The organism is Methanobacteriaceae archaeon, from assembly GCA_013403005.1.
Lineage (GTDB): Archaea > Methanobacteriota > Methanobacteria > Methanobacteriales > Methanobacteriaceae > Methanobacterium.
The window spans coordinates 1-57,671 of sequence record JACBOA010000003.1; the positions used below are offsets into that span (position 1 = coordinate 1).

At 37.8% G+C, this 57,671-nt stretch carries 57 protein-coding genes and 1 pseudogene (1 of these 58 running past the window's edge); 26 read left to right on the top strand and 32 right to left on the bottom strand.

The features are described from left to right. Nucleotides 1-343: 343 nt before the first annotated feature. The 6 genes from HVN35_03255 to HVN35_03280 all read right to left on the bottom strand — a co-directional run bounded on the left by HVN35_03255 (nt 344) and on the right by HVN35_03280 (nt 8,124). Nucleotides 344-1,474, bottom strand: a complete 1,131-nt coding sequence (locus HVN35_03255; protein NYB51570.1) for a DUF763 domain-containing protein — start codon at nt 1,472-1,474, stop codon at nt 344-346. A 136-nt stretch (nt 1,475-1,610) separates the two neighbouring features. Next, the gene (locus HVN35_03260) at nt 1,611-3,362 is read right to left on the bottom strand and encodes a glycosyltransferase (GenBank protein ID NYB51571.1); all 1,752 of its coding nucleotides are present in this window, start codon (nt 3,360-3,362) and stop codon (nt 1,611-1,613) included. 57 nt (nt 3,363-3,419) lie between these two features. Continuing rightward, complete coding sequence (locus tag HVN35_03265) at nt 3,420-4,430, bottom strand: hypothetical protein (protein ID NYB51572.1); 1,011 nt, start codon at nt 4,428-4,430, stop codon at nt 3,420-3,422. A 168-nt stretch (nt 4,431-4,598) separates the two neighbouring features. Continuing rightward, nucleotides 4,599-5,501 carry a quinolinate synthase NadA gene (gene nadA / locus HVN35_03270; protein NYB51573.1) on the bottom strand — a complete coding sequence of 301 codons (903 nt, stop codon included), beginning with the start codon at nt 5,499-5,501 and terminating at the stop codon, nt 4,599-4,601. A 272-nt stretch (nt 5,502-5,773) separates the two neighbouring features. After that, the gene (mtnP, locus tag HVN35_03275) at nt 5,774-6,553 is read right to left on the bottom strand and encodes an S-methyl-5'-thioadenosine phosphorylase (GenBank protein NYB51574.1); all 780 of its coding nucleotides are present in this window, start codon (nt 6,551-6,553) and stop codon (nt 5,774-5,776) included. A gap of 122 nt (nt 6,554-6,675) precedes the next feature. Beyond that, nucleotides 6,676-8,124 carry an RtcB family protein gene (locus HVN35_03280; GenBank protein ID NYB51575.1) on the bottom strand — a complete coding sequence of 483 codons (1,449 nt, stop codon included), beginning with the start codon at nt 8,122-8,124 and terminating at the stop codon, nt 6,676-6,678. Nucleotides 8,125-8,600: 476 nt separating this feature from the next. Between HVN35_03280 and HVN35_03285 the strand changes: the two genes are divergently transcribed. Further along, on the top strand, nt 8,601-9,803 hold the full coding sequence (locus tag HVN35_03285; protein ID NYB51576.1) for a hypothetical protein: 1,203 nt from the start codon (nt 8,601-8,603) through the stop codon (nt 9,801-9,803). 43 nt (nt 9,804-9,846) lie between these two features. Then, entirely contained in the window at nt 9,847-10,188 is a 342-nt protein-coding gene (locus HVN35_03290; GenBank protein NYB51577.1) for a hypothetical protein, read from the top strand. Nucleotides 10,189-10,466: 278 nt separating this feature from the next. On the opposite strand, the gene HVN35_03295 is transcribed toward HVN35_03290, so the two are convergent. From HVN35_03295 to HVN35_03305, 3 genes are all read right to left on the bottom strand, one after another. Beyond that, nucleotides 10,467-11,561, bottom strand: a complete 1,095-nt coding sequence (locus tag HVN35_03295; GenBank protein ID NYB51578.1) for a DUF2927 domain-containing protein — start codon at nt 11,559-11,561, stop codon at nt 10,467-10,469. Nucleotides 11,562-11,679: 118 nt separating this feature from the next. Continuing rightward, nucleotides 11,680-12,129: an archease gene (locus HVN35_03300; protein NYB51579.1), complete on the bottom strand. Its 450-nt coding sequence runs from the start codon at nt 12,127-12,129 to the stop codon at nt 11,680-11,682. Between the two features lie 54 nt (nt 12,130-12,183). Further along, the gene (locus HVN35_03305) at nt 12,184-14,466 is read right to left on the bottom strand and encodes a CDC48 family AAA ATPase (protein ID NYB51580.1); all 2,283 of its coding nucleotides are present in this window, start codon (nt 14,464-14,466) and stop codon (nt 12,184-12,186) included. Between the two features lie 220 nt (nt 14,467-14,686). On the opposite strand from HVN35_03305, the gene HVN35_03310 reads away from it, so the two are divergent. Beyond that, nucleotides 14,687-14,875, top strand: a complete 189-nt coding sequence (locus HVN35_03310) for a hypothetical protein (GenBank protein NYB51581.1) — start codon at nt 14,687-14,689, stop codon at nt 14,873-14,875. A gap of 429 nt (nt 14,876-15,304) precedes the next feature. Here HVN35_03310 and HVN35_03315 read toward each other — a convergent pair whose 3' ends face one another. Together HVN35_03315 and HVN35_03320 are read right to left on the bottom strand one after the other, a co-directional pair. Further along, nucleotides 15,305-16,453, bottom strand: a complete 1,149-nt coding sequence (locus HVN35_03315; protein NYB51582.1) for an ORC1-type DNA replication protein — start codon at nt 16,451-16,453, stop codon at nt 15,305-15,307. Nucleotides 16,454-16,525: 72 nt separating this feature from the next. Next, nucleotides 16,526-17,281, bottom strand: coding sequence for a DUF115 domain-containing protein (locus tag HVN35_03320; protein NYB51583.1), 756 nt, complete (start codon nt 17,279-17,281; stop codon nt 16,526-16,528). A gap of 128 nt (nt 17,282-17,409) precedes the next feature. Here HVN35_03320 and HVN35_03325 point away from each other — a divergent pair, with 128 nt between their 5' ends. From HVN35_03325 to HVN35_03400, 16 genes are all read left to right on the top strand, one after another. Further along, nucleotides 17,410-18,564: an alanine--glyoxylate aminotransferase family protein gene (locus HVN35_03325; GenBank protein NYB51584.1), complete on the top strand. Its 1,155-nt coding sequence runs from the start codon at nt 17,410-17,412 to the stop codon at nt 18,562-18,564. Between the two features lie 275 nt (nt 18,565-18,839). Further along, nucleotides 18,840-24,419 (top strand): right-handed parallel beta-helix repeat-containing protein, encoded by a 5,580-nt coding sequence (locus HVN35_03330; protein ID NYB51585.1) that lies wholly within the window; start codon nt 18,840-18,842, stop codon nt 24,417-24,419. 238 nt (nt 24,420-24,657) lie between these two features. Next, a complete protein-coding gene (locus HVN35_03335; protein ID NYB51586.1) occupies nt 24,658-25,347 on the top strand; it encodes a hypothetical protein in 690 nt (229 codons plus the stop codon). A gap of 152 nt (nt 25,348-25,499) precedes the next feature. Further along, nucleotides 25,500-25,817 (top strand): hypothetical protein, encoded by a 318-nt coding sequence (locus tag HVN35_03340; protein ID NYB51587.1) that lies wholly within the window; start codon nt 25,500-25,502, stop codon nt 25,815-25,817. Nucleotides 25,818-25,877: 60 nt separating this feature from the next. Further along, the gene (locus tag HVN35_03345) at nt 25,878-26,576 is read left to right on the top strand and encodes a hypothetical protein (protein ID NYB51588.1); all 699 of its coding nucleotides are present in this window, start codon (nt 25,878-25,880) and stop codon (nt 26,574-26,576) included. 33 nt (nt 26,577-26,609) lie between these two features. After that, the gene (locus tag HVN35_03350) at nt 26,610-26,957 is read left to right on the top strand and encodes a hypothetical protein (protein ID NYB51589.1); all 348 of its coding nucleotides are present in this window, start codon (nt 26,610-26,612) and stop codon (nt 26,955-26,957) included. Nucleotides 26,958-27,201: 244 nt separating this feature from the next. Then, a complete protein-coding gene (locus HVN35_03355) occupies nt 27,202-27,504 on the top strand; it encodes a hypothetical protein (protein ID NYB51590.1) in 303 nt (100 codons plus the stop codon). Beyond that, nucleotides 27,456-27,878: a hypothetical protein gene (locus HVN35_03360; GenBank protein NYB51591.1), complete on the top strand. Its 423-nt coding sequence runs from the start codon at nt 27,456-27,458 to the stop codon at nt 27,876-27,878. Before HVN35_03355 ends, HVN35_03360 begins: the two co-directional genes overlap by 49 nt. Nucleotides 27,879-27,901: 23 nt before the next feature. Then, nucleotides 27,902-28,594: a tetratricopeptide repeat protein gene (locus HVN35_03365; protein ID NYB51592.1), complete on the top strand. Its 693-nt coding sequence runs from the start codon at nt 27,902-27,904 to the stop codon at nt 28,592-28,594. Between the two features lie 134 nt (nt 28,595-28,728). Beyond that, nucleotides 28,729-29,523 (top strand): hypothetical protein, encoded by a 795-nt coding sequence (locus HVN35_03370; GenBank protein NYB51593.1) that lies wholly within the window; start codon nt 28,729-28,731, stop codon nt 29,521-29,523. Between the two features lie 105 nt (nt 29,524-29,628). Beyond that, the gene (locus HVN35_03375; GenBank protein ID NYB51594.1) at nt 29,629-29,922 is read left to right on the top strand and encodes a hypothetical protein; all 294 of its coding nucleotides are present in this window, start codon (nt 29,629-29,631) and stop codon (nt 29,920-29,922) included. A gap of 14 nt (nt 29,923-29,936) precedes the next feature. Further along, on the top strand, nt 29,937-30,092 hold the full coding sequence (locus tag HVN35_03380) for a hypothetical protein (GenBank protein ID NYB51595.1): 156 nt from the start codon (nt 29,937-29,939) through the stop codon (nt 30,090-30,092). Between the two features lie 41 nt (nt 30,093-30,133). Beyond that, nucleotides 30,134-30,694, top strand: coding sequence for a hypothetical protein (locus tag HVN35_03385; GenBank protein NYB51596.1), 561 nt, complete (start codon nt 30,134-30,136; stop codon nt 30,692-30,694). Between the two features lie 42 nt (nt 30,695-30,736). After that, nucleotides 30,737-30,886 carry a hypothetical protein gene (locus HVN35_03390; protein ID NYB51597.1) on the top strand — a complete coding sequence of 50 codons (150 nt, stop codon included), beginning with the start codon at nt 30,737-30,739 and terminating at the stop codon, nt 30,884-30,886. A gap of 29 nt (nt 30,887-30,915) precedes the next feature. Next, nucleotides 30,916-32,148, top strand: a complete 1,233-nt coding sequence (locus HVN35_03395; protein NYB51598.1) for a hypothetical protein — start codon at nt 30,916-30,918, stop codon at nt 32,146-32,148. Between the two features lie 37 nt (nt 32,149-32,185). Then, nucleotides 32,186-32,683 (top strand): tetratricopeptide repeat protein, encoded by a 498-nt coding sequence (locus HVN35_03400; GenBank protein ID NYB51599.1) that lies wholly within the window; start codon nt 32,186-32,188, stop codon nt 32,681-32,683. Nucleotides 32,684-32,758: 75 nt separating this feature from the next. Here HVN35_03400 and HVN35_03405 read toward each other — a convergent pair whose 3' ends face one another. Further along, a complete protein-coding gene (locus tag HVN35_03405) occupies nt 32,759-34,111 on the bottom strand; it encodes a cobalamin B12-binding domain-containing protein (GenBank protein ID NYB51600.1) in 1,353 nt (450 codons plus the stop codon). Between the two features lie 33 nt (nt 34,112-34,144). Then, nucleotides 34,145-35,809, bottom strand: coding sequence for a thiamine pyrophosphate-binding protein (locus tag HVN35_03410; protein ID NYB51601.1), 1,665 nt, complete (start codon nt 35,807-35,809; stop codon nt 34,145-34,147). Between the two features lie 890 nt (nt 35,810-36,699). Between HVN35_03410 and acs the strand changes: the two genes are divergently transcribed. Next, nucleotides 36,700-38,652 carry an acetate--CoA ligase gene (acs, locus tag HVN35_03415; GenBank protein ID NYB51602.1) on the top strand — a complete coding sequence of 651 codons (1,953 nt, stop codon included), beginning with the start codon at nt 36,700-36,702 and terminating at the stop codon, nt 38,650-38,652. Between the two features lie 92 nt (nt 38,653-38,744). Here the strand turns inward: acs and HVN35_03420 are convergent, their stop codons facing one another. Both HVN35_03420 and HVN35_03425 read right to left on the bottom strand, forming a co-directional pair. After that, on the bottom strand, nt 38,745-39,197 hold the full coding sequence (locus tag HVN35_03420) for a deoxyuridine 5'-triphosphate nucleotidohydrolase (protein ID NYB51603.1): 453 nt from the start codon (nt 39,195-39,197) through the stop codon (nt 38,745-38,747). Nucleotides 39,198-39,265: 68 nt separating this feature from the next. Then, nucleotides 39,266-39,955 (bottom strand): glycerophosphodiester phosphodiesterase, encoded by a 690-nt coding sequence (locus tag HVN35_03425; protein ID NYB51604.1) that lies wholly within the window; start codon nt 39,953-39,955, stop codon nt 39,266-39,268. Nucleotides 39,956-40,066: 111 nt separating this feature from the next. Between HVN35_03425 and HVN35_03430 the strand changes: the two genes are divergently transcribed. Further along, the gene (locus HVN35_03430) at nt 40,067-40,744 is read left to right on the top strand and encodes a class I SAM-dependent methyltransferase (GenBank protein NYB51605.1); all 678 of its coding nucleotides are present in this window, start codon (nt 40,067-40,069) and stop codon (nt 40,742-40,744) included. 53 nt (nt 40,745-40,797) lie between these two features. Here the strand turns inward: HVN35_03430 and ftsY are convergent, their stop codons facing one another. The 15 genes from ftsY to HVN35_03505 all read right to left on the bottom strand — a co-directional run bounded on the left by ftsY (nt 40,798) and on the right by HVN35_03505 (nt 51,634). Next, nucleotides 40,798-42,063, bottom strand: a complete 1,266-nt coding sequence (gene ftsY / locus HVN35_03435) for a signal recognition particle-docking protein FtsY (GenBank protein ID NYB51606.1) — start codon at nt 42,061-42,063, stop codon at nt 40,798-40,800. Between the two features lie 202 nt (nt 42,064-42,265). After that, the gene (pfdA, locus tag HVN35_03440) at nt 42,266-42,703 is read right to left on the bottom strand and encodes a prefoldin subunit alpha (protein ID NYB51607.1); all 438 of its coding nucleotides are present in this window, start codon (nt 42,701-42,703) and stop codon (nt 42,266-42,268) included. A 4-nt stretch (nt 42,704-42,707) separates the two neighbouring features. Further along, complete coding sequence (locus tag HVN35_03445) at nt 42,708-42,938, bottom strand: 50S ribosomal protein L18a (GenBank protein NYB51608.1); 231 nt, start codon at nt 42,936-42,938, stop codon at nt 42,708-42,710. Next, nucleotides 42,935-43,609 carry a translation initiation factor IF-6 gene (locus HVN35_03450; protein ID NYB51609.1) on the bottom strand — a complete coding sequence of 225 codons (675 nt, stop codon included), beginning with the start codon at nt 43,607-43,609 and terminating at the stop codon, nt 42,935-42,937. Before HVN35_03450 ends, HVN35_03445 begins: the two co-directional genes overlap by 4 nt. A 14-nt stretch (nt 43,610-43,623) precedes the next feature. Next, entirely contained in the window at nt 43,624-43,866 is a 243-nt protein-coding gene (locus HVN35_03455) for a 50S ribosomal protein L31e (protein ID NYB51610.1), read from the bottom strand. 25 nt (nt 43,867-43,891) lie between these two features. Continuing rightward, complete coding sequence (locus HVN35_03460; GenBank protein NYB51611.1) at nt 43,892-44,047, bottom strand: 50S ribosomal protein L39e; 156 nt, start codon at nt 44,045-44,047, stop codon at nt 43,892-43,894. After that, nucleotides 44,034-44,636 (bottom strand): hypothetical protein, encoded by a 603-nt coding sequence (locus tag HVN35_03465; GenBank protein ID NYB51612.1) that lies wholly within the window; start codon nt 44,634-44,636, stop codon nt 44,034-44,036. The genes HVN35_03460 and HVN35_03465 overlap by 14 nt, the downstream gene beginning before the upstream one ends. Continuing rightward, nucleotides 44,633-44,983, bottom strand: a complete 351-nt coding sequence (locus HVN35_03470) for a DNA-binding protein (protein NYB51613.1) — start codon at nt 44,981-44,983, stop codon at nt 44,633-44,635. The genes HVN35_03465 and HVN35_03470 overlap by 4 nt, the downstream gene beginning before the upstream one ends. Before the next feature lie 35 nt (nt 44,984-45,018). Continuing rightward, a complete protein-coding gene (locus HVN35_03475) occupies nt 45,019-45,456 on the bottom strand; it encodes a 30S ribosomal protein S19e (protein ID NYB51614.1) in 438 nt (145 codons plus the stop codon). A gap of 14 nt (nt 45,457-45,470) precedes the next feature. Further along, nucleotides 45,471-45,704, bottom strand: coding sequence for a YhbY family RNA-binding protein (locus tag HVN35_03480; GenBank protein ID NYB51615.1), 234 nt, complete (start codon nt 45,702-45,704; stop codon nt 45,471-45,473). Beyond that, entirely contained in the window at nt 45,697-46,068 is a 372-nt protein-coding gene (locus HVN35_03485) for a ribonuclease P (protein ID NYB51616.1), read from the bottom strand. The genes HVN35_03480 and HVN35_03485 overlap by 8 nt, the downstream gene beginning before the upstream one ends. Nucleotides 46,069-46,272: 204 nt before the next feature. Continuing rightward, entirely contained in the window at nt 46,273-46,818 is a 546-nt protein-coding gene (locus HVN35_03490) for an AAA family ATPase (protein NYB51617.1), read from the bottom strand. 217 nt (nt 46,819-47,035) lie between these two features. Then, entirely contained in the window at nt 47,036-47,812 is a 777-nt protein-coding gene (locus HVN35_03495) for a thiazole biosynthesis protein (GenBank protein NYB51618.1), read from the bottom strand. A 148-nt stretch (nt 47,813-47,960) separates the two neighbouring features. Further along, on the bottom strand, nt 47,961-49,055 hold the full coding sequence (locus HVN35_03500; protein ID NYB51619.1) for a GTP-binding protein: 1,095 nt from the start codon (nt 49,053-49,055) through the stop codon (nt 47,961-47,963). 185 nt (nt 49,056-49,240) lie between these two features. Next, a complete protein-coding gene (locus HVN35_03505; GenBank protein ID NYB51620.1) occupies nt 49,241-51,634 on the bottom strand; it encodes a peptide transporter in 2,394 nt (797 codons plus the stop codon). 443 nt (nt 51,635-52,077) lie between these two features. Between HVN35_03505 and HVN35_03510 the strand changes: the two are divergent. Both HVN35_03510 and HVN35_03515 read left to right on the top strand, forming a co-directional pair. Then, a pseudogene (locus HVN35_03510) lies at nt 52,078-52,464 on the top strand (hypothetical protein). Between the two features lie 50 nt (nt 52,465-52,514). Continuing rightward, the gene (locus tag HVN35_03515) at nt 52,515-52,727 is read left to right on the top strand and encodes a helix-turn-helix transcriptional regulator (protein NYB51621.1); all 213 of its coding nucleotides are present in this window, start codon (nt 52,515-52,517) and stop codon (nt 52,725-52,727) included. Between the two features lie 161 nt (nt 52,728-52,888). Here HVN35_03515 and topA read toward each other — a convergent pair whose 3' ends face one another. Then, on the bottom strand, nt 52,889-55,042 hold the full coding sequence (gene topA, locus HVN35_03520) for a DNA topoisomerase I (protein ID NYB51622.1): 2,154 nt from the start codon (nt 55,040-55,042) through the stop codon (nt 52,889-52,891). Between the two features lie 349 nt (nt 55,043-55,391). Here topA and HVN35_03525 point away from each other — a divergent pair, with 349 nt between their 5' ends. After that, nucleotides 55,392-55,934: a metallophosphoesterase gene (locus tag HVN35_03525; GenBank protein NYB51623.1), complete on the top strand. Its 543-nt coding sequence runs from the start codon at nt 55,392-55,394 to the stop codon at nt 55,932-55,934. Then, entirely contained in the window at nt 55,918-56,538 is a 621-nt protein-coding gene (locus HVN35_03530; protein NYB51624.1) for a 23S rRNA (uridine(2552)-2'-O)-methyltransferase, read from the top strand. Before HVN35_03525 ends, HVN35_03530 begins: the two co-directional genes overlap by 17 nt. Nucleotides 56,539-56,595: 57 nt before the next feature. On the opposite strand, the gene HVN35_03535 is transcribed toward HVN35_03530, so the two are convergent. Next, entirely contained in the window at nt 56,596-57,030 is a 435-nt protein-coding gene (locus HVN35_03535) for a hypothetical protein (GenBank protein ID NYB51625.1), read from the bottom strand. Between the two features lie 551 nt (nt 57,031-57,581). Here HVN35_03535 and HVN35_03540 point away from each other — a divergent pair. Further along, a protein-coding gene (locus HVN35_03540) for a minichromosome maintenance protein MCM (GenBank protein NYB51626.1) crosses the window boundary here: on the top strand, nt 57,582-57,671 show its 5' portion. The gene runs 1,923 nt beyond the window's last position; the window shows 90 of its 2,013 coding nt (coding positions 1-90); its start codon is at nt 57,582-57,584; its stop codon lies off the right edge, out of view.

The window sequence follows — 57,671 nt, forward strand, 5'->3', positions numbered from 1 at the left end:
CATACAAATCAGTAGCAAAAACGACATATTTAAGTGTACTTTTAGCAGCCTTAATAGTATCCAAACTAAAACCAGATAACAAGCAACTACAACGGCTCGCTGAAATGTAAAAATCTAACACCCTATAGATCTTAATTTTAGTATAAAAATTCAGTTGCAGTGACAGCAGATTAAACAAAAAAATAAATCATTTTCTCAATTCGAAAAAAAATCTACCCAGAACATAGCAATTTTTAATCAATTGAACTGATTCAAAAAAAACTACCATTAATCAATGACTCTTATCAATGACTATTATAAACACAGATTTAATTATTAAATTAGGGAATAATTCAATACTCGGCTAATTATCCTCCTGTATAAGCGTTCCCAATCGTTTTAATGCCTGGTAAAGTTCTTTCTTATCCAGTGGTGCCTGTTCCAGTGCATCCTTTAAAGTGGCTATGGAATGGTCATATACCTCCCGGTCCACAGGGTAGGGAAATCCATCTTTACCACCGTGAGTGAAACTGTATTTAACCGGATCATCCCAGCTGGGCTGGTCTCCGTATAGGAGATCTGAAATTAGTGCCAGGGCACGGATCTTCTTGGGACCCATCCCCTCTAAAGATATAAGCTCCTCATAACTTTCTGGTTGCAGTTCCCACGCCTTTTTGAGAACCTCAAAATCTCGGGGAGATAAATCTGTATCTAATACCTGGTGATGACTGGGTAAAGTCAGCTCAGGGCAGAATAGGTCAAGACTGGACTGGTTGAATTCCAGTGGAGGTTTTTTCTGGAAATATTTCTTCAAATGGTCGGGATTATCCAGAATTAGATCCAGACTGGTTTGCCTGGAATCATAACTCAGGGGAGAAGTCATGTTAAGGGTCTCCTCATGCCTTTCATCACAGCATATCCCCCGGTGCGGTTCATTAATGTAGTTGGATAGAGAATCTGATAACCAGTGGTATCTTCGAGCGTATCGAGTTGATTCATTCATACCCTGCTGTACCACAGCCCAATCTCCCTTTTCTGTAAGGAAGAAAACATGGTGATACAACTGGTAACCATCCTGGATGCAGGAGTTATCGATTTTGGCAGATATTTTACTGGAATAAACCAGTTCATCAAGTTTGACCGTAGATAAAGAAAACAGGTCTCCTGCACCAAGTATCTCCTGTGGTGTTTTTCTGGAGGCGCGGCCTTTACCCCCTGCAACTAAAATTCCATGCTCTTCCGGGTTTAATGCTGCTTTTAAAGCCCCGCAGGTTGTGGTGGTGGTGCCAGAACTGTGCCAGTCAAATCCCAGAACGCAGGACAATGCCTGAAACCAGTGTGGGTTCGATATTCTGTTGAGAAATTCCTTAGCTCCGTATTCATAGACAATAGCCTCGGTTAATGCTCCTGCCAGTTTCACCATCCTATGAAAAAGCCATCTGGGTGCTCGTCCCCCATGCAAGGGGAGCTTAGCCATTCCACTCCTGGAACTCATAATAATATTATCTTACCTTAAAAACTAAAAGGATTATGGTGAGAGCGTGAGAGAAGTATTCCTCTATATTAGGTTATTTTATAATTTGAAATATTCTCGAAAATCTAATTGAGGGGATTAGTGATCTAAAAAAATATCAGGAGTATTCATCTATAAAATTATCCAGTTCTTCCAGTATGGACTGATTCTGGTCATGATAAAAGTTTTTCTTAATGTTTTTACGGTATTTGTCCAGTTTAGAGAGGAATTTCTCAATATCATCCCTTTTCAGTTCTTCATGTGCCTCTCCATAACCTAAACCTTCCAGGTAGAGGGCGTTTAAGATTTGTTCAAATTGTTTTTTAACTGGAACGCTTAAAACTGGTTTGCCCAGATATAATGCTTCACTGATCAGAGTGAATCCGCCATTGGCAATCACCGCCCGTGCCTGTGCCAGATCATTGAAGAATTCATCCTCATTAAAACTCTTGAATTGTATATTCTCTTCTTTTTCATCACGATGAAAACCATATACAATGAATTCATCATCTAACTCTTTTAAAATCTCAATTAACTTATAATTAGAGTCACTGGTCTGGTAAACCAGCACGTGCTCCCCATTATACGGTTTGAGATCCATGATTTCTTTTCTTATAACTGGTGGGAAATATTTGGCCTTTTTAGGATTCTTGAGGGGAGGATAGTAGTAACTGGTGATAAAGTAACGTGTGGGCATCTGTATGAATGATCTGACCACACCTTCCGCTGCTATTCGTTCAGTGCGGTATTTGCGGGGTACATCTAATTCTGCTTGGGTTAATACATGAATATTATCTAGGCTGAGAAGTGGTAGGCGTAATATTTTTGATAAAAGGTTAGAATAAAATTCAAAATCAGAAATTATCAAATGGGGCTTCACTGCCTTGGCCACGCTGTACATTAAACGTAAACTCTTTTTTAAGTCTCTGGGAAGGTCTTTCATTCCTTTAATGAATGTTTTGGTGTTCTGGACTGTGTTATCCTCATAGACTGTGTTGAATCCTCCAATTTCATACACATTATCAAAATGTCTGGATAGATATTCATATGCACGGTCAGATGCAAATATATGCACTTCATGGTTTTTGGTCAAGTGATCCAGAATGACTTTACCCCTTATAGCATGCCCCATTCCTTCCCCACAGACGGAGTAGAGTATTCTCTTCTCATCCGGGTGTCCGAAGGAGTAATCAAGATCCTCTGCACTTATCTGCTTACCGCGGAACTGGTAAAAAGTACTTTTAGCATACTTAAAAGCCACGTTACGCAGACCTTCCTCTTGAACTCGGCGGGTGGAAACCAGGAGTTTCGGACTTCTGAGGACCTTGAATTGGCTTATGGCACCAATCCTTTCAATGTAATCTGTGTCCTCCCCAAAGTCAAGGTCTTCGTCAAATCCTTCTACTCGATGGTGTAATTTTTTGGTGGTTATAATCCCGTAACATCCGGCTCCGTGGGGTTTAATATTTTCCACTCGTTTCATGAAAAAATTGGCAAAATCGTGGGTTATTTTGTTTAAGAAGCTATCACTGATTGGTGCTATCTGGGTTATGGCAATTCCCAGTTTTCTTTGTTGAAATTCCTCCAGACATAGCTTTAGATAGTCCCTGGTTAAGATTACATCGGAATCTAAAAAAAGCAAGTATTCTCCTTTAGCTGATTCTGCACCTCGATTTCTGCCCTCTGCAGGCATTCCACCCTCTACAACCCTACAACCCCATTCCTGGGCGATTTCTCTTGTGCGGTCTTGGGAACCGGCATCAGCCACTATAATTTCATAATCCTGAAATTCCTGCCTCTTGATACTCTCCAATAGGGCAGGAAGGTAATTTTCCTCGTTATAGGTGGGTATTATAATTGATAGCTTCATTTTCTCTTATTTAGTTATTTGACTTTTATTAAATGATTTTTTTGGGGAGTTAGATTTTTAAAAATATGAGAATAAATTCCAGGTCATAAAAAAACCATCCGCTCGACCCTGATATGTCTTGAAAAGACTTTCTAATGTAATTTTATCACTATCCGTGGTTTTTATTCTGATTACAGTCATGTTTCCCTGTTTTTCTGTGCTGATAACATTGTAATTGCTGAGGTCAGGTTGTTCGACCTGGTTTATCACCTTAATCTCATGGTATTCGCTGTTGTTTCCTGCTAGTTCCAGTGCCAGCCCTGAGAACACTACTAAACCTGACAATAATAGTGGAAGGATCAGTTGACGGATTTTTAGTGGTGATTTCAGGAAGTATAGGAAGAATAGCAAGGTGAGACCTATCATGGATGGTTGGCTGTACAATCCCCCATCTACCATTCCAATGATGGCCAGGGTGAGGGCAAAGGCCATTAAGATTTTCTTAAACGTTTTCCTATCGTTTAAAGAGAAAAGTCCCGTGACACATGCCAGGGGGAGGGTGATCAGGATTAGATAAGCCCAGGGGATTACATTCGGATAAAGGTTGCCTCCGGTGTGAACATGGTTGGGAACCAGCCATCCCACACTATCTGCCAGATTCCCAAATACTGATTTGAACACATGAGTATGCATAGGACTGGTGGTGGTTGCGGTGGGATTAACTGAAACAAAAATGGTAAAGAAAGATACTCCATACTTTAATCTGATGAGTAATTCAATTAAGATACCAGCCACACCGGTTATTAAGATCACTGCCAAGGTCCATTTCAGGTATTTCTGACCATGTGGACTGTAACTGGAAATTTTTTCCTTAAAGGGGGATAAAAATTTCTGATTATTCATTAAAGAATTTAGTATAAGGAAGCTTCCCATCACCACCATTAAAAGGACAGCTTTACCCTCAGATGAGCCTGATAAAAGAGGCCAGGTGATCATGGTCACCAGATTATCCATAAAGGACGTTGCATAAATTAAAATACCCAGAAAGATTAGAATAAGTCCTGCTAGTCCACTTCTATCCATTTTCACTTGATACCACCAAAAAAGGAATAAATACTATATTATTGCTTTTTTCTTTTAGATTTATAAGCGGGGTTTTATAATTAATATGCTAAATTTTATTGAATTGAATAAATTTAATATCTAATTTTTTTATTTTCAGGTTAATTTCAATTTTTTATTAGTCCCGTATTCAATTCAAGCCACTTTCAGCATTCTTTCAACTGCAATTCGCGCCTTATCTGCAATTTCCTCAGGAACCGTTACTTGGAATTTTTCCTCTATTAAAGATTCATGAACCTTTTTTAGGGTGTGCAGTTTCATGTTTTCACAGATAGCCTCATCAAGGAGGGGATAAATTAACTTTTCAGGGTTTTCCCTGCGTAGTCTGGTTACCATGTCCACTTCGGTACCTATAAGGAATGTTTTTTTCTGTGATCCAGCCACGTGGCGAATCATTCCCCCGGTGCTGAGTATGTGGTCTGCCATTTGTTGTACTTCTGCATCACACTCTGGATGGACCAGGACCTCTGATCCAGGATAGTTATCCCTGGAGAAGACTATGTCTGCTTTATTGAACATTTTATGAACATAACAGTATCCATCTTCAGGTATGGGGATGATTTCCTTGTCACTTTGCTCTTGTACAAACCAGGCCAGGTTCATATCCGGACCGAATAGTATCTGATCCTCATCTAGGCTTTCAACCACCTGCACTGCATTGGCAGAGGTGCATAGTATATCTGCCTCTGCTTTGGCTTCAGCCAGGGTATTCACATATAAGACCACTGCAGCATCAGGATACCTTTCTTTATATTTGCGCACTTCTCTGGCCGGTAACATATGGGCCATTGGACATTCTGCCTCTGGATCTGGGATTAATATCTTTTTTGAGGGGTTTAAAATGGCAGCTGTTTCTGCCATGAAGTCCACTCCACAGAATACAATCAGATCTGCATCTTCAATCTGGGATGCTTTAATACATAACTCCAGAGAATCTCCCAGAAAATCAGCAATTTCCTGTATCTCTGCTGTTTGATAATTATGAGCCAGTATTATGGCATTTTTTTCTTTTTTGAGTTTGATAATTTCTTCCTGCATGTGATTCAACCTAATCTCTCCTTTAAATTAGGTTCCTCTTATAAAAACCTTTGATGAATAGGCAATAAAAAGTATGATTAAAAATGGAGTGAATTTTAAAGTGGGAATAATATAAATTATAGTATATAAATTCTATTTCGTTTTTATACTTTCCAACTAAAATAGATTTTCATCTGAAGCAGATCTTTCTATTTAACTATCCTCAATTAATCAACTAAATTTATTAGAATATTCATCTAAAATGTGGGGAAAAAACCTCTAAGAATGATTTTTTAATTGATTTCCGCACCTTCCAGGGCGTGTGCACAGGTACATGTTCTTTCTTCTGGAATGTTAATTATGGACTGGTACATGAGCTGGATTAATTCTTTCTTTTTCTCTTCCACAACCTCAAATACTTCATCAATGGTCACTTTCTCTGGTGATACTGATGCAGCATAGTTGGAAATCATGCATATGCTGGAATAACACATCTCGAGTTCACGGGCCAGCACTACTTCAGGAAGGCCAGTCATTCCCACCACTGCCCCACCCAACTGTTGATACATGCGTATTTCAGCGGGTGTTTCAAAGCGGGGTCCCTCTGTGCAGACGTAAACTCCACCATCAACCACAGTTCCATCCAAGTTCTTTCCACTGGATATTATGGTTTCTCTTAGCTGGGGACAGTAGGGTTGGGTTACATCCACGTGCACTGCCCGGTCATCATAGAAAGTAAAGGATCTGGTGCGGGTGAAATCCAGGAAATCATCAGGAATGAGAAATTCACCAGGGTTTAAAGATTCGCTAAGAGATCCGACGGCATTGGTGGCCAGGACACTGTCTATTCCCAGCATTTTAAGTGCATAAACATTGGCCCGGTAGTTTATCATGTGGGGAGGGGTACTATGCCCTTCCCGGTGGCGTGGTAAGAAGGCAACATCCTTTCCTTCCAGGTTGAAGATGGATATGGAAGGTGATTCACCAAAAGGTGTTTTAAGGATCTTTTTCTCCTTGAAATTCCCCATTTCAACTATTTGGTATACTCCTGTGCCTCCAATTATTCCTATCATCTATTGATTTCTCCTTTAAATGACTTTTCATTTTAGGATGGATAATGTGATTGAATTAGAAAATTCAAAATCTTAGCAATTAAAATGATTAACGAATCTATATCCTGGTACTTTCTAGATAATTATCCTTTAGCCACTCCTAAAGGTACCATCCTTCCAACTAAACGGGAAATACCTGCTTTATGAGCTGTCTGCACCACCAAGTCCACATCCTTGTATGCTCCAGGTGCTTCTTCTGCCACCACAGGCATGGAATTGGCTTTAACATATATTCCTTTATTTTCCAGGATCTTTAAGACTTCTTCTCCACGATAGGTTCGTTTAGCACCGGCACGGCTCATGTGACGTCCGGCTCCGTGGGCAGTGGATCCGAAGGTTTCCTCCATGGCAGTTTCAGTCCCATGTAAAATGTAGGATGATGTTCCCATGGTTCCAGGTATTAAAACTGGCTGGCCAATTTTCTGGTAATCTAGCGGTAACTCTTCACGTCCCGGTCCAAATGCCCTGGTGGCACCCTTACGGTGCACATAAATCAGCATATCTTTCCCTTTAATATTGTGGGTTTCCTTCTTGGCAATGTTATGGGCCACATCATAGACAATACCCATTCCCATATCTTCAGAATCACGGTTCAATACTTGTTCAAAGGATTCGCGCACCCAGTGCACTATCATCTGCCGGTTAGTCCAGGCGTAATTAGCAGCAGCAGCCATTGCAGCGAAATAATCCTGAGCTTCATCTGATTCTACCGGGGCACAGGCAAGTTGTCTGTCTGGTAAGCTAATCTTATACCTCTTGGCTGCCTTGTCCATTATTCGCAGGTAGTCACTGCACACCTGATGACCGCAACCCCTACTACCGGAATGGATTAGAACAGTTACCTGATCCTTCTCCAGCCCGAAGGTTCTTGCTGCTTCTTTATCAAATATTTCATCTACTTTTTGAACTTCCAAGAAGTGATTACCAGAACCCAGGCTGCCTAATTGAGGTATTCCTCTTTTTTTAGCCTTTTCGCTTACCTTGGCAGAATCTGCTTCTTCCATGCATCCATTTTCTTCCAAGTATTCCAGATCTTCTTCCCAGCCATAACCGTTTTCCACTGCCCATCGAGCCCCATCATCCAGGACATCATCAATTTCACCTTCACGGAGTCTGATTTTTCCTTTACTCCCTACACCTGAGGGCACATTGCGGAACATGACATCTATGAGTTGTTTTATTTTAGGTTGAACTTCTTCAAAGGTTAAGTTCGTTCTAAGGAGTCTGACTCCACAGTTAATATCAAATCCCACACCCCCAGGACTTATAACTCCTGTTCGGCTGCTGAAAGCACCCACACCACCTATGCTGAATCCGTATCCGAAGTGGATGTCTGGAAGTCCAATGGAAAATTTCTGTATTCCAGGTAGGCAAGCTACATTGGCCACCTGATCCACAGCTCCTTTTTCCAGTGTTTTAATTGCCTCATCATCCAGGTAAATTCGGCCAGGCACCTTCATTTCCTTTTTATAATCACCAGGCACTTCCCATACACAGTCACGTACCTTTTTAAGAGTTTCTTCCATAACCATATAATCAAATCTCCTCAAATATTCAATATCCTTAAATTAACCAATTCACTTTCTATTAAGATATTAAATTCCATTAATCCACTAAAAATATCCATTTAACATTTGAAATTTTTTTCATGAGAAATATTGATTAATTATTTTTTGTTTAGTCAAATATTTTAATTTGTTTATCACCTATACCAAGATTTCGGTTTTATGATATAGAATGATAACATGGGCAGAATACAAATATTTTCACCAAGAAAGAAAGAATTTAAGAAAAGACAAATAGGATATATTTTCTTGAATGAAAGTGTCAACTTAAAAAATTCAACTTAAAAAATATTTCATGATTTTAGAAATTGGCTCTGTAAAATATTGGTGGGATTTGATTTTTATATTTTCTTGTTTTTATTTTTCATAAAGTTGCATATTGTGTTTATTCTGTAAAAATAAAGTCGTAAAGTTAATATAAAAGTGGGAGCAAATATTTTAACATGACAATCGTAAAATTAATTGCTCCCATAGGTTGTTTGAACTATAAACAATATAAACTTTCTGATTTTTTTGAAAGTTTTTCCAAATACGAATTTGAATTAAGTAAAAAGAGAAATGAAGTTAATAAATACGATAATTCGCTTGTTATGTATTTCAAAAAGGATTTTCTTTATATTGAAAACAGTTTTGGTGTTTGTCCTGAATGTTACTCTAAATCCGTTTCTCCCGATGGATATAACGATAGATTACTTTATTTTTATTATGAAGGCGCTGTAAATGCCAAAATAAAAAGATATACTTGCGATAACTGTGGTAATAACTTTATTACAGATTTGAATGAGGTTGTTGAGCCTGGTTGTAATTATACAAGGGGGTTTAAAGAAAAAGTATTAGAATTTGTGAGTTTATTCTTTGGATCAGTACGTAAAATAGCTTATAAAGTAAAAAAGGATACAGGAATTAATATTTCCCATACAACCATTGAAAACTGGATATTAGAAACACAAAACGAAAATAAAGATATTATAAGGGAATATTCTGGTTATTATGAATTTGACGTGGAGCATACTAAAATTAATGGTGAGTGGAATTACCGATACACTTTATTCGACAGCATACACAATATCAGCGTAGCCGATGAAATATACTCCGAAGAGACAAAAGACCAAATAAAAGACTTTTTAGACGTAAACACTCGTAACCAGAATAAAATATCGATAACAAGCGATCTTGACCATAAATACAAACCAATCATCGAAAAATTAGGCTTCAAACATCAATGGTGCCTAATTCACGCACGAAAAAACATGAAAAAGATTATCAAAGAATATTTAAAAGAAAACAGCATTGAAAAAGACGACAGGGAAAAAATAAAAGACCATGAAAACATAATATTCGATTTATTTGAATCTACATCTTATAAAAAAGTTAGAAAAGATTTTAATGACATATTAAATAAAGTTGAAGATTATCCTGAAATTATTAGACAAATAATCCTCAAACAAATCATGCCTCACTTTGAAACATACTTTTTATTTCTTAAAGACCCTAAAGTACCAAAGACAACTAACCAAATAGAAAACTACTTCCAGAAAACACTTCCCAAACACATTAAAAGAATAATGAAAACCACAGAAGGCGTAATGACAAGAATATGGCAAAGAAAGAAATTATGGGACCAAAGAAACCTCAAAACCACCTAACCCACAAAAACTTTACAGTGCCTAGAAATTAAGGGAGATTAAAATGGAACCAGAAGACGTGGAAATTACGGAAAAAGATGTTATGGATTTAATGGATGTTTTCACCAGGGTACCGCCATTAGTATTGAAAATGGTGGTTGCTAGGAATAATAATGTTGTAAAATCATTTGAATCCCAGATAAAAGACTATTTTAATAATTTGACTGATGAAGAAAGAATTAAGGTGCGGAAAGTGATGGATATGCCAGTATTCGAACTTCAAGATATATTAAGGCAAGTTTACCTTGAAACTGGTCAGAAGCAGTTGAAGATTCTCTCTGATCCTAAATCCCATGATTTTATTGAAGGGAACCTTAAGGAACTTGAAAAATTGCTTTTCCTCTAGTTATTTTTAAAAATTAAAATTAACTCAATCTGTCCAATAATTATAATTGATTGTTTTCGTACGCGATTTAAAGCCATTTATGCTTATTTTTTTATTTAGTTTTATTTAGTTGGAATTTTTCTTTATTTTGACTCATTTAAACAGCTCTAACTGTTTAAAGATTTAGATGATTTAGATTTAATTATTCTCAAATGATTATTTCTTAAAAAAAAATGATGATTAAAAAACTTTTATATAAACTAGAAATAGTTTTATTTGGTGGGTTTTATTTGGTGGAATTAGAAAAAGCTGCGCCTGGAATTGTTCATAATGATTTCCACTTGATTTCGTGACATGTAAGGGAGTATATCATTACGGTAAAGCATCCTGAACATGGTTTTATCCAGATCTGTGTACTCGGTTATATCAGGTCCTCTTAAACATAACACACTATTCTGGTTGTGGTTGTGGTGTAATCCAAGGCTATGGGCTAGTTCATGGACTATTACATGAGAACGTCTCTTTTGGCTCAAACCATCGATTCCTATGAATACTTTGGCTTTGAAAATTTCCCCTGCTGGGTTACCACCGTAAATATCACTGGTACTCACCCTCCATAGGGTGAATCCATCTGCTTCTTTTGGATTAACAGAATACAATGAGAATTCTGAATGAGGAATGAAGTAAATTTCCATATCATGTTCCATCTGATTTTTATCATCAATCACTAGCTGAAAATCCTTTACATTAACGTTAATATCATTAATAGCTTTTTTAAGAGTTTTTATATCCTCTTCTGTGGGTGAACCAGTGATTTTGATTCTTACCACGTTAGTTTGCCATTTACCTACCTGATTGTAACTGTTACCATAATCATCTGGATTGAAAGCACTTTCCATAAAAGTGTTAATCTCTTCATCACTGTACTTTTCATATGCATTAAAGTTGAACACCCCGTAACTGTTATTTTTATGGGTTAATATCCCTGCAGTTATGATGATTATGACCATTATAGCCATGATAACGCTGATTCGAAACAGGTTACCTGATAAATGACCTTTAGTTATTTGTTCATTATTTTCTTCTTTATTATTTGTATCCTGATAAAAAGAGTCTGTAAAAGCGTTTTTTGGTGAATTATCCGCCAATAAATATTTATCAGAAGCATGAAGAGTTTCTTCTACCCTATCATCATCTGTGGTAATTGAATCATCATTCATAACAGGATGATCATCCATCTGCGGATTATCCGCGGTGATTGGATCGTATTCACCTAATGATTCTTTGTATTTAAGATGACCACCACACTGGCACTGATCATCAAAATCATGAGGAGATTCGCCCTCTTTGAGTTTGTAATAACCTCCACATTTTTCGCAGATCAGATAAGGCATGATAAATCACCAAAAATAAGTATATAAAACATAATATTGATAAAATCCGTTAAAGGGTTAATATAACTTGTTTTTTAAGTAACTCTTTTTTAACCTAGCACCCCACATAAACCTACATTCATGTATCTAAAATTACCTGCACCATGCATGCATTGTTTTTCTCTATTTCCATTAGATGAAAGGTTACTGCCTTTACTTCATCCCTTACTTCATGAATGGACTGGTTGAATTCTTCTCCCCAAATTTCAGCTTTAATGATGAATTTTCCATCTTCTTTTGATGTTATTTGAACCGTAAATTCAGAGAAAACCAAACCTTCATAGTCATGGAGAAATAGTAATTCACTTAACCAGTCATAAAGAAGCGCTTTCTCATCCTCTGATTCTAGTATAATCTCCCTTTTTATGTTCTGTTTTATTCTGGAGGTATCAGTCATAACTTCAAAGGTGGCCAGGCCAGCATTCTGAAATGCTTCCTCCAGATTTTCACCATACGCACGAAAACCCACATCTGCTGTTACATCAAAAAATTCGAATTTAAGATTTGCATTTTTTTTAGATTTAGTTATGTTATCCACTGATAAACCCCTGTTTAAAGAAAAGTTTCCAGAAGGCCTGTTTTATCAGGCTACTTCCTGGAAAAATTCCTCTGGCGCTTTTTTAGGCTCCAAGCCACGGCCTAACCTTCGTGCAATTTCCTCATAATATTCCTTGGTTTTGATTGTTGTAGATGGATTAATTTTCTTTAAAGCTTTTTTGAAGTGCTTGTTGGATACTTTGGAAATATTCATGTCTTCATGGAGTGCTATCATTCCAGCCTTGCGGCATAACATTTCAATATCTGCCCCAGAGTACCCTTCTGTTTTTTTAGCAAGCTCCTGAAGTTTAACATCATCATCTAATGCCATGTGCCCCACATGGACTTTTAATATCTCTTTTCGTGCTTTTTCATCAGGTGGTGGTACCAGTACTACTTCATCAAATCTACCCGGCCGCAGCAGTGCTGGATCCATGAGATCAGGACGGTTGGTGGCCCCTATTACCACCACACCCCTTAACTCTTCCAGCCCATCCATTTCTGAGAGAATGGTGTTGACCATGCGCTCGGTTACTCTTGGTTCACCAGCTGCAGATCCCCTTATAGGGGCTATGGCATCGATTTCATCAAAGAATATTATACAGGGAGATGCCTGTTTGGCTTTTTTAAATATCTCCGTGATTTTTCTTTCTGATTCACCAAACCATTTACTGAGTATTTCTGAACCTTTGACTGAGATGAAATTAGCCTTGGATTCTGTGGCCACAGCCTTGGTTAGTAATGTTTTCCCGGTTCCAGGTGGTCCGAATAGTAATATGCCTTTAGATGGTTCGATTCCTATACGCTGGAATGAGGAAATGTTAGTTAATGGCCATTCAACTACTTCTTTAAGACTTTCCTTTAGTTCATCCAGTCCTCCGATGTCCTCCCAGTGGACATTGGGCACCTCAATGAAAACTTCCCGGAGTGCTGAGGGACTGATGGATTTCATGGAATCAATAAAGTCATTTTTGGTGACAAAAAGTTTATCCAATACCTCGGGAGATATGCGCTGCTCTTCCAAGTCAATGTCAGGTAAAACTCTTCTTAAAGCATTCATTGCTGCTTCACGGCAGAGTGCTGCTAAATCTGCACCTACAAATCCATGAGTTATGTCCGCTAACTTATCAATATTTACATCATCTGAGAGGGGCATGGCCCGGGTGTGTATCTCCAGTATCTCGGTTCTTCCTTCCCTGTCAGGTACTCTTAATTCAATTTCCCGGTCAAATCTACCTGGTCGGCGTAGAGCAGGGTCCAGGGCATCAGGTCGGTTAGTTGCTCCGATAACTATTACTTTTCCCCTTTCTTTAAGTCCATCCATCAGGGCCAATATCTGGGCCACAACTCTGCGTTCTACTTCACCAGTGACTTCTTCCCTTTTGGGTGCTATGGCATCGATTTCATCTATGAATATTACTGTGGGTGCGTTTTCTGCAGCTTCCTCGAATATTTCCCTGATTTTTTTCTCAGCTTCTCCCACGAATTTGCTCATGACTTCTGGCCCATTTATGGCCACAAAATTTGATCCACTCTCACTGGCAACTGCCTTTGCCAGAAGGGTTTTTCCAGTACCTGGTGCTCCGTGTAAAAGGACTCCTTTAGGGGGGTCGATTCCCAGGCGATCGAATATTTCCGGATGGCGGAGAGGTAGTTCGATCATTTCCCTGACTTTAGATATTTCGTTTTTAAGCCCTCCCACATCATCGTAGGTAACATCTGGAACTTTTTTTTCCATTACCTCCACAGCTTCTGGTCTCACTTCCACTTGGGTGGTGTCATTTATACGCACCAGCCCTGCCGGGTTGGTTGAAACTACAGTGAATTTGATTTCTCCTAGGGAAAATGGTGTGGTGGCTTCGAAGAATTCCCGGAATATATCTTCTGAGCCGGGAAATTCCCTTAAAGTTTCCTTGGTTCTTCGGGGCGATACCAGAGCCAGTACGTCTCCCCTGGTGATTGCTCTGCCCATGAGGTTTCTTTTAATGATATCTCCTGAGGCCATGATACGCATTCCTTTAGCTGCTGGGGCGATAACTACTTTACTGGCCATTCTTGGTTGTGCTTTACGTATGGTGATCATTTCTCCAATGGATGTTCCTGCATTGGAGCGGGTGAGTCCGTCCATACGTACTATCTCCAATCCCACATCTGCCGGGTAGGAGTTCCCAGCTATGGCTCCTGTAGTTCTCTTACCGATTATTTCCACTATATCTCCAGGTGACGCCCCGATTTTACTCATTAATTCATGGTCTATTCTTACCATTCCTTTGCCTACGTCCTGTTGCAATGCTTCGGCAACTCTTAGCTCTATTTCGCTTTCAGGCAACTTAAATCCCTCCATGAGTGTTAAAAAGAATTTAATTCTGTTTTTTATTTAAACTTATTACTTTTCTTGTGAGGTTTAATCTATGTGGAAAATGATTTAAATTTTTGTTGTATTCTTGACAAAAATCCCCTCCATTGATATGCATATTACTTCTCACATGCTCTCTATCTCTCTTTTTATATATGTTAATTGCCCCATTTCTTAGTAGGAGAGTGATAATATGCAGAAAAGTTTCAGAAATAATCAAATTCCGGATTTGAGAAGGAAAACACATTATAAGGAGGAAATAGACCTGATTTTTTTGGGCATGAGTTACTTCGTCCCAGTAGTGATCATGGTTACCATAATCCTAATCGGAGTGGTGATGGTATCAGCAACACCCAACTCAAACTTTCCGAACACCATTTAAACTTCTCTTTATCTTATTTATTGGACCTTTTATAAATGGAAATCTGTTTAATGTTGAATTCATGCATAGATAGAAAAAATCAGGATGAGATAAGAAATTTATAGAATCATCAGCGTCTACCAGAGTTATAATTTCCTAATGAATGAACTAAAATTTTATTTTATAGACAAAATAGTATCTAGTGGATTAGATTAATTCAATCCTGAAAATTTAGCCTTACAATCTTCATTCATCTACACACTGGATATATATGAATATTACAAGTAAATGGAAGATTTTTGAGTTTTTAAATCCTTACTTATCCATATAAATGAATAAGATTTGTAAAAAGGAATAGAACATCCATAAAAAATTTTTGGGAAATTAAAATTTATCACTAATTTTCCATTTCTGTGATTTACCCTTAAAAATGATTTTTATTCATTTTATTTAATTAAGAGATCTCTCTATTACTTTAGAATCAAAACGGGAAATAATTAAACGGGTATTGCCCCTTACTCCCTTTCCAGTGAATTGAGTGTCTATTAACCGTACAAATTCCAGTTTTTTAAGTGCACGATCAAATGATGCGTAGCTTAAAGATTTTTTCCCCTCTTTATGATATTCTTCTTTAAGAAGGTTGAAAAGATTCCCTGCTGTGGGATGATCTTCATCTAACTTTATAATCACCCTTAGAATGTTTTTTTCATCCTCAGAAAGTTTATTTATGGTGTCTTTAAGATGATGGGAGTCAAAGTCCTGCATTGCTCGTTCAAGGTGCTCCTTTTTAATGTTTCGTGAGGCATCGGCTTCAGCAAAGTTCCCACTGGTGCGTAAAAGATCAATTCCCACCCTTAAATCTCCTGTAGATTGTGTAACATCAGTAATTTCATCTAAAAGTTCATCTGAAATTACAGAAGGGTAAAAACCTATTTTCACCCGATCCTGGAGTATATCACGGATATCATGCCAGTTGTAGGGTTCGAATATGATTTCTTGGGGTATGAAAATGGAACTGACATTTTTATCCAGCATGTAACGGAATTCTATGTCAGATATTATGGCAAAAACCCCAGTTCTAACCCCTGGGAAAACTTCATGAGCCCGGAGAATATCATAAAGTATTTGGTTGGCATTTTTAGTGTAAAAAAGATGGTTAACATCATCCAATGCAACTACCAGGGCTTTTCCCTCATTAGAGAGCTTTTTCATAATCTCCCCATATATGCGGGAAAAAGGAACACCAGTTTCAGCTGGTAAAAAGCCAAATGAATGCTTGTATATTTGAGAAAAGATATTAAACCTGGTGTTATATAATTGGCAGTTCACATAGGCACATACAACTTTATCAGACCTTTTTTCTACCATTTCAAACATTTTACGAATGGCAGTGGTTTTCCCTGTTGCTGGAGATCCCATAATCACAGAATTAACTGGTTTGCCTCCCTTTAAAGCCGGGCGCAAACATATAGCCAGGGCTTCCATTTGCGCCTCCCGGTGCAAATAATTTTCAGGAACATAATCCGGGTTAAAAGCCATTATATTCTTAAAAAGAGTTTCTTCACCCATCAAAATATCTTCAACACGGTCTGGCATTATATTTACCCCGTCAAAATAATAGAGTATATCTATGATTGTTTATTTTTAATTGTCCAGATCAGCTTATATTTATTAGGATTTATAATTCAGAAATTCCGGTTTTATATCTTCAACACCTTGAACAGATTCTCCGCCTGAAATATTCAAGAAACGGACCTCAGAATTCATAGCAGCCCATTCAACCAGTTTTTTAGCCCATTTAAGTTTTTTCTGTTTTATCACATCTGCCGGACCATCCTCCTGGTTAGGTCGGGAATAGTGGGTTACTATCTTACCGAAATCCATACCTGATAAAACTATAACATGCGCTCCCAGAGCTATGGCCAGGAAAACACAGCGATCTCCATCTGTGAACCCTCCAAAGTTATATATGCTGGAAAGCGGCAAGCTTTGAGTGGTTCCCAGAACATTTACCAGTTTTGGTGTGTATTTTTTTATTTGTTCCAAGTTATTTCCATGGGCATGAACCACCATTAACGCTCCTTTATGATTAACGTGCAATATATCATTCATACGCCCATCCAAGTCAGTTACTACAATATCAGGAATCAAATCATCCTCTAGAAGGGCTGTTGTTGCTCCATCAGCAGCTATGAGAGTAACATCATCCAGATCCATATCTTTTAAAACAGTTAGATTGGACTTCAATGAGGGTCCGGCTCCGAAAATTATAACTCTATCCTGTATTTTTATGTCTTGTGGTGTAAGAGCACCTATATCATCCAGTATGTTGTTTAAAGTTTCTGCAGAGTGTTCATCATCCTCCCTTACAAAACCAAAGTCTTCCAGGATGAGCTGGTACCATTGCATCCAGAGGGTCAGTTCCATATATAAGGTATATCCCATTATATACATAATTAAATTTGTATTGTCCCTGACCATGTACAACCTACGGGCATATACCAGAAATTGTGCATGAGAAAATTGGAGGATATTTTTAATTGGAGTTGAAAAAGATGGATGAAACTTTGCTGATGATTCCTGGACCCACTCGTGTGGCACCCAGGGTCCTGAAGGCCATGTCAGAAAACATTGTTAACCACAGAAGCGCCATTTTTGGTGAAATTCTCACTGAAACCAATCAGATGATGTCTGAAGTGTTCATGACTGAAAACAAGTCTTACCTTATCACTGGCTCTGGCACTGCAGCCATGGAGGCTGCCCTGGCCAACACCATCAGTAAGGGAGACCGGGTGTTAAACATTGTGGGCGGTAAATTCGGACAACGCTTCATGCAGATAACCGAAACCCATGGTGGAATCCCTACTGAGCTGGAAGTGGAATGGGGGCATGCTGTTAACCCTGATGATGTGCGTTACATCCTGGAAGAGGAAGAAGACATTAAAGCAGTGACTATTGTGCACAATGAAACTTCTACCGGTGTGACCAACCCCATTGAAGAGGTGGGTAAAATTATGCAGGATTACGATGCCCTGTACATTGTGGACACTGTGTCCAGTCTGGGTGGGGATGACGTATTTGTAGACGGTTACGGAATCGACATCTGTGTCACCGGCTCCCAGAAATGCTTGGCTGCACCTCCAGGTATGGCTGCCATCACCCTAAGTGACGAAGCCTGGGATGTGGTGGATAAGACTGAAAATCAAACTTACTATCTTAACTTGAAAAAATATAAGAAAAGTGGAGATGCCACACCACCAGAAACTCCCTACACCCCCGCAGTTTCATTAATTTATGCTATGCAAGAAGCTCTCAGGGTTATCATGGAAGAAGGCTTAGAGGAAAGAGTTAAAAGACACAAATTAGCTGCTAAAGCCACCCAGAATGGTATTAATGCCCTGGGATTGGAATTATTCGCCCAGAAAGAAGTATCCAGTAACACCGTAACCTCAGTTAAGATGCCTGAAGGAACAACCGATGCAGAACTCAGGGGTACCATGAGGGAACGCTACCGGATTGAACTAGCCGGAGGCCAGGACCATCTTAAGGGTAATGTGTTCCGTATCGGCCACATGGGTAACATAACCCACAGAGAAATAATAAGCACCATCGCCGCATTAGAGATGACCATGCAGGGTCTGGGAATGGATGTAGAGATTGGTGAAGGTGTGGCTGCTGTGGCAGACACTTATCTGGAAGGGACCATCTAATCTCTTCCTTTAGGATTTTTTTCTAATTTTAAATACCTTTTTGAACTTTTTTAGCCTGTTAATTTTTTTTATGAAGTGGTTCATCTTTCATCAAATTAGTTAGCCCTGCTTGATCATAATTTATTTAACAAAACTATTATTTTATTCATTTTACTATAAAATATTTTTTATTAATTACATTATAAAAGGTATTAAATATTACTTTGCCTAAAGGATCTTTGGGTGAAAGTATGAATAAAATATTTTTTAGTATGATAATATTGGTTTTGTCCGTGATGATTATCTCAATTATTGGAACTGTTTCAGCTGCTAATTTAACTGTAAGCCCTGGTGGAAGTATCCAAGCAGCAGTGAATAATGCTTCTTCAGGAGATATTATAATAGTGAGTGATAATAACGGTTCTGCTTATACTTACACTGAAAATGTGATCATTAATAAAAAAGTTCAGTTACAGGCAAAAGTTGGAGGAAATATTACTATTCAGGCATTGAATTCCTCAAAATCTGTTTTTACCATTAATTCTGATGGTAGTGGTTCAACAATACAGGGATTCATCATAAAAACAACAAATAATGCTTATAGTATTTCTTTGACAAATGCTAATAATTGCAACATCATCAATAATACCTTTAACAATAACTATGGTGCCATATCACTTTCTGGTTCAAATAACAGGATCATTGGAAACACTTTAAACAATAACACCCTTGGAATATATGATCTTCGTGGTTCGAATCACATCATCCAAAACAACACAATAATAGGCAACCAATATGGAATACAAAGTTTCTATAGTTCAAATCACATAATCCAATACAATAACCTAACAAGTAATAATTACGGCATATACCTCGCCTACGGTTCAAATCACCTTATTCAAAACAATAACCTAACAAGTAATAATTACGGCATATACCTCGCCTACGGTTCAAATCACCTTATTCAAAACAATAACCTAACAAGTAATAATTACGGCATATATCTTGCATATGGATCAAATCATTACATTACAGGAAATAATTTAATTGATTCCACTACAAGTATGTGTCTAGTTTTTGCCAATACTGCCATAATTAACAATAATATCACTGGTAGCCAATATGGAATAAAGCTAATCTATTGCTCAAATATTACAATTAACAAAAACAGCATCTTTAAAAACAATTATGGAATATACATTTTGAATTCTACTGTAAATTGTAAATTTAACAATTTTTCCGAAAATTCACAATTTGGGCTTTATAGTTGGGGTAATGGAATTGTAAATGCTACAAATAACTGGTGGGGTTCCAATAATCCCATTATTTCTGCTGTTACTAACAGTGACATTTATGCGACAGCAGGAAATGTTACCTATAATCCATGGCTGGTTATGAATGTGAATGCCAGTCCTGGAGTTGTTGGTAATGGTAATTCCAATATCACAGTTGATTTAACTCACAATAACAATGGTGAGGATGTTTCTTCACAGGGGACCCTTCCAGATAATATTCCAGTGAATTTCACCACTACCTTGGGAACTGTTACCAGCCCAGTTTATACCCTTAACGGAAAAGCCATTTCAACATTTACAAGAGGAACTGCAACCTCAGGAACGGCATATATTAGCGTTTCACTGAATAAACAGACCATACAGACTAACATAACCATCGACACCATTTCACCTAGTGTAAATGCCAGTTTGGCAAGTGGCATTTATAATACTACCAAGTCCGTAACTTTGACTGTTTCAGATAACCTTGATTTAAATCCAATCATTTATTACACTATTAATGGCAATACTCCCACAACTTCTAGCACTAGGTATACCAGTCCAATAATGATCATTACCCCTGGCACTACAACATTGAAGTTTATGGCCGTGGATAGTGCAGGTAATCAGGCAATGGTTCAAACTCAAAATTACACTTTAAACCTTGTATCCAATATCAACATTAATAAAACTTATTCTAGGATTCAGGATGCTATTAATGACCCATTAACATTAAATGGTCATACTATTGAGATATCCGGAAATTTCACTGAAAATATAATAATACATAAAAAAGTTACTATAAAGCCTGTTTCTGGAGCTAATGTGACTATTTTTGCTTTGAATCAAACCGAACCCATTTTCACTATCATCTCAAGTGGAAATGGCTCTTGTATACAGGATCTCACGATAATAGGTGCTGGGACTTCTGCAAATGCCAAATGCATTAATATCATGTCCGCCAACAATTGTAGCATTATTGGAAACGTCATAATTGGAAATTATTATGGGATCTCCCTATATGCATCTAATAATACATTAATTCAGAATAACACAATAAATAATTCCTTATACTCTGCCATTGACATCACCAGTTCCTCAAATAACAAAGTAAACTTTAATCAGTTTTTTAATGGAGTAATTGGGGTAAACATTGTTAATTCTAATGATAATCAGGTTTTAACAAATTATCTTAGAGGAATTCAATTTTGTGCAATTTATCTTTCAACTTCCTCAAGAAACATATTTGCCAAAAACATTATTTTAGAGAATACTGTGGGAATATACGCATATAATTCTATGAATAACACGATTTTATATAATAACATTTCATCCAATCGTGCATATGGAATTTATTTTAGTGGAATGAATTTGGGCAGTGCAAATAACATATTTATAGGAAATTGTATTTCCAATAATTGTGGTGATGGAATGCAATTTTCAGGATCCTACAATAACAGCATCTTTGAAAACGATATCTCCAGTAACCGTAATAGAGGAATATACCTCTCTTCATCTTCAGCTAATTTAAATTTAAATAGAATAACTGGAAACAACGTGCATGGACTTGAAACTAGTGATAACTGTACTATAAATGCAACCAACAACTGGTGGGGAACCAACGAACCACTGGTTTCATCAGCAAGTGGAAGTGCAATATACACGGCCGGTGGAACAGTTCTTTATGATCCATGGCTTGTAATTAATTTAACTGGTTCAGTTGTTCATGTAACACACCAAAATACTTCTAATTCAGAGATAACCGCAGATTTAACCCATAATAACCGTGGAGAAAACACATCCGGTTCAGGATCAATACCTGACGGATTGCCAGTTAATTTCACCACCACACTCGGAAGCATCACCCCCACAGCCACTACTAAAAAAGGTAAAGCAACTGTTATTCTCACATCAAGCCCCTATTCTGGTGCAACAACAGTCACAGCAACCATGGACAATCAACAAGTTTCTAAAGCGTTCCGTAAATCTTTTAGCACCATACAATCTGCTATCAGTAATTCGTTAACTGTTAATGGTGATGTTATTTTGGTGGAAAGTGGCACCTATGTTGAGAATGTTGTGGTGAATAAGAATTTGACCATATTTTCTGAGGGCAATGTGACTGTACGGGCTTCGAATCCTTCACAACCTGTTTTTAAGATAAACAGCTCGGGCAGTGGAACATTAATTCAGGGTTTTATTATTTCAGGGGCGGTTAATAGTTTTGGATTGCTTTTGAATGGATGTTCAAACTGCACAATCAATAGCAACACCATAACCAACAATTTCTTTGGAATCCTCACTAACGCGGTCAAAACTATGAATAATGTTATTATGAACAGTAATATAACCAGTAATCAAATGATTGGGTTAGCCACTTGTAATGCTGATAATTATGTAATTTATGGGAACACAATCACCTATAATGGATATGGTGGGATGGAGCTTCTTGATTCGAAGAATAATATCCTTCACACTAACTTGATAATGAGTAATGATGGCCCTGGGATTTTTATTTCGAATTTAAACAACACTTTAATTCAAAATAACCTTATCCCCGGAAATGTATATGGTGTATATATGGAATACTGTGGAAATTGCACAGTTTATGGGAATTTAATAGTTCAGGGCATATATGGAATATACACTAATTCTTCATCAGCTGATATTAATTTTAACAGAATTGCTTCAAACAGTCAATACGAGCTTATCAGTGAAAATGGAAATGTAAATGCAACCAACAACTGGTGGGGATCCAATACTAATCCCGTGAATCTGGGTGAAATTGTTTACAATGGATATGTGGATTATAATCCCTGGCTCATACTGAGTATTGATCCTTCATCCACTGTTAATTCGGGTGGAAATGCCAGCATAATCGCTGATTTAACTCATAATAACCTGGGACAGGACACTTCATCTCTGGGGCATGTTATTAAAGGCATATCCATTACTTTCGGCACTAACTATGGAACGATTACTAGTTCGGCTCTTACTTTTAATGGAAAGGCCGCAGCCATATTGAATCTGGGTACTACTGCGTCTCGGACGGTGACTGTTAATGCTACTCTTGATAGTCAGACTGTGTCCAGGCAGATGACTATAACTCCTGGATCAGCAGTATTGAACATTACCAGCTCTGCACTGAACATTACCACCCTTCAACCCATCAGTTTAACTTATACGGTGCCTTTGAGTAGTTCTGTGACCTGGCTCAGTGTACTCTGGAAGAACACCTATGTATTTTATGGTGAACTGCAAATATTAGTAAATGGAACTGTAGTAAAAAGTATAGGATATGTTAATCCAGGTTACAATACCTGGAAAAACAGCGGTTATCGGGATGATGTTTTCAGGGCAATACTATATGCAAACAATTACATACTACAGGACGGAATAAAACCCAACGCAATACCAGCAAGCTTTTGGAATGATCTATCCTCATTGTATGGTTTAACCAGCACAGAATTGCAGTTTATCCAGAATCACCGATTAGAGTTCATTGACAACATAACACTTAAATTAACCTATCCTGGAGCAGATGCACCAAATATAACGGTCACTGATCCTCTGACCAACAGTACAATAAACTTGAACTTCACAGGAAACACTGCCATCAGAACAAGCCCCATCATGTACTTGGATGGTTTTTTGGCGGGTTATGAGGGTGTTAAGAGTTTTGCCATTGCCACTACTAAAGTTAATGATGATATTCTTGCTTACTGGCTAAACCAGAATTCCACTTATCCAGTAGGGGCAATGAAAGCCGCTTATGGAACATTCTTAACAGCTTTGCTAATGGAATATTGTCATGATCAAGTAGCTGATGTAGTAGCCAGAGAATTTAATATAACTTGGACTAGAACACACCCCATAGCAGTTTCAGTGGGAGATGATGCCTACCAAACTTATCTAACCCTAGAATGTGACCATAGCATGGGCACGACAGTTGCCGGATCACTAAAGAACACAATCCTGTTCAACTATATCTGTTCGTCATCAATTTCACCCATTGAATATGCACTCATGAACAATTTAGGACTTAATCAGATCATTACCATCAATTCATCTGTCAGTTCTGTATTAATAGATTTAATTCATGACTTAGGCAATAATATTCCTTTAGAAATGTTTATTCAGAAGGGTTATATCATAATAAAGTCTGTAGGAAATAATAGTAATTTTATGGTAGTTGATCCTGAAACTGGCATTGTAAGGGATATTAACACAGTTTACAATTACTATGGAGCATACTGCTTCCATGACCAGTTAACAAGCCAATCTTACCAAGTAGGTGAAAATTTCCAGGAAAAAGAAGTATACCTTAATATAAACTATGTATCAAAATTGTTTGGTAGTGTGGTTAAGGTTTTTACAGGAGTTGAAGCAATTAAATTTTCAATACTACTACTTGGCGTTGCACCACCACTCGGTACAATAGCAGGAGTTGGAGGTATTGTGGTTGGATCAATACAAATAGGAAGGGGTTTTTACCAATTGTATGATGCTGCAGTTAACACTCCTTGGACTACAAGCCGAAATTACGAAGAACAGCTCAATGAAGATTGGCATGAATGGTTTATTAATGGGGGGCCTTGGTAAAAAAACCTTGATTTCCCATTTCTGGCATAAATATAAATGTTCACGGTGATAATTTGGATAAAAAACAGTTCAGGAAAAATTTAAATAGACTATTATTTTTATCTATTATTATAACAGTTGGTGTTATACATGATTTTTTATACAATAATACTTTGATTAACTTATTTTTAGTAATAATTGTACTCATCTGTACATTAATTATATTTTTTGTAAGGGTAAGATCGGAAAATATTAAAATATGAAATATGTTAGACGCAGCATGGATTTTGAAGGATTCAAAAAAAATCCTAAAACAGGGATAAAAATAAGGACTCTCACATTCAACAGAAAGGTCGTAAACATATTAAATCTTGGAACTAGTGCTTTTCGGTCGGTTACGGTTAATGCATCTTTGAATACTCAGAATGTGTCCCTGCAGATGACTATAGCTCCTGGATCAGCAGCATTGAACATTACCAGCTCTGCACTGAACATTACCACCCTTCAACCCATCACTTTAACTTATACGGTGCCTTTGAGTAGTTCTGTGACCTGGCTCAGTGTATTCTGGAAGAACACCTATGTATTTTATGGTGAACTGCAAATATTAGTAAATGGAACTGTGGTAAAAAGTATAGGATATGTTAATCCAGGTTACAATACCTGGAAGAACAGCGGTTATTACATTGATGTTTTCGGGGCAATACTATATGCAAACAACTACATACTACAGGATGGAATAAAACCCCAATGCAATACCAAAAAGCTTCGGAACAATCTAAAATCATTGTTTAATTTAAATAGTAATGAATTGCAGTTTATCCAGAATCACCGACTGGAGTTTATGGACAACATAATAGTTAAATTAACCTACCCTAGAGCAGTTTCACAGGCTATGACGGTCACTGATCCCTTGACCATCAGCACAATAGATCTTAATTTCACTTAGGTACTGTTCTTAGAATTAGTCCCAGTTATATATTTGGATGGTTTTAGGGTGGGTTATGAGGTTGTTAAGAGTTTTGCCATTGCCACCACTAAAGTTAATGATGATATTCTTGCTTACTGGCTAAACCAGAATTCCACTTATTCAATGGGGCTATGAAAGCAGCTTATGGAACATTCCTGAACTCCCTACTAGTGATCAAATGTCATGACCTGGTGGCAGATTCAGCAGCAGCCCGATACAATGTCACTTGGACTCGCACCACACCCACTGCAATTTCCACACTCGACGATGCCTACAGCACCTTACTAACCGGAGAAATGGACCACCGCATGGGAATGGACGTAACCGGAAACCCCCAAAATGTGAAAGCCTTCCGTTTCGCCTGCTCATCAGCATTCTCACCCATAGAATACTGGATAATGTCCGCACTATTCCCCAACAACACCAACGGAACCACCACAGGCACATAACCCACAGGAAGCGTAACCATTGGCCTGGGACACACCCTACTAAATGGCGGAACCCTGGAAATGTTCGAAAGCAATGGCCACATAATAATCAGACAACTCGGAAACAACACCAAAGTACTAGTAATAGACCCAGAAACAGGACTAGTAATGGACCTAATGAACGGAACAAATACTTGTGGAAGCTACTGCTATAAAAGCCAACAAACAGAATGGGCATGCAACCTAACAGAAAGCATATATAAAAATGGACAGACAATCTTAGATCTCCTTATAAAAGGCAATGGAACCATTGACTTCAATCAACTTGCCAATAACATTAAATCGGGGCTTATGGGATTCTTGAATAGTGCTATGATATCATTGGAAGTTAGCAACATGTTTCTTACAAATTCCCTATCTGAATTTACACAATTTTATTCAGATGGTGTTAAGGTAAATTTTAATTTTAATAATTTTTTAGTCGCCGCTCAATATGATATTACAATCGGCCTTCTTGCCGTTGGCGGTCCAGATGTTCTTGCAGGTGAAAGTGCAGTAGAATTTTTAGCTGGTCTAATAACTACTGGAATAGGTCTATATAGGGGGGATTTCTCCGAAATGAGAGAAAATCATTGGCTAGAAATCAAGCTATATGGAACAACACTTTATAGTAGGCATGCTGTAGTCTTTGAAACTCCTGAAGCATCATTATTACCAGAAAAAAGAAGAGTTAATAATACCAATACAACTAACAGATTTTTATCAGTGTATTTCATTTAATCTATTATATAACTATTAAACAGGACGTGGCGTATGAAGACAAGTTCAGAATTGATAAAAATTATATTTGGAAGTTGGTTTTTAATATTAACCTCATCCTGGTACTTGAAAGACCCCTCTTTCACATATTATATTCCATTGATCTTCTTTTTTTTGATTAACCTCATAATTGATGTGTTTAAATTAAAAGCATATTATAATAAAAATCTTTTTCTATTTTTTGGGGTTGTTTTTTTAGTTTTAATGGGATTAAGTTTAATTTTGCTCTCTCCAACTGTTGATAAACTCTTATACTACATAGAAGTTGGAATATTCACACTCCTAATCATACTATTCATTAGAAGTGCACTTAAAAAAATAGGAAATACTCAAAAAAAATAACAAAAAGATAATACTTCAGAATAACCTGATTATGGCCCTTTACATGATGCTAACTGTTATTCCGACCAGCAGACAGACTGCTCCAGTGATCTCGGAGAAGAACTCCGTTCTAATAATGAAACCGTAAGTATGGAAAAAATGAAACTTGTGTGGTTAAGTCTTATAAGTACTGCGGCTATATGCTGCTGAAGGAGGATCTGCAACAGCAGTTGGAGGCACAGCAGGTGTATTGGAGTTAGGTGCCGTGGGAACTGTTATGGTTGAAGGAGGGGCATTTATTGGGATGTCAGTTGCAGTTGCTGTACTGCTTTATGAACCTTATTTCATGCTTTATGAATTCCCAGAAAAACTCAGAATAATGAAAGAAATCTACGACATGAAAAAAAATCAAAGCGAAACATGGACAGGAGCATTATCACTATTCTTACCAAAAGACCGAGAACCAACACCGGAAGAACTTCAAGAAGCAAACATGAAGGCCGCATCATTATTGATGAGTTGTATGAGAATAATGACATTGAACTTTTCAATGAACTTCAAGAATTAGGAAAAACTTATTTGGCTGGGAAAAAACTTGAAGTAGTTAGAGTAGGGAATCAGATTGGAATACCTCAGAAAGATGGAACATATAAATTTAGAGATGGAGGTCCGGATTTAGATCCAGATTTATGGACACAGGCATTCCTAAAAATATGCCGTGGTATAAAGAAACAGGGTCAAAATATGATTAAAGGTATCGCAGAAGGTAACCCTGTTGAAATTGCCAAAGCAAGTGCTGGAGTAATTTTTGGAATTGGTGCTCTTTGGATATTCGGTGGAGCGTATGCCTATGATATTATTATAAAAGATTGGATTGAATTTAATAAAACTAGTAATAACACCACTAATAATAATACAAATTATACACCAAATTACCCTTAGTATGATAAGAAAGGAGTTTTTAAATGGTTTTTGGCAAAATTCAAAATAAATTGAAAAAAAGATCACTAATGCGAAAAGGCAAAGAATTTTTAAAACAGGGTGAATATGGAAAGGCGTTAGAGTGTGATAATGAAGTTTTAAAGCTTTATCCTAGAGATATTAGTGGAATGAGAAACAAAAATATAACTTTAGAAATTATGGGGAGATATGAAGAAGCATCAAAATGTTACCTTGCAGTACTGGAGTTAGAACCTGATTCTAGTAAAGATTGGAGTTTTAAAGGAGATGCTTTTAATTATCTACATAAATATGAGAATGCTCTTGAGTGTTACGAAAATGCTTTAAATTTAGATCCAAAGAATTTTGAAGCTTGGAACAACAAAGGTGTTGTTCTCAAAAAGGTTGGTAAATATGAAGAAGCTTTAAAATGTTTTGATCAAGCTCTAAAATATTTCCCCAAATTAAGCGGATACTGGACTAACAAAGGCATTGCTTTAATTGAACTTAAAGAATATCAAAAAGCCATAGAATCTCTTGATAAAGCTTTGGAATTAAATTCAAACGATGAAAGAGCATGGTATTATAAAGGCATTGTGTTTAAAACTCTTGAAAAAGATGAAGAAGCTTTAAAATGTTTTGATAAAGCTTTGGAAATTGATCCTGATTATGAAGATGCTAAAAATGCAAAAAAAGAAATTTTATCTTCTAAATCTTAAATTTTCGCCACAACCCAAGTAACCAATAAAATCCTAAGGTAGTGGCTGAACAAGAAATCATTATACGCTCTTGTCCCTATGAAAGCTGCGTATGGTAAGTTCCTAGCTTCTTTATTGATGATTAAGTGTATGACATGGTGGCAGATCAAGCAGCTTCTAAGTTTAACGTTACCTGGAGTCGTACTACTCCTATTGCAGTTTCAGTTTGTGATGATGCTTATGATGGTTATATGACCTTAGAGTGTGATCATCGTTTTGGTATGGATGTTACTGGTGATTCAAGTAATGTTTATGCGTTTAGGTTTGCCTTTTCATCTACCATTAATCCGATTGAGCGTGGGGTTATGAAAACATTGCTCCCAAGTATTGATGATTCTTTTGAAGTAAATTCTTCTTTAGGCCGTTTGTGTTCTTCTATTACTATTGGTTTAGGGCAGATCCTTTTAAATGGTGAAATGGTTGATATCTTTGTGAGTAACGGTTATTTGGTGATTAAGTCAGCGGATAATCGATTGTTTTTAGTGCTTGATCTTGAAACTGGAATTGTCCGCGATGTAATGGTCACTAATAATTCTACTTTTTCTTATAGTAGTTGGTGTTATTCTGACCAGCAGACAGAAGGGGCCAGTGAACTGGGTGAGAAATTGTTGAATAATCTACCTGAATGGTTAAGTTCGATTGATGATATTTGTTTAAGTAAAAGTTGGGCTCTTATGGAGTTGGGCGTTGCAACAGCGAAATTCTTAGCACCGTTATTACTGCCTTTAATGACAATAAACTTAATTGATTCGGTTATGCCTGGGGCGATAGAGGTAGCCGAGAGAAATGGACGATTTGACCGCACTATATTTCTTATTCCCTTATGTATAAGTATTGGGGAGAATCAGGTCCATCACAATGGTTCTGGGATACATTATATGAAGGATTAGAAAAATATTATCATGATATCATTCCATCACAATCTGATCTAGAAAAAGAGCAGCCTACAAATTTTATGGGAAGTTCAATAACGCCAGATTGTAATTTCATGATTTATGGATATGGTGGTGATGAAGAGGATGACACTTGGCTCCATTATAAAGTTGTTAGAACTCCCCCTAATAATGATTGTTGGGTTTTGGAATGTTCTATTGTTTATTATGTTGGGGACAAATCTTATAGAGAAACTCAATATGCTGTTTTGCTACCGGGAAAACTTCTCTGTACTTTACCAAGGTGATCATCACACATTTAAATTTAAAATACCTAAAAATGAACAAGGAGGAATAATTGCAACTTATTCAGTAACTTATTACTGTTTTCAAAAAATGCCAAATAATAATATTTAAAGGAGATATAATCGATGGATATTACAGGAACATCTCAAGTTTATTATCTTTCACCAGCTTATTTGCTGATCATTGTGGTATTAGTGGGTTTTATTTATCATTTGATTCGCAATCAGAATATAAAAACACGCTTCTATCAAGCACCCTCATTGGAATCATTATTACTGTAATATTAGTGCCTCTAGATAATCTGATATATTTTTTCTTAGAAATGGGTAAGTTTATAGCTCTGGTAATTCTTGGAGGATTTCTCGCTGTTGGACTTAAAAAGTTAAGAATCACAAATGAAACTGAAGATTTCCATGAACTTCCTGAAAATGAATCAGAGGACCATAGGAAATGGTGGTCTGGTTTAAGTCCCAGAAATCAAACCATTGCCATTTGCAGCGCTTCTTTACTGAGTATTATTTTAATAATCAGTGTAATTTGTCTTTTAACTCCTGTTGAGAATTCAACCTTACTTGGTCTTAATTTTAATCCTTCAAACGGGTTTGTAAATGCGGATTATACTGATAGTGGGGAAATGATTGTTTGTATAGCTAATAACACTACACAATGCCTCATAAATGGTTCTTCAGAAGTAAATGCAACTGTTACAATTACATCAAGTGATTTAGGTATCTATAATCAAACCATACCATTAGATGCGGAAAATAACTTTGCCTACAATATTAACATACCAAAAAATGTTTCTATTATCAAAATCACGTTATACGCCACTAAATCAGCGAAAAAAGATAGATATATTAATTTCTTCATTAAAAAGCAATAATAACAGAAGTTCCATATTTCAATAGTTACGGTGCTGATGCCAATGGAAACACTTATGATGGGGGATATGAAGGTGTTAGAAGCTTTGCCATTGTCACAACTAAAGTTACGGATGAAACTTTACAGTGCTGGTTGGATAAGAAGTTTTTGTATCAGGCAGGGCCTACGAAGGCTGCGTATGGCACTTTCCTAGCTTCTTTATTGATGATTAAGTGTCATGACATGGTGGCAGATCAAGCAGCTTCTAAGTTTAATGTTACTTGGAGTCGTATTACTCCTATTGCAGTTTCAGTTTGTGATGATGCTTATGATGGTTATATGACCTTAGAATGCGATCATCGTTTTGGTATGGATGTTACTGGTGATTCAAGTAATGTTTATGCGTTTAGGTTTGCTTGTTCTCTTGTTATCAATCCCATCGAGCATTCTGTTATGAAAACATTATTCCCCTCCATCAATTCTTCTTTTACAGGAAATATATCCGAAATTTATTCTTCTATTACCATTAGTTTGGGTCAGAAGATGCTTAATGGTGAAATGCCAAATACATTCATGAGCAATGGTTATATAGTGATTAAATCCGTTGATAATCATTTATTCTTGGTGATCGATCCTGTAACTGGCATAGTCCGTGATGTTATGGTCACCAATCCAACTTTTTCTTATGGTAGTTGGTGTTATTCTGATCAACAAACTGAGTGGGCCAGTGAACTTGCGGAAAAATTGAATGGCACGAACCTCAGTATTCAACCGGACTGGCTTAAATCTACATATGAGATTAGTATGAGAGCTGGTTTAGTTGCTTTAGGAACCGGAGCCATAGCCGAAAGTGCTGGAACAGCATTCGGAACTGGAACATTAATAGGAACCGGAATGCTATTAACAATCGCAGCATATGCTATGCCAATTACAGCAGGTGTAGTTGTAGCCTGTGTCATATTCGAAATTTGCGTTGATCAAGGCTGGCTACCACCCGAAAAATGCCGAGAAATATGTGGAAATGCATTCTTACCCTTTGCTTTAATAAACACATTCATCTATGATGAACCAACACCCACAATACAACAACTAAAAGAAACATACTGGAAAACCAGCGAATTATTAAGGTTAATATCAGAAAATGAAGATGAAGAATCTTATGATGTGATGTTTGGATACCCACATACCCCTAGTGGATTGGCTGTAGCTGAGAGGTATGAACATTTATTTGCCCCACCACCCATAGGCGGTGACAATGATGAGGATATGACTGAAGTTGGGAAGTTTATAAGAGAAAAGTTGGAAAAAACAAAAGAAAAATGGAATGATGGTGATTTCATTGGTGCTATGAAAGAATTTAAATGGGTAATTGCTGGAAGTAGTGTAATTACTTTAAAATTGGCCTATGAAAACTTAGAATTAATAGAAGAATTCATAAAAAATATTTCTAAATCCAGTAGTGCGAGATTATGTTAATATATTAAATTTCATTAAATTGAGGAGTATGTTAAGAATGGGTGTTTTTGATAGTTTTAAAAAGAAATCCATGAATAATAAAGGTATTAAACTTATAAATCATGGGAAATTTGAGGAATCACTAGAATATTTTGATCAATCAATTAAAATAGATCCCAAATATGATAAAGCATGGTACAATAAAGGCAATGCTCTTAGTAAAATGCAAAAATTTGAGGATAGTTTGATTTGTTATGATAAAGCTTTGGAATTGAACTCTGACTATGATTTAGCATGGATGGGTAAAGGTTTTTCTTTAGCCTATTTAGAAAGATATGAAAAAGCACTGGAATGTTTAAATAAGGCATTACAATTAAACAAGGAAAATGAAAAAATTTTTTATGGCAAAGGGTATGTTTTAGTGAAACTTGGAAAACTAAATGAAGCAGAAAATTGTTTTGATAAAGCTTTAGAATTAAACCCTGACTATGAAGATGCTAAACAAAGTAAAAAAGCCATATCAAAAATCTTCAAATCTATCCCATATCTAAAATAAAATTTAGCCCCTTAGATTTTTCTTATTGAAAGAATAAATATAATGATTTTTTGGAAAAAATTAAACTATTTTTAGTTAAACTTCCCTTATCATAGTCGCAACAGTCTTAAAGAGTATCGGACCATCCATCCAGGCCTGTTTCAATAGATAAGCTGGTCTCAGGTAGAATCGTCTGAAGGCTGTTTTTTGCATTTTTTTGAGTTCATCCATGGAACAGTCCACTGTTTCCAGCACAGGGGAGAGAAGAGTGTATTTGGACCAGTCCTTCACTTTAATCAGGTTCCCTTGAACTGCTTGCTGATAGAAGCGAGTTCCAGGGTAGGGTGTGGCCAGACTGAAAACCGCATATGAAGGGTTCAGATCCCTTGCAAATTTAATAGTTCTTTCAATGCTATCCTTAGTGTCCCCAGGCATTCCCAGGACTACAGAAGCTATGGTGCGTATATGATTCTTTCGGGCCAGTGAAAATGCATTTCTTATTTTTTCAATGGTTAATTGTTTGTTCACCCGGTCCAGTTGCTGCTGATCCGCGGATTCCACTCCCAAAAACAGGGTTATACACCCAGATTCCCTCAATTTATGAAGTAATTTATCAGAAAGGGTATCTGCCCGGGCTGTGCATCCCCAGTAAACATCAAGCTTCCTTTTGATAATTTCATCACAGATTTCTGCCACCCTACTTGGTTTTAGAGTGAATGTATCATCCATAAATGCAATCATACCCGCTTCATGGTCATTAATGAGGTGTTCCATTTCATCCACCACGTTTTTCGAGGATCTCATTCTGAGTTTGTTTCCATGCAGGGCGGCAGAGGCACAGAAAGAGCACTGCATAGGGCATCCCCTTCCTGATATTAGAGTAGCAGTGTGTAACTTCATATTGAGAATTTTATAATGATCCATGGGAAGTAAGTGCCGTGCTGGGAAAGGCAATTCATCAAGATCCATAATTAAAGGCCGGGGTGGTGTTACCACATCCCCATAGGCTATGCCCTTTACTTTTCTCAGATCTCCACCTTCAGATAGGGTTTCCACCAGTTCCAGCATGGTGTATTCTCCCTCACCCATCACTACCACATCCACGTATTCTCTTTCCAACATTTCCTGGTAATTAAAGGTGGGATGATATCCTCCCATGACCACCGTAGCTTGGGGACAGGTTTTCTTGGCCAGCTGAGCAGTTCGCAGGGCATTGGATATGGTGGGGGTCAGGGCGGTGATGGCTACCAGATCCGGATTTGCTTTTCTTATTTCATCTTCCAGTGATTCCCAGCTGAGTTCCAGTGCCGCGGCATCAATTATTTCCACATCAATATTATTTTCCTCTAAAACCGCAGCAATATATGCTATTCCCAGTGGAGGTGCCACTAATCCTATGAATTTGTATTTGGAATTAAAGTAGGGTGGATTAATGAGCAAAACTTTCATTTAATCACCTGAATAAATAAAATAATATCTAATTCACTTGGGGAGGGGGATGTCTTCATTTTCATCAACTATTATCTCTATTAGTACTGGTTTATTAAGTTTTAGTGCTCCGTGCATTGCATCTTCAACTTCCCCTGGAGCAGCCGCGATTTTGGCTTTTATATGGTAAGCATGGGCCAGTTTTAGGAAATCAGGATTTTCAAGTTTCACTTGGAATGATCCGTCATAGTAGAGCTCTTGCCACTGCCGTATAATCCCCAGGGATTGGTTATTTATCAAGCAAATTATGATGGGTAAGTCCAGTTCAGCGATAGTGGCTAGTTCCTGAACTGTCATCTGAAAACCACCATCACCCACCACAACCACTACCTTCCTATTAGGTCTGGCCAGACTAACACCCACTGATGCAGGGATTCCATAGCCCATGGGACCGAATCCGCCAGAAAAAATCATGGAAGATGGTTCTGAAACATTCATCAATAGATTTACCCATGTAGTATGGCTTCCAGCATCATTCACCAGAGTAGAATCCCCTATATTGTCTAAAATTTCTTTAATAGCTTTTTGAGGTTTTAGGGGAATGTCGTCAAAATCAGTCCTGATTTTATGAACCTTATCATATTTTTGAAGTTCCTCCAGCCATTTTTCAGTGTTTTGAGCTGATATTTCGCTAATTTTTACCAGGAAATCCTTCACATCAGCTTGGATATTGAGGGTCCCCTTTAAAACATCACTGTCCAGATTAACATGGATTACAGGAAGATTCTCTGGACCATGCCTTGGTCCTGATAAACCTTTAGGGGTTCGTTTTGATAAAAAATCCTGAGTTTTTTCAGATAAGCCTCCAATGGTTCTTTCTGATAACCTGCATCCCAAGGCCAGGATGAGGTCTGAATTTTTTCCTGCAAAGTTTGCTGCAGGGGTTCCTCGAATTCCTAAAAGCCCCATGGAAAGGGGATGTTCTTCATTTATCACTCCCCGAGCAGGGTAAGTGGTGGCCACTGGAATTTGATGCTTTTCTGCGAATATACGCATATCTTCAATGGCATTAGACCATAAAACCCCTGCTCCAGCCAGGATTAGGGGTTTTTTTGATTTCTCAAGCAGATCTTCTACTTGTTTAAAGTCAGCCCAATCTGTCTTAATGGCTACTTTCACCTGTTCATCTAGTAATGATTCATCAACTTCCTCCTGGAGAACATCACGAGGAAAGTTTAGATGTATTGGACCGGTTTTGCCGTTTTTTAGAATGAAAAGCGCCTTTTTTAAAATTCTAACCCCTTCAACAGGGTCCTTTATCAAGTGGCTTTCGAGGGTTACCGGTTCAAAAACAGCATTAATATCCACATCCTGAAAGACATTCTGATACTTCAAATTTCTTGGAACATCGCCAGTAATCACTAATAGAGGAACTGAATCTTTGTAAGCTGCCGCTACACCCATCACCAGATTTAAAGCTCCTGGCCCTGCGGATGCTGCACACACTCCTGGTTGGAATGATGCTCGTGCATATCCATCTGCTGCGTGGGCTGCACCCTGTTCATGGCGCATTAGTATGTGTTTAATAGATGATGTGCGTAGTGACTGGTACAAGGGTAGAATTTGTTCCCCTGGGTGGCCGAATATGAATTTAATACCTTCTTTTTTGAGTATTCTAACCAGGGCATCTGCTAATGAAATCTTAGCCACTTTTTGCATGGGTTAAATTATGGTGTACTAATTAATTAAACTTAATCAGAATTTTTTTGATACCTTTCAATGTACACTGAAATTGAAATTCTTAGATGAATCATCTTTTAGCTTTTCCTATTTTTTAGCAGTTTATTTAATGACAACTGAATTGATAAATTTTGAAATAATTAATTATTACCATCATATACGCACTAATAGTGATTATAATCCCATAATACTTAGTATTATTGCCCTTAATGAATACATAAGTCTTTTTATACCTATTTTGACCTTAAGGCTCCTGTGCCGCCATATGCATATACAATAGAAAGTTAACCTTTTTGTAAGAGTTTTATGGATAATTTGGAGTGTTGAACTCGTTTTTTTATTATGAAGCTGTTATCCTGGTTTTTAGCTGCTTCAGTAAGGTTAACGTTAACCATCTCACCAGTGGCGATTCCCATAGTAGGTATAATTTTCTATGCTGCTTCCTTCTAAGAAAGGACCCTGGATATTAAATCCTTTGCCAGTGATTTGTTGGTAGGGTTTTTTCAATCCAATTTACAAGATATTGAAGTAAAAACATTTTAATAAAAGTTGGGTAGTTGCTGGTGCATCCCGATACCCTGATAGTCATTATTAAAAAAAAAAATAAGTTGATTTTTGGTGAAATATTCCGCAAACCGGAGTTGAATTAAAATTATAAGTTTTTTCGTTCTTACTTTCTGTTTTTACTGAATTCCGGATTTTTTTGATAAATTTATTGATTGGATTTGCATAATCTAAGGGCGGTTTAGTATTATTGCTAGTTTAGTATTCGTTACATGGCAAAAATTTATGGGATTGATAAAACATATGTACATTAAATAAAAGTTGAGGAAATTGATGATCTTAAGGGGATAGAGGAGGGGTTAATATTGCCCAGTGAATTAGATGCTCTTTTAAAGGAAAATAGATTATTTCCACCATCTGAAGATTTATCAGAGAATAGTAATATCCAGATATGGATGAAAAGGTATGGAATTGAGGATTATGAAGAACTTCTGCAAAGGGCTGAAAAAGACCCTGAATGGTTCTGGGATGAGCTCGCCAGAGAGCTGGAATGGTTTCAACCCTATAAAGATGTCTTAAAATGGGATCCACCCCACGCAGAATGGTTCATTAAGGGTAAATTCAACATTGTGCACAATGCCCTGGACCGGCATGTTAAGACCTGGCGTAAAAATAAGGTGGCATATATATGGGAAGGTGAATCAGGAGAGGTAAAGAAGCTCACCTATCATGATCTTTATCGTAAGGTTAACCAGATGGCCAATGCCCTGCGTGGTCTTGGTGTTAAAAAGGGCGATCGTGTGTCTATTTACCTGCCCATGATCCTGGAGTTACCCATTGCCATGTTAGCTTGTGCCAAGATCGGAGCAGTGCATAGTGTGGTTTTTTCTGGTTTTTGGGCTAAAGCATTCCAGGAAAGAGCCAACGATGCTCAGGTAAAAGTTGCTATAACTGTTGACGGATTCTATCGTCGGGGAAAAGTCATACCACTTAAAGAAAATGTGGATGAAGTTTTAGATGACATTCCATCCCTGGAAAAGCTTATAGTAGTTCAACATGCCCATTGCTCTGTGGATATGAAACCTGGAAGAGATTTATGGTGGGATGAGGTGATCCAGGATCAGGAAAGAGAATGTCCCACAGAGATCATGGATGCAGAAGACCTACTTTTCATTTTATACACCTCCGGAACAACCGGGAAACCTAAAGGAGTGGTGCATGTCCATGGTGGCTACGCAGTTGGCATCTATGCCACTTTAAAAATGGTTTTTGACCTAAAAGATGAGGATATATGGTGGTGTGCTGCAGATATTGGCTGGATAACTGGCCACAGTTACATTGTTTATGCACCACTGATTATGGGAGCTACTTCCGTTATGTATGAAGGCGCTCCCGATTACCCTGATCCTGATAGATTGTGGAGGATGATTGAAGATTATGGTGTGACTGTATTCTACACCGCCCCCACCACCATTCGCATGTTCATGAAATACGGGGAAAAATGGCCTCAAAAGCATGATTTAACTTCTCTCAGACTTCTAGGTAGTGTAGGGGAACCTATTAATCCAGAAGCATGGATGTGGTACCATAAACACATTGGAAACAGGCAGTGCCCAATTATGGACACCTGGTGGCAGACTGAGACTGGTATGCATCTCATAACACCCCTCCCCATTACTCCCCTCAAGCCCGGCTCTGCGGTGAAACCATTCCCTACTGTGAAGGCAGATGTGGTGGATGATAATGGAGATTCCATCAGTGAAGGAGGCGGTCACCTGGTAATTAAAACACCCTGGCCTGCTATGTTCCGCACCCTTTACCAGGATCCGGAACGTTACATTGATGCTTACTGGAGCACCTTCCCTGGCATATATTTAAGTGGTGATGTGGCCCGTTTGGATTCGGATGGTTATTTCTGGATACAGGGCAGGGAAGATGATGTCTTAAATGTTGCAGGACACCGTATAAGCACTGCAGAGGTTGAATCTGCCCTGGTGAGTTATGATGCTGTTGCTGAAGCCGCAGTGGTGGGAAAACCAGATCCGGTAAAGGGTGAAGAAATCTGCAGTTTCGTTACCTTAAAAGAAGGATTCAGCCCCAGTCCCAGGCTTAAGCACTTTCTCCGGGAACATGTACGTAAAGAGATCGGTCCGGTGGCCAGCCCAGCTTATATTGGATTTGTAGATGACCTGCCCAAGACACGTTCTGGTAAGATCATGCGCCGGGTGATAAAGGCCAAAGTGAAAGGGGATGATGTGGGTGATATAACCACCCTGGCCAACCCTGAAGCTGTGGATGAATTGGATAATGCCTTATAAAAGATAAATTAAAAAAATATAAAAAACAGGGAAAAAAAATAAAAGAATTGTTTTTTTTTAAGATGGGATTAACCTATTACCCATTGCTTTTCTTATTTTTCCTGGTAACTTCCATTGTATTCCCCTGAACCCTTCACTGGGAACACTACTCCCTGGGCTATCCTTTCACCACGCTTGAGTGTGAAGGGGAATTCTCCCTGGTTTACCATAAGAAATTGAAGGGTTCCTGAAAAACCAGGATCTCCAACTGCAGTGTGTATGCTTATGAATGAGCGCAGGAGGGTGGAACGAGGTAAATATAGCATGGAATAACCCTTAGGGATTTTTATCTTCCCATCAATGGTTACACTGTAAGCTGTCTTTGGTTTGAGGGTGTAAAGTGGACCTTCAAGTTTTTCAAGTTGTGGAAGTTTTTTCTCATTATCAATAAGGGATCCTGGTCCTTTCTGAATGTAAACTTCATCCACCCTCAAGTCAATACCGGAAGGTTCCACCAGTTCCTTAAATTCTGGGAATATCTTTATAAGTTCTTTTTCGCCTAACATGGATTAATTCTCCTGTGAATATCTCGGTCTATTTATTATTGGATTATTGGATATTTTTTTATAAGGAATTATTTTATTGATTTCCTGCCTATAAGATTGTTAGTTACAAATCCATCTACATCCATGGATAAAATGAATTCTAAATCCTTTGAGGAATCAATAACCCCCGGATATACTTCTATACCATGATTATGAGCTCTTGAAACCATTTCTTCATTCAAATACTGATAGAAAGGAAACATGAAATCTGCTTTAGCATCTAAGGCCTGTATTTCTGGACGAACTGGTTGTGAGCTGAAAATAACTCCAGTTTTTATATTTTTCTCCGTTGATTTTAGATTTAATGAAACATTATGGTAAAAAGAAGCTACAATCACCTTTTTAACTTTTTCTTCCAATCTTAGAATATCCAAAACCTGTTTTTCAATTCCTGGTTCCTTAATTTCGATTACCAGACCTATTTCATCAGCAGGGACTTTTCCCTCGAGGATTTGTAAAACTTCTCTGAGGGTGGGGATTTTTTCTCCATTCCCAGCATCAAGTTCCTTTAGCTGTTTGAGTGTTTTTTCCTTTACTAATCCCTTGCCATTGGTGGTGCGGTCTACAGTTGAATCATGAATAACCACTAATTCCCCATCTCTGGACTGGCGCACATCAACTTCTACCATGTCTGCACCTAATTTAAATGCACGTTTCACTGAGCGCAGGGTATTTTCTCCTTCAAAGGCTGATGCACCCCGATGGGCAATGAGTTTCATGTGATTAGAATGAGTTTAATGTCATTAATATAAATGTGCTCTCACCTAAAGATCATTTAATTGAAAAGAGATTATAAACCTCATTTAGATTAATTAGATTGGGTGAATTTAATGAAACAGGTTAAAGACCACTTCGAAGAAGAAGCAGAAGTATTTGACGAACTTATAAAAACAATTATTCCTTTCTATGAAGATATGGTTAACTCAATAGTATTATCACTGCCTTTCCACAAGAGAGAAAATTTTAAAGTTCTGGATCTGGGTTGTGGTACCGGTAACATATCCCGGGAGGTGAAAGAAGCTTTTCCCCATACCCACATTACATGTGTGGATCTGGCGGAGAACATGATCCGAATGGCAGAATCCAAACTAGCTGCCTACAGTGACATTGAATTTATAATATCTGATTTCCGTGATCTTGATTTCAGGGAGGAATACGATGCGGTTGTTTCTTCCCTAGCACTGCATCATCTGCAGAGAGAAGAACAGAAATCATTCTACCACCGAATATATGAGTTCCTTAGAAAAGGAGGAGTGTTTTACAATGCAGATATCATCCAGGGCTCAACTCCTCATCTTAATCAAACCTACCTGAACAAGTGGATAGATTTCATGCTACAGAATCATACTAAAGAAGAGATTGAATCCATATGGCTGCCTAAGCACAGAGAAGAAGATTTTCCATCTCCACTTATGAACCATGTTGTGTGGATGGAAGATGCGGGCTTTGAGGTGGTGGATGTGGTGTGGAAATATTATATGTTTGGGGTTTATGGTGGTAAAAAATAAAAAAGCCCATTTGAACCTGTTCAGAAAAATTTTCAAGTAATAATATGGAATTTCTAATCTCCAAGCACTTGTTCCACCATCCATTCTGGATGGAACTCCATAAGATCACCATATCCCTGACCAACACCTAAAAAGAGTATGGGTTTGTTTATAACGTGTCCAATGGAGAGTGCCGCCCCACCTTTAGCATCAGCATCGGCCTTGGTGAGTATGATTCCATCTACTCCCACTGCTTCATTGAATTTGCGAGCTTGCTCCACTGCATCGTTTCCAGTGAGTGCATCACCTACAAATATAGCTAGATCCGGCTTTACCACCCTCTGGATTTTTTTCATTTCATCCATAAGGTTCACGTTGGTCTGCATTCTCCCTGCAGTATCAATGAGGACTAATTCCTTTTTCTGGGCCCGGGCATGTTCCACCGCATCATATGCTACTGCCGCAGGATCTGCTCCTTTCTGGTGTCTTATGATCTTCACACCTACGTTTTCTGCATGGTGAGATATCTGTTCAATGGCCCCGGCACGGAAAGTGTCAGAAGCTGCAATAACCGGAGTATAACCTTCTTTTAGATAATGATCAGCTATTTTTGAAATAGTAGTGGTCTTACCAGTTCCATTAACCCCTACAAACATGATTTTTAAGGGTTCGCCTGATTCTTTAGCATTTTGGACCAATTCATTCAGATTGGGACCGTCTGCAACCAGTATCGCAGATATGGCTTTTTTAAGAGCTTCTCTAGTAAATTCAGAAACATCACTTCTGCGTTTAATCTTGCGACCAACCAGGTCCTTTTTCACAGAATTAACTATTTGTTCTGCTACTTCCAGAGCCACATCCCCCTCCAGGAGGGCTAGTTCAAGTTCGAAAAGAATATCATCAATGTCCTTCTCAGATATGGTTTTGTGAGTTGCAAAGGTAAACATACCCGATGGTTCTTCTTCGGTGTCTTTTTCGGATTCTTCAGTAATTTTTTTATGAGAATCGATCTTTTTCTTAGAATCAGTTTTATCCTGCTTCTGTTTCTTTCTTGAATCTTCATCATCAGATTCAGATTTTCTACGTAAGAATGAAAATGGTGATCTTTTTTCCATATCCTTATCTTTTGAAGGTTCAACATCTTTATCCTCTACAGAGGAAGTTTCAGAACTTTTATCTTTCATCTCCCCTTTTAGGTTCTCAATCTTATTCTTGTCTTTTGGAGATATTTCAGCATCTTTTACCTTTGCTTGAGCAGATTCTTCCTCTTCTCCAGATGCAAACTGATCTGAGATTTTCCCAATGGTGCCGGAGAACTTCTTTTTCAAAGATTCAAACAAAAGACATCAACTCCCTACTGGATTTTTGACTGTGATAAAATTATTTTCATAAAAAATGTATTCCAGACATTAAATAAATACTGGTTTTATTGAGTTTGGTATAATGGATTCTTTATATCTTAATAATAAGATTTAATAATAAAAAGTGCAGTATTAATATGGTTTTTTATAGATGGTTTAAAATGAATAATAAGAATAAAGATTAGGGTAATCCATTATCAGGCGTACCCTCAATTTTCTGGATGAGTGCTTCGGCTTCTGGGCTTTTCTGAGATATTATCTGGCTGATTTTCTGTAAATCAGACATCATCTTCTGCATTATCCCATCCAACTCTTTTTTCTGCTCTTCAATGCTAATCTTAGCATCATCTATGGTTTTTTTAACTGCAGCACCTGAACCAAGACCCACAATCACTTCTTCGGTGTTTTTGATTTCAGTGATTAAAAATGAACCCGCGCCGATTGGTACCAGGGTTTCAGGTGACTTTTTACCTTTAATTGCATCAAGAGTCTCCTGTGCAATGGTAAGATCGGCTATGGTGGCCTTCAGTGTTTCCACCTGCTGGTTAAGAACTTCCGCTTGGCCCTTGTAAGCGTTTAGTTCGTTGATTAATGCTTCCAGCCTTTGTCGGTCTTCCATTTAATCACTCCGAGACCAGTGTTTTGATCAGCGGATCCTGAACTTCTTCAGGGGAGATCTCCTCAATCTTTTTGATGTGTATCTGGTTGCGCACAATATGATGTTTGCTACCGAATTCTGAGTAGATCTTCTCTTTAATATCCTCTTCGCTCATGGCTTTCAATTCCCGGGTAAAGGGTTTGAAACTGTCTCCCATGATGAATTTACCTTGAACTCTATATATCTTCGTTTTCATAATAATCCCTCAAGAAAACCTAATGATTCTTCTATTCTTGCCATTTCTGGACCAGTAGTTTTTTCACCCACCAGTACTCCATGTGAATTGGCCACACTTCCTGCTCCTACCAGTCTGGTTCCCTGGTTCACAGTCCCCACATCTGCAGGCACTTTCATGGTTTTCTCCAGGAAATCCAGCTCTTCGGGGGTGGCAGAGGGGTGCACCAGCACTCCTTTGTTGGTGGCAACTGCCACTGATCCAGTAATTTTGAAATTAGCTATGCTTCCTCGTACCACATCCACGTCCAGTGTCTGGGAAACCACTTCCAGTGCTTCATCTGATAATAATGGGTTTGCCAGTGCTCCGTGGTCATTGGCCAGTATTATGTTACCCACTGCAGTGAGTTTATCCGGTATCCTTTCCACCTCTAAACCTGAGTCCTTTATAGTTTCTATCTCCTTGTCAAAAGCATATTTGGATACTAGAAATCCCCTGGAGTTTCCAACTGCCAGGGCACCGGCAAGGCTGCTTCCGCTAATGGGAGTTTTTATTACAGGTGCCTGTAAACATTCCTCCACTATTTGCACCATTTTTTCTCCCAGATTAGGTGGTGCTAGAGCCGCTTTATCGGTAGCTGCTATAGCTACTCCTAAATTGGGATTACCTGCCAGATTTATTCTCCTAATCATAGGAGCTCACCTTCTCAGGCTAAGGTGACCAGTACGGAACCATCTTCTTCTTTGGTTGCCTTAACTTTGATCTTGGGGGGTATTTTCTGAATTCCCCTTTCCCATATGGTTTCATTAACCGATGCATCCAGTTTGACCTGGTCGGATTTCATGTGTTTCTGGATGAACTCCCTAACTACACGGGTTGCTTTGGGCGACCTTTTGGTACGTGGGGCTTTTTTAGCATCCCGGAGGGGTATAACGTAAACTCTTTCCATCTATTTCACTCCTGAACTTAGAAATTTAAGCTTTTATCTTGCTTCGTCTCCAGTGTCTCATTTTTGGGTGTGTTCTAACCTTTCTGGAGGTTTTTAACATGACCCATAGAGGCACCCGTCTGTTTTGTTTGCCTGCTTTTGCCAGTCTTAATTTCTTGGCTAATGGTTTATTTCTGCTCATATTCTCTCCATCCTATTACTCTTGATTGTATGTGTGGGGGGAATAACTTACCAGCTATTTCTTCACCTTCCAACTGGGTTATAAGGTATCTTATCTCAATCTCATAGTCAGAGTTATTCTCCATGCTGGTAGGCTCTTTTACCAGATTAAAAAGCTGTTCTGAAAGCTGATTTATGGTTCTATGACCCCAACCTGCCAGGTTAATGTATTGTACGTCTTTAGAATCCTCAAAACTTTGAATTTCCTTTATATCCAATTTCGGTATTCTGTCGTCTCTTCTGGTGCCATCTGCAATTAACTGGTAGTTTTCTGCAGCGCGCCTGAGTGTTTTATGATGAAGGAAATTAATGCCCTGGTTTGGAAAACCATCTTCAAGGATCATGTCCACTGCTTCTGTTAGTAGAGATTTTTCCCCCCTCAGAATACGATGTTTGAAACCTAAGGAAGATGCTGACTTAGCAGCAGATTTCCATGATGGAAAAACTCCGAAATTGGCAGTTAAAAGTTCCACTTGGTATCCTAAGCGTTGCAGGATCACCGCTATTAGGGAGCTGTCTTTACCTCCACTGTAGAGCACTGCGGCTTTCATTTCCAGGTGATGTTAATTTCTCTTTTCTGACCGGACAGTTTTCTGAGTAGTTCTTTAAGCTGCTGGTCAGTGATTTTTGACTTAATACGACCCATCTGGGCCAGTTGGATGAGCTGCAGTTCAATCTGATCCACGAACTCGGGTTTGGTGAGGCGGAGGTTTGCCAGGCGACTGCGAGCTTCAGGGGTGAGTATCTGCAGCATGGCCTGTCTTTTCTGGGCCTCGAGTTCCCTGCGCATCTGTTCCTGGGATTGGGCATCTGAAGTCTGCTGCTGAGCCTGTTGAGCTGCTACTTGCTTTTCTAGTTCCTGCATTCTTCTTCGCCGTATTTCCTCAATATCGCTCATCGAAATACCTCACTATTTAATTAAATGGAAATTATTTAGTATTTTGCCAGTTCTGGGATGTCTTTTTTAATTTGGAATGATGCCTTGTCTAGGAAGGATCTTCCAGCAGGGGTTACAACTCGACCTTCTTCCCTTTTCTCAATTAGGCCTGCATCTTCCAACTGGTGAAGGGCGGTTCTGGTTACCGAACCACTGCCTCGTTTGAATTTTTCAGGGTTGGTTCCTCTGTCCTTTTTACCACCGTAGTAGGTTCTGAGACTGTTAATTCCAACTGGACCATCTATGTAAACTCTGCGGAGTATGGATGCGCATCGCACATACCACCAGTCAGGATTTTCTGGCCTTCTCTCTTTATGAACCCCTGTTTTGACAAATGGAGCCCATTCTGGGGGTTTTATCTTTTTGTTTTCACTTAAATCCTTGGCGACTGCATTAATAAGCAAGTCGGCAGGCACATCATAAATTGTAGTCATATTATTTCTCCTTATTAACTTCTTTTTTTGAAGATTACCGCAACGTTACCTCTAAAATCAATGAGTTTAGCATTTGATTTTTCGATTATGTGGGTTATATAGTTTTCTTTCTCATGGGATATGCCCTTGGAAAATCTGAGCTTTACCACTTCTCTTTCCTTAAGTTGACGTTTAATTTCATCCATGACTCCCGGGTTGACTCCGGATTTGCCAATGTTTAAGGTAATGGTGGAAAGGGATCTATGCATCAGTTCCTTTTTGGAATGTGCGGGATTCAATTTTATTCCTCCTTTTTGCCTTTTTTTCACGAATATAAGGCTTTCTCATGATTTCTCCACATTCCAGACACTTTATATTTACCATTGAATCAGATAACCTGACTATACTATTAGAACCGGGTTTAAGGAAGTGATTACAGTTCCGGCAGAACCGTCCCTTCCATGAGTATGGCATTTTAAGATTGTACTTGGTGGCTATTTTTCGAGCCATTTCCACGTAACGATGGGATCGCTCAGGGTGAAGAGCAAATTCTTCCTCTGCGAGGTTTAAGAGGATTTCCATACGCTCTATGGCTATTTTGATCATCCATCGCGGTCTTCTTCCCCTTCTCAAAATATAATCCCTCGCAGAACATTTAAAAATGCCAGAATACGGAGATCTTAAGCTCTATTCAGGAGTGTAAATGTAGGAGTTAACTGCAAACCTGAGAGTGTACTTAAGAATAATATAATAGTTTATCTTTTGGTCCCTTAAAAACCTTTCCCCATAATTTATACTCGAAATCTCAGGATTTATCTGGAGTCTCTACACAACCAATCATTCAAAAAATGCCGAAAAATCAATCTTGCCAGGTTTTAATGACTTCTTACCACTTATAATATCTAAAACTGTGTTAACTGCCCCTGAATGGGTTATTTTGGTGGTATCCACTTCATGCACCTTCTCCCCATGTATCTGATAGGCTTCCCATGTGCAGAGATCCAGAGCCTCTGCTTCCAAGTTTTCTCTGATTTTAACATCTCTCCAACCTCTTTCCTGGAGCCTCTTTTCAAGAATTAATGGTTCAGTTCGAAATACCACCACCAGATCTGCTTGGGGAAAATAATGGGAAAGATGTCCTTCAATTATTACACAGGAATTCCTTATCAAATCATCAGATTTATCCACAATTTTCTGAAGTTCTTTCTTTAAAGCATCCATATCTACAACTTTATAACCTTTTTCAGGATCCAAACCTGTGTAGAGATGTTTTTCCTCCACCAGTTGATTAATGTCAACCAGTAAACATCCTAACTTTTCAGAAAGTAAGGTAGATATGGTGGTTTTACCGGTTCCTGGAGTTCCAGTGACGAGTATTATCATTATAAAATCTGTTTTTTGTTAATTTTTACATCAATGTCATTAAAAAAGTCTAATTTGACGTTATTTTCATTTTTATCTATGATTTCCTTTTTTTTATCGATTTTTACCTGATTTATTGGGATATTTTCAGTTTTCTTTTGAGTTTTTTAGGTTTCTAGTTAATAATGTTTTCTTATAATGTTTTCAGGCTTATCATAAATTCTTTGTACCTAATGTTCTATTTCAGTTTTTCAATTAACATTTCAGCCACTTTCTCCCCGGAAAGGAGCATACCTCCAAATATGGGACCCATACGTGGTGATCCATGCACTGCATTAGCTGCCATTCCAGTGACGTATAATCCAGGATAGACTTCAGATACGTTGCCCATGATTTTCTGTTCTGCTACATCTGCCCACATTGATTTTTCTCCCATTATCTTACCGGTTTCAGTTTTTAAGGGGGCTTCCATTTTCCTCTCCAGGACTTTAACTATCTCACAGGGGTGTCCGGTGGCATCGATAACTGCTTTGGCACCAATGGTAATGGGATCCACGTGGAGTCCTGCCATTTCAACTGGGCTCCAGTTGATTACTAATCCTTCCACTCCTTTTTCTTTAATCATTACATCTTCAATTTCCATTAAGTTGAAGACTTTTAACCCTGCCTGGCATGCCCTGGAGCAGAGAGTTGATGCAGATTCAATAGAATCTGCCAAGTAGTATCCTTTCTGGTATTCTTGACTGTTGATGCCCATTTCATCCAGTATTCGTTTTCCTTCCTCCTGGACCACGATCTTGTTGAACATCATTCCACCACCCCACATTCCACCACCCATACTGAGTTTTTTCTCGAATAATGCTACTTTAAGTCCGGCTTTGGCCAGATAGTAACCGGCGGTTAATCCAGATGGTCCACCCCCTCCAATAGCAACATCCATCTGGAGATAATCCAGCAATTCATCCATATATCCTTCCACTATTCCCTTTGAGACAATGATATCATCCAATTTCATATTTTCCACCTCATACACTTGATTAACTCATAATTGATTAAACATGGTAACAGTTCATTTATGATTTGAACCTAGATTATCCATTTAATAACTTGCTAAATGTTGATTTCTATTAAATGATTATTCCATGAATATTCCCTTCCAATGATTATTTTTTGATTATTATGCGTAGAACATCCTTATCTTCCATAACATGATCCAGTCCCACCTTTTGACCAGGGAATTTCACGGAACTACCCCATATCTTAGCATGCCGGAAGTTTTTCAAGAAATCCCGATGCAGTTTACCAGCCACATCCTCTACTGTGGAACCTTTCCTTACAATCAAAGGCTCTTCTAAGTCAGCTTTTTGACCCTGAGGCTTCATATAAATTCTTATAAGTTTTAAACGCTTAAATATTTCTTCTTTAAGTTCATCAACCATTAAACCCTTATCTGCAGCCATGAATAGTGCATCACCAACTTTCTCCTGGAGTTTCTCCAAGTGAGATGCATCTAACAGATCTATTTTGTTCATTACCAGTAAAAGGGGTATGTACACAATGCTATTATCCAGAGAATCTATGAAACGGTCAATGGTTACATCTTCCCTGATTAAAACATCAGCACTGTGCACTCCGTACTCGTTAAGTATGGAACGAATTGTCTTCTCGTCCATGTGAGTGAGTGGAACAGTGGATGCTAATTTAACTCCCCCTAATTTTCTGCGTTTTACAGTCACATCAGGAGCTTTCTGATTGGGCCTTATTCCAATGTTAAGGAGTTCATCCATGATGAGTTCCTGGTGCTGAGGATTGAAAACATCCAGTACCATCACAATGAGATCAGCATTACGAGCCACTGAGAGAATCTCCCGTCCTCTACCTTTTCCTCTGGAAGCACCGGTAATTATTCCAGGGATGTCAAATATCTGGATTTGTGCTCCACGGTAATCCATAACCCCGGGGATCACGTCAAGTGTGGTGAATTCATAAGCACCTATCTTGGACTGGGCATTGGTGATTTGGTTGAGTATGGTAGATTTTCCTACGGAGGGAAAGCCTACCAGGACCACAGTTGAATCTCCACTCTTTTTCAGGGTAAATCCTCTACCCTTAGTGGATGATGAGCTTCTTTTTATTGATTCTTCCCTTAATTTAGATATTTTTGCCTTTAATTTCCCGATATGGTGAGATGTGGCCTTGTTATAGGGAGTCTTTTTGATTTCCTCTTCGATCTTGCGGATCCTGTCTTCGATGTCCATAAAGCTCACTTTAAAATAAGAATATACTCTCAATATTTTTAAAAAATCTGTTACTATGATAAATATGTTGTGAAATCTTAAAAACTTGTGTATGGTTAAAAGAAACTCACAATAATTCTATTCTTAATATTGGCATTTTAAGAGTTCATAATTGAAAATAAAGAAAATGGGGAATGGAATTATTTTTAACTCACATTCCACACCATAACTTCAGATATTCCTTCAGATGGTTCCTTATGTGCCAGTTTGAAGTGGTTTAATCCAGCTCCCTGCATGAAGAACAGGCGGGTGAACATGGAACCTTCCAATTCCTTACTCATGGCCACTGTAACCAAGTTATTATCCTGTTTAACCACCAGTATTGAAAAGGTGCTCTGGTTGTTCACAACTTTATCCGCAGCAATTACTCCATCGGCAACAATAATAATGCGATGTGGTGGGGCAACTTTATTTTTGCTGATCTGCAAACCTCCAGTTACATCAGTACCATTGATCTGGACGGTTACATTATTTTGACCCTGGATTATCACTGCATTATTTTCTGTTGTGGCATTGGCCTGGGCCAGTGAATAGATGTAATTAGTGGAATTCTGAGTGTTGAAGTTCCAGCTTCCAAAGTAAGACCACCAGCCAGCTTTGCCCACCATATCCAAACTTGTAACAAACAAATCAGGAGTTGGGTTGGCGGGATGAGTATATTGCAATACATTCTGAGCCTGTTCTGCAGTCAGTCCATACTGGGAGGTCATTATGTTCTGAGCTGTGTTTTTGTCTGTTACCAGTATTTTATCCAGGATTTCCACAGTTTTACCCGTGTTTTTAGTGTAATTTTCCAGAGTATTGTAGCCGCTATCACCACTTGAAGCCAGCATTTTTAATATACCTGCAGAAAGTGCCTCATTACTGGTGAAAAGTGCTTTACCCACCCAGTATGCTCGGGCACTGTTCTGTGAACCACCATCAAAGGTTACAGCACGATCTGCTTTTGCCGCGAATAAGTGTCCGAAATCCCACCAGGAGGTCATGACTGCATTTTGAGGAGAGTTACTCTTCACCCAATACAGTGAATTTACCATAGCATCATCAGTGCCCGGTACAACGGAATTGGATATGGCATTGGCAGAACTTACCGGAGTGTAACTGACTATAATAATTACCACGACCATTGCTATGACATGGTACAAAGGCTTTTTTATGTGATTCTGTAAGTAATCTGACACAAAACCTACGAATATACCGGCAAGAAGTGTAACTGGAATTGAAAACGCTTCAACAAACCTTACACCCTTAGTAAATGCGTAAGCAGTGATTATGAGCCATATTGAGAACAATATAGCATAATATAAATAATTACTCCTTTTTTCAGGACTAGAAATGTCCGAGATTTGTTTTTCTTCACTCTTGGTTTCTTTTACACTTTCCCTTCTTCTTCGAGATTTCCTGCCTCTTTTTGGTTTTCTATCCTTTTTTGGTGGTTTTTTACGTTTGCCTTTGGCCTTTTTGATTCTTAAATTCCATAAAAGCATGAATAATCCCATTAATCCAAATGCGAATGGTATTGTCCCTCCAACATCAGCAACCACTGTTGAGAGTGATGGTATTTGCAGTTCACCTACAGATATGAATACATTGGGATAGGAACTGGTTGTTGTTGCCGCCTGAAGTTTGGATACTGATATTGGCTGTAGTAATGCTGAAAATACGGAGCCACCCCAATAAACAGACATTAAGGCCAGACTTAGTACAATAAATATGACTAAGGGAAGTATTATTGGTTGTTCTAGGATCCATTGCTTCTTACTAGGATATTCAGACCATGATTTGAAGGTTTCCATCCTAAAGAGGTATTTGGATATGATCAAATAGACTATAGCTGCTCCAAGAACTAAATAAAATATGTACCACCATCCTTCCCATGCTAAAGAAAATACTAACATGGAAAATGCAGCTAATACTGCATATATCATTTTTTTCCGATTTTCGGTTGCTGTGATGCTTTCACTGAAGAACCATACCACAAAAAGGGGCATGATCATGTTGAACATATCTGTGTCAAAGAAACCGGCGAAGGTGTGAGAGAAATAGAATGTGGCCACCCCAACGAGTATCCCGGCAGTAATTCCCCCGTAGTCGTTGCTAATCCTTCTAACGAAGAAATAAGCAGGTATCACGCAAAGTGGGGCAATTATTGCTGATGTCCAGAAACTAACCACCAGCAAAGGGAATTGGCCAAACAGATTAGCTATTTTATAGAACAAAGCTGTGATCCAGACAATCAAGGGCGGATAAGCCGCGGACCTTCCTGGAGGGAAGAAAGAATGCAGATCCCAGTCCGTTCCATTTATAACTGCATCTCCCAGGTGGCCATTTTCAATGAAATTCTCTGTTAAACGATAGTTATAGTAGGAATCCATTTCACTGAAGTAAGGAAGACCACTATCTTCCTGGAAGTAAGCTTTCATCTGGTCAGGCACACCCGATATGTTTACTGCCTCAGCTCGAAGGAAAAATGCCATAGAAAATAGGATGAGGACTATAAGAATCGGTTTTAATATGTTTAAAATCTCTTTGTACTCCATAATTTGATTCCCCACAGACCATTTTTGGTAAAAACCTTGATTGAATTTGATTAAGGTCTAATCATATGGATATCATCTAGTCATATCTAGTCATGTATATTGTCTAATCAATCTATATTGAACTGTTTTAACTATTTAAACTATAAGTCTGACAAACAAGGTAAATATTTATTTATTTCTTGAAATTATTTGAAGATTTCACCAGCTTAAAAAACCTATTTCTAAGAACAAATTTTGTCAGCTATTTAATATATTTTTTCTTTCTGTTATTAAACACCAATAAGTTTAAATAGCTTTAGGTTATATTTATCTAACATTATGTTGTAAAAATATAACATATTGTGATAAATAAATAACATAATGTTTTGCTATACTCTTAACCATGAACTGATAAGATCTGATAATGACTAAAAAAGTAGGTTAATAATATGAAAAACATAATTCAGAAGTTTAATTCATATAATGTGAGTATTTGGTTTGGATGTGCTGCTTTAATGGTTTCTGGATTAATAATGATAGCTACTAAAACTATGAACGACTTATTGGCCATTATACTCCTTTTAGGCATAACCGCCATAATGACTAATTTTTTCGATTTTATGGGTATGGATCAAAAAAATCAGGATGAACGTTTAAGGAAAATTGGAACATTTGCCACAACATATTCATGGTATATATCTTTAGTATTCGTTTCTTTCCTTGTCATATCCATGTATTGGGCACAAAATATTCATAATCCCTTTGAATTAATGGGAGTGACAATTTTTATCATGACCTCCACCATGCTCATAGCTAACACAATCTTAAACCGTAAAGGTGACATAGATTAAATTAAGATGGAATTTAAAAGGTTAAATTCATTTAATTGATGCGATCAGAAATGAAAACCCGAATAAGAGAATATCGAGCTCGTCATAACTTGACTCAAGCACAACTGGCAGAGAAAGTAGGTGTTAGAAGAGAAACTATCGTCTTCTTGGAGAAAGGGAAATACAACCCCTCCCTTAAATTGGCACATAATGTAGCAGTGGCTTTAAGAGCAAAAATCGATGATATTTTCATTTTTGATGATGAATCAGATGACGAAAAATGATTTTAAAAAAATTCAAGATGATGGATGTAAATGAAAGAATGGAATTAAGAGTAAAAAGAACTAAATATAAAAAATGAAATGTGAAAAATTAAGTTAACAGTAGAAAAACAGCAAAAATACACTCAAAAATACACTAATATTAAATATTATATGTTAAAAAATCATACTACGTTTTTTTGAGTTTTTTCATCCACCTTTTCTTCCAGTGAACGTGTGTAGCGGCATCTGGGAAATCCACTGCAACCCACAAATTCACCATAACGACCCCTTCTTTTTAAGAGATCCTTTCCACATTCTGGACAGACACCCACCACCTCCTTTTGAAGAGGTTCTTCGCCTTCACGCCCACACTTAGGATCCATGCAGGCTCTCTGACGTGGCTTCCCAAAGGATATCATGGGCAGCCCACATTTTTCGCATTTAGTTTTAAGGACTGTGGCACCTCGAGGCATTGAATAAGTAGATTTACATTCTGGATAGGCTGAACAACCCACGAAACTACCGCCTTTAGGTGAGTTTATCATTATTAGGTTACCACCACATTTACATTCCCCCACAATCATACTTTCCCTGTAGGCTGCGTAAAGCTCTTCCCCTATTTTGATCTTGTTAACATCAATATCATCAAGTATGGAACTCACTTCAACCTTAGCCTCGGATATTATCTCATCCTTTTTAACTTCAGCCTTCATTATGCCCTCAAGCTTGGTTTCAAATTCTCTGGTGAGTTCTTCACTGGTTATCTTTTCCGAATATTTTTTAAGAGTGTCAATGAGTTGTACGCCCAACTGGTTAACACTGATCTTCTTGCCTTGAACATATTTTCTATCATAAAGGATGGATATGATGTTAGCCCTGGTGGATTTGGTTCCAAGACCTCTTTTTTCAAGTTCTCTTATGAGAGAAGCCTGATTATATCTGGCAGGAGGTTTGGTCTCTTTTTCCTCTGAAAAAACAGTAGCATCCAAGCAATCTCCTTCTTTTAAAGGAGGGAATTTGTCATTTTCCACTTTACGGTAGGGGTAGTGTTCCCTCCAACCCATTTTCGCCATTCTTTTCCTGCTGAAGGCGAATTCCTGACCCCCAATATCCAGTTCAGTTTTCATGGTCTCCATAAGACCGTTTTCTCCGAAAACACTGATGAAACGGTAAACAATTAGCTCATAAAGTTTCTGATAGTCTCTTCCCAGTCCCTTGGGAATCAACCCTGTGGGATGGATGGCAGGGTGAGCTTCATCAGTTTTTTTACCTTCACGTGGTTTAAGAGGTTCTTTGAGTTTGTCAATCTGTTTTCGGAATGCAGCATTATTTTTAAGCTTATCCAGTATCTTCTTATAACCAATACTTGGTGGTAATTTCTGAGAAGAAGTTCGGGGGTATGAAGTGTAACCCTCAGCATACAAATTCTGAGCAATAGACTGGGTTTTCTTGGGACTGAATCCAAAAACAGCATAGGCTTCAGACTGCAGTGCACCCAGATCAAAGGGAACTGGAGGTAACTGGGGAGTTTCTTTGATACTAATCTTGCTTACCCTTGCATCTTTACCTTCACAATCTGCTAAAATTTCATCTAGGACTTTTTTATCGAAAATTTTTCCCTTTTTATGATCGGCAATAATGTCCCCTTCAATTTCAGCCTTAATAAGCCAGTAAGGTTCGGGAATGAAACTCTGTATCTCCTTTTCTCTTTCCACCAGTATGGCTAGGGTGGGGGTTTGCACCCTACCTGCAGAAAGTTGTATGTACCTGCTGGTGGCCTTCATCACCGAATCAGTGAGATGTTTGGATATATTCACTCCAAAGATGAAATCCAGAATATGTCTGGCCTCTCCACTGTCAACTTGATTGAAGTCAATATCTATTGGATCTTTGTAGGCTGCTAAGAGGTCTTCCTTGGTTAAGGTGGAAAATTTCATACGAACAGCTTTATCAATACTTTCCGGGCCGCAAGCATATTTTAATGCATTAAAACCAATCAAGGTACCTTCAATATCATAATCACAAGCATGTATAAAACGGTCCGCATTTTTAGAGAACTTTTTTATGGCATCAATGTAATTCTTCACGTATTTTTTACTCTTATCTTTCTCATAGAGAGGCACCCAATCCACTTCAAACATGCGCCCCTTTTCCTTTTTTGTGGGAGATAATGAGTACATGTGACCCACAGCAGATAAAACTGTGGTTTTCTTCCCATTTTCTTCTATTTCATAGTAAGGCACCCGCTTGTAGGTCTTTTTAACTGCCTTTCCCGGTATGGCCCCTGCTATCTTTTCTGATGCCTTTGGTTTTTCACATACTATAACTTCATGCATTAAAATCACTTGGATTAGTATTATAAATAAATTAGATATTGATTAATATTACACCAATAATTATTACACTTGATGGTATGAGATTCCTCATCATCAACTTTAATTCCTATCGAATATAATTGATGAGGTAGCTTATAATATATTAGGTAAGTAGGTTTTTTGGTATATTAGGACTGCCAATGTTATATGTAAAATATGAACATAAAAATCCGAGATACAAGATAAAGTAATAAAAGTTCTAACCATCATAGAAATTGTGTTATAAAATTCATCCTATCAAGTGAAAAAAATACTAGGGTTACATAAAAAAGCAATCAAAAATGGATTAAGGCCTAATTAAGGAGATAAAATGTTAATAGGAGTTATATCCGACACCCATATTCCTGAAAGAGCTCAAAAAATTCCTGAAAAAGTTTTTAAGGTTTTTAGGGACGTTGATATTATATTACATGCTGGTGATCTTGTTTCACCGCAGGTTAAAGACCAGTTGGATGAAATTGCACCTACCATCTGTGTACAGGGAAATATGGATCGTTATAGTGGTTTAAAACTTCCACAAAGGAAGAAATTTAATCTTGAAGGTGTTAAAATTGGCTTATCACATGGAGAAGTCTATCCAAGAGGAGATACTCAGCAGCTCCGTTATATTGGTTTGGAAATGAAGGTGGAAGTTCTTATCACTGGACATACCCACTGGTCATTCATTAAAGAGTTGCCAGACATGTTACTCCTAAACCCGGGAAGTCCAACTGTCCCCCGGCTTTCAGATCCATCGGTAATGATCATTGAAATCAAAGCTGACAAGTTGGATGCTAGGATAGTTAAAATTGGATCTCCTACATGTAAAGCTCTGAATTTTAAGGAGAATAGTTTAAATGAGCCAATGGAATAAAGAACGTAAAAATGAAGAGTATTATAAGAAGGCGAAAAAGGAGGAATACCGCTCCAGAGCCTCCTTCAAGTTACTGCAATTAAATCGGAAGTATAAAATAATAAAAAATGGGGACTCTGTGGTTGATCTGGGTGCAGCTCCCGGTGGTTGGTCTCAAGTAGCCCTTGAACTTGTAGGCCAAGACGGCCTGGTAGTGGCTGTGGATCTTAATCGAGTGAAACCGTTCCCTCTAGAAAATTTTTGGAGCATAACCGGAGACTTCACTCAAAAAGACACTCTTGAAGAAATAGAGCGAACATTGCAGGGCAAAGCACAGGTTATTATTTCCGATGCTTCTCCTAAATTGTCTGGGATCAAAGACATAGATCAGCTTAGATCAATAGAGCTGGCCCAGAGTGTGCTGAGTATATGTGAAAGCATACTTAAATATAAAGGAAATATTATAATAAAGGTTTTTCAGGGTTCAGGATATCCAGAACTCCTTAAAGATGTTAAAACAAAATTTCAGACCGTTAGAACTACTAAACCACCTTCTTCCCGAAAGAAAAGTGGAGAAATGTACTTAGTGGGACGGGGCTTTCACAGAGCTGGAAAAAGAAATTAAAAAAGTACTTAATTTTTTCATATAAATGGAATATCAGCCATCCCACTAAAAAAAACCTCACATAGAGGATCTGAAAGTGCTTAAACTGGTTTTTGCCTTTTCTAATTGGTATTTTGCAATTTCTAGTCTTTTATTAACCTCTTCAGAGGGTTTACCAACAGATAAGGCACTTTCAACATCTATAATGGCTGAATTTAGCTTTACAAGCTCCAGCTCCGCATTATCATATTTGGCTTTCAAATTTTTATTGTTAGTTGCTTCCACCTGGGTCTTTACACTATCAAACTGAGTTTTTAGACTTGAATACTCAGATTTGAGAGCTGCTAATTCCTGATTAGCATTGTTTTTACTAGCATCGGCGTTTATGAAATCTGAGAGTGAAGAAAATCCAATAATCCCCAGTATTACCAAGGTAATGATAATCATTAAAACCCCCATGACTGAAATAGTCATAGAAGTGGCCTTAAACATTTTTAATCTTGATCGTTTCATTTATACACCTTTATTTTTTTTTTTCGATGTGACCCGTGATAACTTGACTTTTCAATGAAATAAGTATTAGTTTCATGAATTATAATTAGATATTAAAATTATGAACAATTGAATTTATAAATATAACTTAAATTCTTTTAATCAGATGAAAAGGCGGTTGAAATCAGCTATCCATATTATGGTGATTAATCCCCCTTTTAAAACACATTTCTAATAATAAGGAATATCCATAATTTTAACAAAATAATTTTCAATTTAATATAGTCCTAATAAAAAACCATGTTATATTTTTTGACATTTCTCTATTTGACATAACTAAATTCTAAACCAAACCACAATAGTATTAAATATACTATATATATTATTACAAATTCTGTGGATTAAATTCTTTTATAAAGGAAAGATAGTAAAATAATATATTATTAAAAGCTTATTGAAGATTTTTTACTTGATTTGGCAATTTAGATATATATTAAGTTAATTCTGGCTTATATGATTACTTTAATTTTTTATGAGAATTTTTTTATAATAGAAGATAGTATAGTTACTCGATGGAAACTACAGCACAATCCACAACTGATAAAACAAAAAATCCTGTGGCCAAGTTCGAGGAGTTCTTTAGTACTAAATACAAAGATACA

Coding starts and splice junctions, on each gene's coding strand:
- HVN35_03380 (NYB51595.1), top strand. CDS start 29,937: ATGGATATTACAGGAACATCTCAAGTTTATTATCTTTCACCAGCTTAT.
- HVN35_03535 (NYB51625.1), bottom strand. CDS start 57,030: ATGAAACGATCAAGATTAAAAATGTTTAAGGCCACTTCTATGACTATT.
- HVN35_03445 (NYB51608.1), bottom strand. CDS start 42,938: ATGAAAACGAAGATATATAGAGTTCAAGGTAAATTCATCATGGGAGAC.
- HVN35_03290 (NYB51577.1), top strand. CDS start 9,847: ATGGAACCAGAAGACGTGGAAATTACGGAAAAAGATGTTATGGATTTA.
- HVN35_03350 (NYB51589.1), top strand. CDS start 26,610: ATGAAGACAAGTTCAGAATTGATAAAAATTATATTTGGAAGTTGGTTT.
- HVN35_03285 (NYB51576.1), top strand. CDS start 8,601: ATGACAATCGTAAAATTAATTGCTCCCATAGGTTGTTTGAACTATAAA.
- HVN35_03525 (NYB51623.1), top strand. CDS start 55,392: ATGTTAATAGGAGTTATATCCGACACCCATATTCCTGAAAGAGCTCAA.
- HVN35_03370 (NYB51593.1), top strand. CDS start 28,729: ATGGTGGCAGATCAAGCAGCTTCTAAGTTTAACGTTACCTGGAGTCGT.
- HVN35_03335 (NYB51586.1), top strand. CDS start 24,658: ATGAAATATGTTAGACGCAGCATGGATTTTGAAGGATTCAAAAAAAAT.
- HVN35_03390 (NYB51597.1), top strand. CDS start 30,737: ATGGAAACACTTATGATGGGGGATATGAAGGTGTTAGAAGCTTTGCCA.
- nadA (NYB51573.1), bottom strand. CDS start 5,501: ATGCAGGAAGAAATTATCAAACTCAAAAAAGAAAAAAATGCCATAATA.
- HVN35_03530 (NYB51624.1), top strand. CDS start 55,918: ATGAGCCAATGGAATAAAGAACGTAAAAATGAAGAGTATTATAAGAAG.
- HVN35_03480 (NYB51615.1), bottom strand. CDS start 45,704: ATGCATAGATCCCTTTCCACCATTACCTTAAACATTGGCAAATCCGGA.
- HVN35_03255 (NYB51570.1), bottom strand. CDS start 1,474: ATGAGTTCCAGGAGTGGAATGGCTAAGCTCCCCTTGCATGGGGGACGA.
- HVN35_03465 (NYB51612.1), bottom strand. CDS start 44,636: ATGAAAGCCGCAGTGCTCTACAGTGGAGGTAAAGACAGCTCCCTAATA.
- HVN35_03470 (NYB51613.1), bottom strand. CDS start 44,983: ATGAGCGATATTGAGGAAATACGGCGAAGAAGAATGCAGGAACTAGAA.
- HVN35_03410 (NYB51601.1), bottom strand. CDS start 35,809: ATGCAAAAAGTGGCTAAGATTTCATTAGCAGATGCCCTGGTTAGAATA.
- topA (NYB51622.1), bottom strand. CDS start 55,042: ATGCATGAAGTTATAGTATGTGAAAAACCAAAGGCATCAGAAAAGATA.
- HVN35_03430 (NYB51605.1), top strand. CDS start 40,067: ATGAAACAGGTTAAAGACCACTTCGAAGAAGAAGCAGAAGTATTTGAC.
- HVN35_03385 (NYB51596.1), top strand. CDS start 30,134: ATGGGTAAGTTTATAGCTCTGGTAATTCTTGGAGGATTTCTCGCTGTT.
- HVN35_03330 (NYB51585.1), top strand. CDS start 18,840: ATGATTATCTCAATTATTGGAACTGTTTCAGCTGCTAATTTAACTGTA.
- HVN35_03320 (NYB51583.1), bottom strand. CDS start 17,281: ATGGAACTGACCCTCTGGATGCAATGGTACCAGCTCATCCTGGAAGAC.
- HVN35_03340 (NYB51587.1), top strand. CDS start 25,500: ATGAAAGCAGCTTATGGAACATTCCTGAACTCCCTACTAGTGATCAAA.
- HVN35_03325 (NYB51584.1), top strand. CDS start 17,410: ATGGATGAAACTTTGCTGATGATTCCTGGACCCACTCGTGTGGCACCC.
- HVN35_03365 (NYB51592.1), top strand. CDS start 27,902: ATGGTTTTTGGCAAAATTCAAAATAAATTGAAAAAAAGATCACTAATG.
- HVN35_03400 (NYB51599.1), top strand. CDS start 32,186: ATGGGTGTTTTTGATAGTTTTAAAAAGAAATCCATGAATAATAAAGGT.
- mtnP (NYB51574.1), bottom strand. CDS start 6,553: ATGATAGGAATAATTGGAGGCACAGGAGTATACCAAATAGTTGAAATG.
- HVN35_03260 (NYB51571.1), bottom strand. CDS start 3,362: ATGAAGCTATCAATTATAATACCCACCTATAACGAGGAAAATTACCTT.
- HVN35_03425 (NYB51604.1), bottom strand. CDS start 39,955: ATGAAACTCATTGCCCATCGGGGTGCATCAGCCTTTGAAGGAGAAAAT.
- HVN35_03405 (NYB51600.1), bottom strand. CDS start 34,111: ATGAAAGTTTTGCTCATTAATCCACCCTACTTTAATTCCAAATACAAA.
- HVN35_03505 (NYB51620.1), bottom strand. CDS start 51,634: ATGGAGTACAAAGAGATTTTAAACATATTAAAACCGATTCTTATAGTC.
- HVN35_03495 (NYB51618.1), bottom strand. CDS start 47,812: ATGAAATTGGATGATATCATTGTCTCAAAGGGAATAGTGGAAGGATAT.
- HVN35_03490 (NYB51617.1), bottom strand. CDS start 46,818: ATGATAATACTCGTCACTGGAACTCCAGGAACCGGTAAAACCACCATA.
- HVN35_03450 (NYB51609.1), bottom strand. CDS start 43,609: ATGATTAGGAGAATAAATCTGGCAGGTAATCCCAATTTAGGAGTAGCT.
- HVN35_03460 (NYB51611.1), bottom strand. CDS start 44,047: ATGAGCAGAAATAAACCATTAGCCAAGAAATTAAGACTGGCAAAAGCA.
- HVN35_03420 (NYB51603.1), bottom strand. CDS start 39,197: ATGTTAGGCGAAAAAGAACTTATAAAGATATTCCCAGAATTTAAGGAA.
- pfdA (NYB51607.1), bottom strand. CDS start 42,703: ATGGAAGACCGACAAAGGCTGGAAGCATTAATCAACGAACTAAACGCT.
- HVN35_03295 (NYB51578.1), bottom strand. CDS start 11,561: ATGCCTTATCTGATCTGCGAAAAATGTGGAGGTTATTACAAACTCAAA.
- HVN35_03475 (NYB51614.1), bottom strand. CDS start 45,456: ATGACTACAATTTATGATGTGCCTGCCGACTTGCTTATTAATGCAGTC.
- HVN35_03280 (NYB51575.1), bottom strand. CDS start 8,124: ATGGTTATGGAAGAAACTCTTAAAAAGGTACGTGACTGTGTATGGGAA.
- HVN35_03455 (NYB51610.1), bottom strand. CDS start 43,866: ATGGAAAGAGTTTACGTTATACCCCTCCGGGATGCTAAAAAAGCCCCA.
- HVN35_03345 (NYB51588.1), top strand. CDS start 25,878: ATGTTCGAAAGCAATGGCCACATAATAATCAGACAACTCGGAAACAAC.
- HVN35_03310 (NYB51581.1), top strand. CDS start 14,687: ATGCAGAAAAGTTTCAGAAATAATCAAATTCCGGATTTGAGAAGGAAA.
- HVN35_03375 (NYB51594.1), top strand. CDS start 29,629: ATGGATATGGTGGTGATGAAGAGGATGACACTTGGCTCCATTATAAAG.
- HVN35_03515 (NYB51621.1), top strand. CDS start 52,515: ATGAAAACCCGAATAAGAGAATATCGAGCTCGTCATAACTTGACTCAA.
- HVN35_03500 (NYB51619.1), bottom strand. CDS start 49,055: ATGGACATCGAAGACAGGATCCGCAAGATCGAAGAGGAAATCAAAAAG.
- HVN35_03395 (NYB51598.1), top strand. CDS start 30,916: ATGGTGGCAGATCAAGCAGCTTCTAAGTTTAATGTTACTTGGAGTCGT.